Origin of the sequence: Marinibacterium profundimaris, from assembly GCF_002210095.1 — a bacterium.
In the GTDB taxonomy this organism is placed as follows: domain Bacteria; phylum Pseudomonadota; class Alphaproteobacteria; order Rhodobacterales; family Rhodobacteraceae; genus Marinibacterium; species Marinibacterium profundimaris.
In genome coordinates this window covers 55901-107020 of the sequence record NZ_AQQR01000014.1, presented here as the reverse complement: position 1 = coordinate 107020, position 51120 = coordinate 55901, and the positions used below count along the sequence as shown (strand labels likewise).

The window sequence follows — 51120 nt, the reverse complement described above, 5'->3', positions numbered from 1 at the left end:
TAATTTACGCCAGATCTTGTCCAAGAGATGGGGAGTAGCTCAGCTCGAGGTTCAGCAAATGCATGTGGGACATCGCCATGACACAGTTCGAAACCGCACAGGCTTTCTTCGATGCCTGCGAAACCGGAAAAGGTTGGGACGTCTGCAAGGCCTGGTGCACGGAAGATGCGACCTTCGTGTGCCAGGCGGACGCGCTGGCCGAAACCAGGACGCTTGCCGAGTATTGCGAGTGGATGAAAGGCCTTCTGACCCCATTGCCCGACGGACAGTACATGCTGACCTCTTTCGCAATGGACGAGGTGCGCGGCACCGCCGTGGCAACGGCCGAGTTCCAGGGCACGCATACGGGACCGGGCGGGCCGGTGGCGCCGACCGGCAGGGTCGTGGTGTCGGACTATGCCTATGTCATGCAATTTGACGGCGACAGAATCGTCCATATGACCAAGATCTGGAACGACGTGGCGGCGCTGCGCGGGCTCGGCTGGGCGTAATGCGCTGGCGCATCCTTGCCTTGTTGTTTCTTGCCCGCATCGGGATGGGGTTTCAGTTCCAGACCCTGGCCTCGGTGGGCGACGGCCTGATCGCCGCCTTCGGACTGGACTACGCAGGCGTTGGCCTGCTGATCGGGCTGTTCATGGCGCCGGGGCTGATCCTGGCCTTGCCGGCGGGGTACCTTGGGCGGCTGATTTCCGATCGCGACATGGCGGTTCTGGGCCTCATGGCGTTGGCCGTCGGCGGGATCATCTCGGCGCTTGCGGGCGGCAGCACCGGCATCGGGGTCGGACGTGTGGTCGCGGGGATCGGCTTCCTCATCATCAATCTCTATTTCACCAAGATGGTCGTCGACTGGTTCGAGGGCCGCGAGATCGCAACAGCGATGAGCATCCTGGTGATGTCCTGGCCCTTCGGCATCGCGATGGGGCAGGTCGGGCATGCCTGGCTGGCAGAGGTCCATGGCTGGCGGGCACCGTTTCAGACCGCATCCGTCTATTGTCTGCTCGCGGCGGTGGCCGTTTACGTCTTCTATCGCGCGCCCGGCGGCCTGCCTGCCGCAAAATCCGACGGCGCGGCGCGACTTACCCGGCAAGAGTGGATCCTGGTGTTCTGTGCCAGCGGGGCCTGGGGCGTCTTTAATGCGGCCTATGTGACCTATCTGTCCTTCGGCCCAAAGGTACTGGAGGACCTCGGACAGACGGCCATCGCCGCCGCGGGCATCATCAGTGTCGGAAGCTGGCTGATGATCGGCTCGGGCGCGGTTTGCGGTCAGATCGTGGATCGGCTTGGCCACCGCAATCTTGTCCTGACGGTCTGCATGGCGGCGGCCGTGATCGCCCTTTGGATGCTGAGTTACCCCGGCGCCGGACTTGCGGCCAGCCTGCTCTTCGGTCTGGTCGGGATGGCGCCCGCCGGTGTCATAATGGCGCTTGCCGGTCTGGCGCTGCGCCCTCACGTCCGCGCCTTCGGGATGGGGGTCTTTTTCACGATCTACTATGCGATCATGCTTGCCACGCCCCCCGCCGCCGGAGCCATCCTGGATGCAACGGGGCGCCCGGAGGGACCGATCTGGCTGGCCATGGTCCTCTTCGCCAGTGTCGTGCCCTTCGCGGTTGCGTTCAAATTCTTCAAGGCAAATGAAATCAGGCCTGCCCGAATATAGGCGGCGCTGCTGGCGTTCGAGGGGGAGGGGAGGGCAAGCGCGGCTTTCACGCTGCCCGGCTGTCCAATCCTGCTTGTCTGCCAGCCAAAAGCGTCACGGCCAAAGCATCCAGATGTAGGCGCAATAGCCTGCGATCAGGACGGCTCCCTCCCGACGTGCGATGCGAAGCCCTGTCGCGGCAAAGAGCAAGAGAAGCAGCGAAACGGCCACCATCAGCGGCGCGTCGAAACGGGCGATCTCCTCCGGGACATTCGACGGAGCGATGAGGGCGGTCGTCCCGCCGATACCGAGAAGGTTGTAGATGTTGGAGCCCACAACGTTGCCGAATGCCACATCCCCCTGCCGTTTCAGGGCCGCGATGACCGACGTCACAAGCTCCGGCATAGAGGTGCCCACGGCAACGATCGTCAGGCCTATGACGGTTTCCGAGATGCCGAAGCCGCGGGCGAGTGCCACGGCTCCGTTCACCAGGAAAGAGCCTCCGGCGACGACCAGCGCGAGCCCTGCGAGAGCGGTCAGCAGGGGAACAATCAGACCCTGCCCGGCATGAGGCGGTGCAATTCCGGGGTCCGCCTCGGCAAGGGCAAGGCTTTTGTCGTGCAGCGCACCGCCGTCTGCGGCCGCCTTCTCCTGCTGGATCACGTACCAGATGTATCCGACCAGCAGGGCAATAAGGCCCGCGCCCAGGATACGGCCCATCGGGACCAGTGCGGCCAGCAGAGCAAAGGCAACGGTCGCCGCCAGCATCACGGCCGCATCCCTGCGCAGCGCCGAGCGCGCCACGACAATCGGGCAGATCAGGGCCGAGGCGCCGGCAATCAGCAGCATGTTGGCAATGTTCGAGCCCACGATATTGCCGAAGGCGATCCCGGGGGATCCGTTGAGCCCCGCCTGAACCGAGGTCACGAGTTCCGGCATCGATGTGCCGAAGCCGACAAGGGTCAGGCCGATCACCAGCGGCGAAATCCCCATCCGCTCGGCCGCCTTGACGGCACCGCGTACCAGCAATTCCCCACCGACGACCAACAGCACGAGCCCGCCCAGAAGTGACAGCCAGGCTTCCATGGTGGTCCTCCTTCCCTGGTTTCAAACCGAGGTTCTTCGTCAGGGAGAGGTGGAGCGCGCAGGCAGGTTCGGCAAGTCGGCGGCCTCGCTATTTCTTGCTGCGCCGCCCCGGGGACCCTGATCGTCCGGGCTCCGCTGACCGGGGGTGGATCAGGTCAGATAGGCAGGGCCAACCGGCCACGCCGATCAGAGCATCCCGGCCGCCCTGGGCAACCAGAGCGAGATCGCGGGGACAAAGGTCAGAAGCAGAAGGACGGCGATCAGCAGGGCCAGGAAGATCCATGTCTCGCGGATCATCTCGGCGACGGGAATGCCGTTCAGGGCTTTGATGATGAACAGCAGGATGCCGTAAGGGGGCGTGATGAGACCGATCATCATGTTGAACACCAGCACGATGCCAAGGTGGTTCAGATCGATCCCCATCGCCGCCGCGGTCGGAATGAACAGCGGGGTCACGACCAGCATGATGGTCGAAACATCCAGCACGCAGCCCATGGCCAGGTAGAGCAGGTTCAGCAGCAGCAGGAACGTGACCACGTTCAGGTCCATTCCCTCGAACAGGGCGAAGACGGCCTGGGGGACGCGCTCGACGGTGATGACGTAGTTGAAAATGAAGGCCCCGCACAGGATCAGGGTCACCACCGCCGTCGTGCGTACCGTGCTGAGCACCACCTGGAACAATTCGCGCGGTCCCAGCACGCGATAGGCGAAACTGGCCAAAAGCAATGCATAGAAGGCCGAGACGGCAGCGGCTTCGGTGGGCGTGAAGGCGCCCGAATAGATGCCTCCCAGCAGGATGACGGGCATGAGCAGCGCCGGCAGGGCGCGCAGGAAGACCATCGGAAAGGCCCGCCACGGGATCGCGTCTTCCACCGGGAACCCGCGGACCTTGGCCATGATCATCACCGCCACGGCCAGCACGGTGCAGACCAGAATGGCGGGCACGACACCTCCGAGGAACAGCGCCCCCACCGAGGTCGATGAGATCAGCGCGTAAAAGACCATCGGGATCGACGGGGGAAAGATCGGGCCGACGACGGCCGAGGTGGCCGTCATCGCGCCGGCGAAGCCGGGCGGGTAACGTCCGTCCTTCATCATCATGCCGGTGATGACCTTGCCGACGCCGGCCGCGTCCGATATCGCCGAGCCGCTCATGCCCGAGAAGATCAGGGATGTCAGGATGTTCACCTGGGCCAGCCCGCCGGGCATGCGCCCGACGACCGCCAGGGCGAAGGTCAGCAACCTGTCAGAGACCTTGCCGGCATTCATGATGTTGGCGGCGAAGATGAACAGCGGAACCGCCAGGGCGACAAAGTTGCCGAAGACCCCGTTCAGCACGTTCTCGGCTGCGAGACCCACGTCGCGGCCCGCCATGAACAGGTAGAAGATGCTCGAGACGATCATGGATGCGCCGATCGGGAGGCCGGTCACCGTGGTGGCCACCAGAATGACGAGCATCAGGATCAGGGCATTGTCGGCAAAGAATTCCATGAGGTCGGGACCGTTTCAGTTCTGTTCCTGCCACCGCGGGCCGAAAAGGGTGACAAGACGCGCCACGGCCTGGATCGTGAACCCCACCAGGAACAGCATGTAACAGCCATAGATCAGGTGCATGGGCAGGCGAAGCACGGGGCTTTTCTTGCGCGTCAGGAAGTCAAGGTAATCCCAGGTGGCCGGGATCAGGAGGACGAATGCGATGATCAGCATCGTCATGGAAAAGATGTCGAACAGTCTCTGGGTTCGCGGCGACACGACGTCGTAGACAACTTCGAAAGAGACATGTTCGCGGATCGGAACCAGGAAAGCTGCTGCCCAGAACACGGTCCAGATGAAGGCAATCATGGTGAATTCTTCGGTCCACCGCAGCGGATCGTTGAGAGCATAGCGGTAGAAGATCTGGGCGACGAACCCGCAGAACGCGGTCAGGAAAAGCGCCACCCCGATCCAATCGGCCGCCTGCTTGAGCAGGCGGCCGGTCTTCACCAGTGTTTTCCGCGTCACGACGCCGGCCATCCGGGATCAGTCGGCCAGCGCGTTGATCTTCTCGACCCAGCCCTCGGGCCAGTCGGCCGAGCGCGGACTGTCGAAATAGACCTGCTGAACATGGCTGCGGAAGGCGTCCACATCGGGGGTCGAGACCTTGAGGCCTGCTTCTTCGAAGAACGCGGACAGACGCTCTTCTTCAGAGATCCTCTGCGCGTTGTTCCATTCGCAGGAAGCCGCCGCGGCCTCTGTGACGGCTTGCTTCTCGTCGTCGTTCAGCTTGTCCCAGGTCTCGTTGTTGATGGCCACGTTGATGGCGTCCACCAGGTGGCTGGTCAGAACGATCTGGTCGGTGACCTCGTAGAATTTCGCGGCCTCGACCGTCGGAAGCGGGTTGTCCTGCGCATCGATGGTGCCGGTCTGAAGCCCCAGGTAGACCTCGCCGAAGGGCAGGGGCGTCGGGCTGGCGCCCAGGGCCTCGCCCAGGAACAGCCAGGCATCCGACCCGGGCATCCGAAGCTTCACGCCATCCAGATCCGCCGGCGTGCTGATGGCCTTGTCGCCGCGCAGGTTCAGCTGTCGCGTGCCCAGGTAGCAGGGCGCCAGCAGCTGGATGTCCATCTCGTCCGAGACGGTCTGCTTGAACTCCGTTCCCAGGTCGGAGGCGAGAAACGCCTCGTAGTGGTCGGGGTTCTGGAACAGGTAGCCGGCGGTCAGCAGGCTGTAGGCCGGGATCGCATCCGCGATCAGCTGGTACGAGACATAGGTCATCTCGGCGTTGCCGCGCTGAAGCGCATCCAGGTCCGCGCCCTGTGCGAACAGCGACCCGGAATCGTAGAGCTGGATATCGAAGCGGTCGGGCATCGAGGTTTCCAGCGTTTCCTTGAACACCTGCATCGCGCGGGTGTGAATGTCGCTCGGCACCGACGGAACCGTGTACTTCAGTTCGATCTGGTCCTGCGCGAACGCCGGGGCCGACAGCATGGTGCTGCTCGCCAGGGCGATGAGAATGTGTCGTGTCATGGTGCTCCTCCCATGTTGCATTGAAGGGCCGATCCAGATCGGCGTCCTCTCGGTTCCCGAAGCGACTTTACGGACAGACCCGGCTGATGTAAACACTGATTGTATCAGTTATCGGATCACTGATCATACTGCTCATTGATCCACCAGAGCGAGGACTATCAATGCCCGGCCCAGCAGACCTTTGCGGCGTTATCGGAGCGGCAATCACCCCGGTCACGGCAGATTTCGAAATCGACGCCCCCCGCTTGCAGGCCCATTGCGAAACCATGCGGGCGCAGGGCTGCATCATGACCTCGGTCTTCGGCACGACCGGGGAAGGCGCGTCCTTCTCGACCGATCAGAAGCTGGCCGCCCTGGCCGCGATGAAGGCCGCAGGCATGGACATGTCGCGCCAGGTGCCGGGGGTGATCGCCTCTTCGCTGGATGATGCGGCGCGCCTGGCGCGCGGGTATGCCGACCTGGGCTGCCGCGCGGTGCTGGTGTTGCCGCCGTTCTACTACGCCTATGATGCGCCCGGTGGGCTGGGCGATTTCTATGCGGCTCTGGTCGCCCGGGCCGGCGTGCCCGACCTCCAGATCCTGCTTTACAACTTTCCCGCCTTCAGCGGGCTGCTCTTCACCCCGGACCGCGTGCGCGAGGTCATGGACAGGGTGGGCGACAGGATCATCGGCATCAAGGATTCCACTGGCGACCTGGCTGCGGGCAAGACCCTGATCCAGAACTTTCCCGACCTGGCGATCTTTACCGGGGATGACCGTATCCTCCGGCGCATGGTGCAGGCGGGCGGGGCCGGCATGATCGGCGGCCTGCCAAATGCATTTCCCGCGGATTGCGCGGCCCTGCCGGACACGCCCGACGACGCCGCGCTTCAAGCCACGGCCAGGCGCCGCATTGAAACGGTCGACGGCCATGGCGGCCTGGTTGCGCTCAAGGGGCTGGTCGCGCGGCTCTACGACGATCCTGCCTTCGCCCGGACCGTGCCTCCGCTGCGGCCCATGGCGAAGGACGATCTGGACCGGATCGGGACGGCCCTGCTGGATGTCTGCCACGCATCCGGCTGAGGCGGGTGTCCGAACTTAAGGGAGGATCGACAATGGCACGCCGGCCGAACAATACGAACGGATCCACGCCGCACACGAGCGTGCGCCAGACCGGCTACGAGCTGTTCCAGGACGCCTTGCTGGACGGACGGCTGAAACCGGGCCAACTGGTCAGCCAGCGCGATCTCGTCGATCTTCTGAACCTGTCGATCGGGGCCCTGCGCGAATTGCTGCCCCGGCTCCAGGCCGAGGGGCTCGTCGTGGTGATGCCCCAGCGCGGCATCCAGATCCTCTCGATCGATCTGCCGATGATCCGGGATGCCTTTCAGATGCGCGCGGCGCTCGAGCGCGAGGCGGTGCTGTTTGCCGTGCGCAGGATGCCGGATGAAACGCTCGCCGCTCAGCGCGAGCTGCACGAGACCATCCTGACCGAGATCCGGACGGCGCCCTCCGACGACAGCCTGCAGCGCGGTCAGGACATCGACAGCGGCTTTCACCAGGCGCTGATCCAGGCCACCGGCAACGAGTTGATGATGCAGGCCTACAACATCAACTTCATCCGGATCCGTCTGATCAAGCTCGACCGGATCCGCCTGAACCGCGATATCCTGCCCACGGCCTTTGCCGAGCATTTCGCGATCATCGAGGGCATCCTGTCCCGCGACCCGGTGACGGCCATGCAGGCGATGGATGCGCATATCGCTCATGCGCGGGACAGGGCGATGGAGCTCTGACATGACGAACGGCACAGCGACCGGGCCGATGCGCCCGACCCAGCTGAGGTGCGAACACCTGTCCACGGCCCGGGGCCTCAATACCGCATGTCCGCGCTTTGGATGGGCCCTTGACGGCAGCGGTGGATACATGACGGCCTGGCGCATCGTGGCGGGTCGCGACCGCGATGCGGTGGCCGCAGGACATGGCGATCTGTGGGACAGTGGGAAAAGCCCGGCCGACGGCCGGCGACTGCTGCCCTGGGGGGGCGCCCCCCTGCCATCCGACCTGCATTTCTGGTGGAGCGTGCAGGTCTGGGATGAAACGGACGCGGTGTCGGAGCTTGCCGATCCCGCCGAGGTCTTCACCGGCCTTGGGCCCGAAGACTGGCGGGCGGACTGGATCGGCCGCTATTTCGTGCTGCCCGCCGGGCGCGAGGTCCCGCAGGACAACCAGTACGACAACCGGTTCCAGGCCCGCCCGGCGGATTACCTGCGGCGCGAAGTCATCCTGCCGGCCCGCCCGGTGCGCGCGACAGCCTATGTCTCGGCGCTTGGACTGTACGAGCTTTACATCAACGGGCAGCGTATCGGCAAAGACGTCATGGCGCCGGGCTGGACCGACTACCACAAGCGGGTCGAATACCAGGTGCACGACGTGACCGGCGCAGTCCGGGACGGAGCGAATTGTGTCGGCGCGATCCTGGGCGAAGGGTGGTATTGCGGCCGTATCGGCCACAACCAGCGCCGCGCGGGCAACCACTATGGCGGCCGGCCGGCGCTGCTGTGCCAGATCCACCTGGACTATGCCGACGGCCGGCGCGAGATCCTGGCAAGCGATGCGGACTGGCAGACCCGGCAGGGGCCGATCTGCTATTCGGATTTCCTGGCCGGAGAACATTACGACGCGCGGCTGGAGCTGGGCGATTGGGCCAGTCCGGGGCACGACACGTCACGATGGCAGCCGGTGGAATGCATCCTCCCGGAACCGGGGCTGCCGGGGCTTGACGCCGCGCGCATCCAGCCGTCGCGGGAAACCGAGCGGTTCACGCCCGCCGCCATCATGACCGCCCCTGACGGCGAACGGATATTCGATTTCGGCCAGAACATCGCGGGCTATTGCGAGATGACCGTCGAGGCCCCTGCGGGCACGGTCTTCCGGTTGCGCCACGGGGAACGGCTGACCGAGGATGGCGCGCTTTACACGGCGAATCTGCGCTACGCTGTGTCCGAGGACATCTACGTGGCGAAGGGCGGTGGCCCCGAGACGTTCAAGCCGCGTTTCACCTTCCACGGGTTCCAGTACGCGGGGCTGACGATCGAGGGCGACGCGCCGGAACCGGCCCTGACCGCCATCGCGATCCAGACCGCCACGCCCCCGGCCGGGCGGATGGAGACCGGGCATCCGATGGTCAACCGGCTGCTGAGCAATATCGAATGGGGCCAGCGCGGGAATTTCCTGGCCGTGCCGACCGACTGCCCGCAGCGTGACGAACGCTATGGCTGGACCGCCGACGCCCAGGTCTTCTGGCGAACGGCTGGTTACGTCGCGGATGTCTCGGCCTTCCTGACCAAGTGGATGGAGGACCTGATCGACGGGCAATCGCCCGATGGTGCCTTTCCGGATGTCGCGCCGACCAAGCCTCTCAATCCATATCGCCTGACGCCCCAGCCCGGGGCGCCGGCCTGGGGCGACGGGCCGATAATCATGGCATGGCATCACTGGCTGCGCTACGGCGACAGGGACCTGCTGGATCGCTGCTGGGGGCCTTTCACCGCGTGGATGTCCTACATCGAGCGGCATAACCCCGACGGCATACGCCGCAACGCGGTGCACAACAATTACGGCGACTGGCTGAGCATCGGACCCGCGACCGACCGGGCGCTTGTCGCGACCGCCTACTGGGTCCACCTGGCCGATCTCATGGCCGGGATCGCCGTGGCCACGGATCGTGACATCGAGCCCTGGCGGACACTTGGAACCCGGCTGAGGAGGGCCTTTCGCGACGCGTTCCTGGCTGACGGCCGGCTGTCCGGCGATACCCAGTCCGCCTATCTGATGGCGCTGGATTTCGACCTTTTGGAGCCCGACGATCGTCCGCGCGCCGCCACGCGTCTGATGGAGCTGATCGACGCCGCCGGCGGACATCTTCAGACCGGCTTCATCGGTGTGCGCCACCTGTGCCCCGTCCTGTCGGACAACGGCTATCCCGAGGCGGCTGTCGCGTTGCTGCTGAAGGACACCTATCCCAGCTGGGGCTTTTCCATCAGGCACGGCGCCACGACGATCTGGGAACGTTGGGATGGCTGGACCCCTGAGGCCGGGTTTCAGTCCACGGCGATGAATTCCTTCAACCACTATTCTTACGGGGCCGTGGGCGAATGGATCTGGGCGCGGCTGGCCGGGATCGACTGGGACCCGGCGGCACCGGGGTTCGCGCGCCTGATCATGCGCCCGATCTTCGATCGGCGCATCGGCCATGTCGAGGCCAGCTACATGGCCCACACCGGCGAGATATGCAGCGCCTGGCACTATGACGAGGGGGACAGGATCCTGTGGACGGTCTGCCTGCCACCCGACGTGACGGCGCGGGTCGTGCTGCCCGACGGGCTGACCGCCGATGGCATCGACATGGGCACAGGGCTGGACCTGCCTCCGGGGCGGACCGAATTGGCAATATGTCCGGCCTAGGGCCGGGTGACAGGAGAAGAGGACAAAGTGCCCAGCTATATAGGTATCGACGTCGGCACGGGCAGCGCCCGCGCCGGGGTCTTCGACACGGACGGACGGCTTCTGGCCACACGTGCCTGTGCCATCACCACCTATCGGCCCGAGCCTGATTTCGCCCAGCAAAGCTCGGCCGAGATATGGGCCGCCGTGACCACGGCTGTCCGGGCCGCGCTTGAAGCCGCAGGCGTCACCGGCGGCGAGATTCGCGGCATCGGCTTCGACGCGACATGTTCACTGGTGGTGTCCGACGCCACCGAGGCCCCGGTCTCGATCGACCGGAAGGGTGCCGCGGATCAGGACGTCATCCTGTGGATGGATCACCGCGCCATCGCAGACGCCGAGGCCATCAACGCCATCGGTGGCCTGCCGCTGAAACACGTGGGCGGCACGATCTCGCCCGAGATGGAATTGCCCAAGCTGCGCTGGCTCAAGCGTGAAATGCCCCGGGCCTGGTCCCGTGCGGAGAGTGTGCGCGACCTGCCGGACTGGCTGGTGCATCGGGCCAGCGGCGGCGATGTCCGGTCGCTTTGCTCGACGGTCTGCAAGTGGACCTACCTTGGGCACAAGGGGCTGAACGGCGAAGGCTGGGACGACGATTTCCTGCGCGCCATCGGGCTCGAGGACCTGGTCGCGCCGGGCTACCCGGCCATCGGGGCCAAGCTGGCTGCGCCTGGCACCCCGTGCGGAGGCGTCAGCGACAGGGCCGCCGCCGAGCTGGGCGTGCCGGCGGGCACACCTGTCGCCGCGAGCCTGATCGACGCCTATGCCGGCGCGCTTGGCACGCTGGCGGTGGCGCGCGCGCCCGATGATCCCATATCGGCGCGGCTTGCGGTTATCGCCGGCACGTCGACCTGCCATATCGCGGTGTCCGGGGACCCCGTCTTCGTGCCCGGGGTCTGGGGCCCGTATTACGGGGTGATGCTCCCTGATCTCTGGGCGCTGGAAGGGGGGCAGTCGGCCGCCGGCGCCTTGCTGGATGCCGTCATCGCGCGCCATTCGGCCTCGGGCGCTCTGGCCGAGACGGCCGGCACGCGCGGTGTTCGGGTCACGGATCTGCTTGACGACTTGCTTGCCGGCATGGCCGGAGAGACGGCCATGCTGACCGCCGGGCGCCACGTGCAGCCCGATTTCCACGGCAACCGGTCTCCGCTTGCCCAGCCCTGGCGCAAGGGCGCGATCACGGGGCTGACGCTGGACACGGGGGCCGAGGACCTGGCGCTGGACTACCTGGCCACCCTGCAGGCGCTGGCCTATGGCACGCGCCACATCATCGAGGAGATGCGTGCGGCCGGCGCGCCTGTCGACACGCTGGTCGTCAGCGGCGGCCTGGCCCGCAACACTTTGTTCCTGCGCGAGAATGCCGACGCCACGGGCTGTCGCGTCATCGTGCCCGATCAACCCGAACCCGTCCTTCTGGGCTGTGCCATGCTGGCCGCCGTCGCCGCCGGCGACCGTCCCGACCTGGAAACGGCCATGAGCGACATGTGTGGCGGTGGCACTGTCGTCTCTCCGCGGGGCGGCGCCGTCCGGGAGTATCACGACCGCAAGTACAGGGTCTTCCGGCAGATGCAGGACGACTTTGCGCGCTACACCAGACTGATGGAAGAAGACCAATGACCGAGATCACACTTGTCGCCAGTGGCGACCTTCGCGAAAGCGCAAACGTCCAGTGCTGGCCGGCCCAATCCCAGATGGAGGCCAGCCTGGCCCGGGTCCTGGCGGGCATGGGGCATACCGTCAGGCGGGCACATCCGGTCAAGGAAGAGCTTGGACACGGCTTCATTGCCAGCCAGCGTGAAGGCATGGATGTCTTTGCGGGGATCGACCCGGACGCCCCCCTGATCGTCGCCGAAGCCGTCTGGCAATATTCGCACCACGTGCTGCCCGGCCTGACGACCCACCGCGGGCCGATCCTGACGCTGGCCAACTGGGCGGGCGAATGGCCGGGGCTTGTCGGGCTGCTCAACCTGAACGGGTCGCTGACCAAGGCCGGCATCGCCTATTCCTCGCTGTGGTCGGAAACCTTCGATGACGCGTTCTTCCTGTCGGGCCTGCGCGAATGGCTCGACACCGGGCGCATCACCCACGATACCAGCCACGCAACCGCGTTCAGCGGCGGCGCCGGCCCGGATGCCGCGCTTGTCGACGGCATTGCCGCAGACCTGCGTGACAGGAAAATCATCCTTGGCGTCTTCGATGAAGGCTGCATGGGCATGTACAATGCAATCGTCCCCGACGAGCTGATGATGCCCATGGGCATGTTCAAGGAACGACTGTCGCAATCCGCGCTGTACCACGCCACCCTGCAGGTTCCGACCGAAGAGGGCCGCGCGGTCTACGACTGGCTTGTCGATCGTGGCATGACCTTCCACCTCGGCACCGACCCGGCCACCGAACTGACCGAGGACCAGGTGATCGACCAGTGCCGCATGTACATCGCGGCGGTCCGGCTGGCGGATCAGTTCGGCTGCGAGGCCATCGGCATACAATACCAGCAGGGCCTGAAGGATCTTCTGCCGGCCTCCGACCTTGTCGAGGGCATGCTGAACACCGATGACCGCCCCGACGTGACCCGCGCCGACGGCAGCGTCATCCGCCAGGGCCAGGCGATTGTCCATTTCAACGAGGTGGACGAATGCGCCGGGATCGACGGTATCCTCACAAATCGGGTGCATCGCGCGCTCGGCCAGCCGGTCGAGACGACACTGCACGATCTGCGCTGGGGCGGGCCGGACCTGTCGGGGGCGCATGAAGACTACGTCTGGGTGTTCGAGATCTCCGGAGCCGCGCCGGCGGCGCATCACCCGGGCGGCTGGGCCGGCTCGGAAAGCCTGCGCCAGCCGCCGATGTTCTTCCCTGCCGGGGGCGGGACACTCAAGGGCTATGCCAAGCCCGGCGAGATCGTGTGGTCGCGGGTCTTCGTCGAAGGCGGGCGGCTGAAGATGGACATCGGCCGGGGGCAGGCTGTCGCGCTGCCGCCCGAGGAACAGGAACGGCGCTCGCGCGCGACCAACCCGGAGTGGCCGATCATGAACGCGGTCCTGACCGGTGTCACGCGCGACCAGATGATGGCCCGGCACAAGGCAAATCACGTCCAGGTCGTCTATGCCACGGGACCTGCCGAAGCAGACCGGGCGCTGCGTGTGCGCGCCGCGCTGGCGGCGAAACTCGGCATCGAGGTGACCTGCTGCGGTATTTCCGCCTGACCGGCAGGCGCAGCCGGCCACTGTGGCGAGACGGGGATCGCCGGAACAGCGATCCCCGACATGGCGTCTCCGTGTTCCGTCAAGAAAGCCGCGCCTGCAACCTTCGGCCAGGCGGTCTGCATCCTGTCCTCCGGATGGCCGGCATCGGCGACCGGGTCGTGCGTCAGAGTTCGGCGGGCGTCTTCTCTTCCGTCTCGTCGCCTCTCGCCGAGAGGAAATGCCCGACCCCCTGCAGGGCAGGGATGTGTTCGCAGAACGTGCGCAGGGCAACCAGCAGCGGCGTCGCCACGAGCATGCCGACAACGGACCACAGCCAGGCGAAAAAAGTCACCGACAGGAACACGACCACCGTGTTCAGCCTCAGGTTTCGGCCCACGAAATAGGGTGTCGCGAACTGCCCCTCGATCGAGGTCAGGGCGAAGTAGACACCGCCCACCAGAAGCGCCTCCTGCGCCAGGTCCAGCGAGACGAAGGCGACCATGGTGGCGACGCCCACCCCGATGATGGCGCCGAGATAGGGGATGAAATTCAGCAGGAAGCCCAGGACGCCGAAGAGTATCGGATTGGGCATGCCGAACCAGTACATCGCCAGCCCGATCGACATGCCCAGGCAGGCGTTGATCAGGGTGATGGTGAACAGGTAGCGAGACAGCTTGCGCTCGATGTCGTAGGCGATCTGAATGGCCTGCCGTTTGTCCCGAAAGGTCGGCAGGACATACACGAGCTTTTCGTAGAACATGTCCCCCGAGGCCAACAAGAAGAACATCAGGATCAGCGTGAACACGATCTGAGCGATGACCCATGGCAGGCTCAACGCATAGGCCAGCAGCCCGGTGTCCTCTTCGACACGGACCCGCTGCACGCCCGGTTCTTCCTCCTGCTCGCGGGGGCTGGTGATTTCGTCGACCTGCTGGGCGGCCTTCTGGACGCCTTCGGTCACTTCCCTGAGATCATCCATCTTCTCGCGGATCTCGAAGCCGATCATCGGCGCCCGATCCACCCAGGTCTTGACGGGTCCGGACAGGCTTATCGCACCGGCAAGCAGCAGGGACAGCAACGTGGTGACGATCAGTCCGGCGGCGATCCCCGGGGCGATGCCCCATCGTGCCAGTTTCCGGCGCACCGGCGCGAAGACCAGCTGCAGAAGCACGGCCAGGACGACCGGCATCAGGAACGACCGTGCATAGGCTGCCGAGCCGACCAGCATTATCAGGAAAATCCCGATCACAGCCCAGCGTGGCGCAAAGTTAAGGTGGCGATTGGCGGCCGGTTCTGGCGGTTCGCTTCCGGCCGGATTGTCGCTCACGTCAGTCTCCTCGCACCGGAGGCGCGATCAATTGTATGGAAGTGGAATATCGTCTCAACAACCTCATGTAGCCCGCAAAGTTCCACGTTTTTTCCGTCCGGTAGGAGGTATCGAAAGACACTGGCTGCGGCACCGGGGGCGGATCGCGTCGGTGATTGACGAAATGCTATCCGGTCGGGTGGCTCAAGGCCAGCGTGGACATTATGATCCCGGAGCGCGAGGGGCGGGGGCCGCGCCGTCGCCGGACAATTGGTCCGGTCTGGCCGGACGGTCCTTCAGAAATGCCTGCATTCGCCCGCGACTTTCGGCGCCCCATGTGACGCCGACCGCGGGCTTGTGCATCATGCGCCGGGGCGCGCGCCGTGCGCGCCCGTACGACAGCACCAGACCGGCGGCTTCAGGCCTCAGACCTGGGCAAGTCCCGGGGCTGGCACGCAAGATGCTCCGGGCCCACCTCGGTGAACTTCGGAGCGCCCAGCTGTCCCAGAGCGCGGTTCAGCTCCAGTTTCAGGATCTCCATCGCGCGCTGCGCGCCGCGCTCTCCTCCTGCGCCGACACCGAAGGCAAGCGCCCTGCCGGCGAAGGCGAATTCCGCGCCAAGCGCCCTGGCCCGCAAGAGGTCCGCGCCGCGGCGGATGCCGCTGTCGACGATGACCGTCATGCGCCCGGCGACTGCCTCGGATATGGCCGGAAGAACCTGGGCTGTCGGCGGGCCAAAGGCCACCTGGCGACCGCCATGATTGGACACCACGATCCCGTCGCATCCGGCCCGCGCGCAGGCGTCGGCGTCAGCCGGGTGCAGGATACCCTTGACCAGCAGCTTTCCACGCCAGCGCTCCCGCAGCTTTTTCAGGCTCTCCCAGGAAAAGCCGGGGGTGATCAGGGTCTTCTGGACGTCGGCATAGGATGTCGCCGATTGCAGAAGATCGGCATAATTGGCGATGTTGGGCTTGCCGTGCACCAGGGTTTCCAGCGACCAGCGCGGGTGGGTCGCCAATCCCAGGGCAACCTCCGGCGTGATCCGGAATGGCACGGCCAGCTGGTTGCGGATGTCGCGGTCGCGTTTGCCGGCCGCGGGGACATCGGCGGTCACGATCATCACCTCGTAGCCCGCCGCCTCCGCGCGGGAAATCAGCCCCTCGGTCACCGCGCCGTCGCTGGAGACGTAGAGCTGGAACCATCCGTTGCCGTCCGCCGCCTCGGCCAGCTTTTCCAGCGTCGTGGATGCGGCCGAGGAGGCGACGTAGGGGATGTTTTCCCGCTTGCACAGCCGCGCCAGCGTCAGGTCGGCGCCGGGCCAGAAGGCGTTGAGCATCCCGATGGGCGCCATGCCCATGGGCGCATCGAAGGTCTGACCCATCAGCGTGGTGCGGGTGTCGATGTCCGAGACATCCACCATGTAGCGCGGGACAAGCTCGACCTCTTCGAAGGCCGCGCAGTTTCGGCGCAGGTTGCGTTCGGATTCCGCGCCCCCGTCGACCAGATCGAAGGCAAAGCGCGGGATGCGCCGCCGGGCCATGCGGCGCAGGTCGTCGATGGAGGCGGCACGATCGAGGCGCATCAGATCGACCACCCGCCATCCACGGCAAAGGCCTGCCCGGTGGTGAAGCCGGCCATGTCGCTTGCAAGGTAGCAGACCATCTCGGCAATTTCCTCCGGTTTGCCGAGGCGGCCCATGGGCTGGCGCGCGGTGAAGGCGGCCAGCGCCTTGTCGAAATCGCCGGTGGCGCGCAGCCGGTCTTCGAGTGACGGGCTTTGCACCGTGCCGGGACAGATCGCGTTGCAGCGGATGCCATCCTGGACGAAATCCGCCGCAATGGATTTCGTCATCCCGATGATCGCGGCCTTGGAGGCGCCGTAGGCAAAGCGGCGCGGTGCACCCTTTTCGCTGGAGACGATGGACGCGATGTTGACGATCGACCCCTGTCCTTTCTCCAGCATCCCCGGCAGGACGGCTTTCGTCAGGCGGTACATGGCGCGGGCGTTCAGGTCGAAGGACCTGTCCCAGGCGGCCTCGTCGCAGTCCAGGATGCTGCCGTCATGCACCCAGCCGGCACAATTCACGAGAATGTCCACGGGCGGCAGGGAGTTGACGAGAGCAGCGACGGCATCCGCGTCAAGCACGTCGAGCGGCTGGGCGGTGATCCCGCCCGTGGAGGCCGCCAGCCGGTCCAGCCCGTCTGCGTCGATATCCGTGGCGATGACGGTGGCGCCGCGCGCGGCCAGCGCCTCGGCCGAGGCGCGGCCGATCCCGTTGGCGGCGGCGGTGACAAGGGCGGTCCTGCCCCGAAGCGATTGATCCATGATGTCCTCCCTCACCGTGCGAGCCAGCCGCCGTCCACCGTCACGCAACTGCCGTGGCAGTAGGCGGCGGCGTCGGAGGCCAGGAACACGGCCGCGCCCGCGATCTCAGACGGCTCGGCGAAGCGCCCGGCCGGGATGCGGTCGAGCAGCGCTTGGGAGCGGTCCGGGTCGTCGCGCAGCGCCTGCGTGTTGTCGGTTGCGGTATAGCCGGGCGCGATGGCGTTGACGTTCACGCCATGCGGCGCCCATTCGTTGCACAGCGCCTTGGTCAGGCCCAGCACCGCATGTTTGGAGGACGCGTAGGCCGGGACGCGCAGGCCGCCCTGCGATCCCAGTACGGACGACACGATGACGATCTTACCCGAGCCCTGCGCCACCATGCGGACCCCGGCCGCCTGTGACAGCAGCCAGACGGAATCGAGGTTGACGGAGGTCACGCGCCGCCAGTCGTCCAGCGCCATCTCTGTCGAGTCCGCGCGGTGGATGATGCCTGCGTTGTTGACCAGGATGTCCAGCCCGCCAAGGGCATCGGCGGCGCCGTCGATCACGTCACGCGCGGCTGCCTCGTCCATGCCGATGAAATCCGCATGGACCGGGACGGCCCGTCGCCCGAACGACTGGATCGCGGCTGTCGTCTCTTCGGGCTGGTGGCTTCGGTAGGTCAGCGCCACGTCGGCCCCGGCGGCGGCAAGGGCAAGGGCGATGCCCTCGCCGATGCCTGTGGCGCCGCCGGTGACCAGGGCCTTGCGGCCGGAGAGGTCGAACGGATTGGCCATCGTTCAGTACCGGTTCGCGATGGGCAGATCTTCGGCAGGGAAGAGCGAGATCACCTCGCAGCCGGTCTCCGTGACGACGACCTCTTCCTCGATCCGCGCGGCCGAATAGCCGTCCGTCGCCGGGCAATAGGTTTCCAGCGCAAAGACCATGCCGGTCTGGATCTCCATCGGATGATCCAGAGACACGGCACGCGAGATGATCGGGCGTTCATGCAGCGCAAGGCCCAGCCCGTGACCGAATTGCAGGCCAAAGGCCGCGTCCTCGTTCGGGAAGCCGAGGCTCTCGGCGGTCGGCCAGACCTCGGCCACCTTGTCGGTGGTCACGCCCGGTTTGATCATCGCGATGGAGGCGTCGATCCATTCGCGCGCCTTGACGTAGGCATCGTTCTGCGACGGTGTCGCGCGACCGACGTTGAAGGTCCGGTAATAACAGGTGCGATAGCCCTGATAAGACTGCAGAATGTCAAAGAACGCCTGATCGCCGGGGCGGATCAGCCTGTCGGTGAAATTATGCGGATGCGGGTTGCAGCGCTCGCCGGAAATGGCGTTGATCGCTTCCACGTCGTCCGAACCCATCTCGTAGAGCAGCTTGTTGGACATGGCGACGATGTCGTTCTCGCGCACGCCCGGCTTCAGCTCTTCGTAGATCATGTGATAGACCCCATCGACCATCGAGGCCGCCTGGGTCAGCAGCTGGATTTCGTCCCAGTTCTTGATCTCGCGCGCGGCCAGCATGATCTGCTGACCGTCGACCACGTTGATGCCCTCTTCCTTCAGGGCATGGAACATGGCGGTTTCGGCATAATCCACCCCGACCGGCATGTCGGCCATGCCGGCATCCTTGATCAGCTGGGCGATCATCTTGGCATATTTCTGCATCAGCCCGAATTCGGGCGGGATCGTGCCGCGCATGCCGACCACACCGGCCAGGCAATGGTCGGGCTCCAGCCAGTCGGAATGGCGCTTGTGATGCACCGCGGCCGAGCCGAAATCCCAGACATAAGGGGAATCGTCGCCGGTCAGCAGGCAGAAGCGGCACATCTTGTCCCGCTCCCATTCGCCGATCTTGGTTGCGGTGACATAGCGGATGTTGTTGACATCAAAAAGCAGCAGCGACCCGGCCTTGGAATTCTGCAGGGATTGCCGGGTGCGCGCCAGCCGGTAGCGGCGCAGGCGGTCATGGTCGATGCGGCGTTCGAAATCGACCGAGGTATGGCCCCAGGCGGGCAGGCGTTCGCGCCATTCCCAGTTGGGTTCAAGATCCTGGGGGGTCAGCAGGTTGGGCATCAATGCGCGTGACATCAGAAAGCTCCTCCGGGTCGCGCCGGCGCGCCCGTTTCACGTGTTGAAAATTTTGGAAAGTCAGTCGGTTACTGGATGCACCAGCCGCCATCGATGTGGATCATCTGGCCGGTCATGTAATCGCTGTCGTCGCTGGCAAGGAAGGACGCGGTCCCGGTGATGTCATCGGGGTAGGAGACCCGCTTGATCTGCAGCGCGTCGCGCACGATGTCCTCGTAGGCCTGGCCTTCCTTCTGCTTGAAGCCGATGTCCACGAGGTCCTTGTCAAGCTGTTCCCAGAGCGGCGTGACCACGACACCGGGGGCGTAGCCGTTGACGGTGATCTTGTGCTCGCTCAGGCCGATGGCGCCGCAATGGGTCAGCGCGAGGCAGCCGTATTTCGAGGTGCAATAGACGGTCACGTCGACCAGCGGTTTCCGCGACGCGATAGATCCGACATTGATCAGCTTGTAGGGATGATCGGGCATCGGGCCCTGGTCGATCATCTGGCGCGCGGTTTCCTGCATGCCCAGCCACATGGCCTTGGTGTTCACGGTCATGATGAGGTCCCAGTTGTCCTCGTCGATGTCCATGAAGAAGCGCGGCTTGTTCAGGCCGGCGTTGAACACGCCGACGTTGATCGAGCCGAAGGCCTCGACCGTTGCGGCCACGGCGGCAGCATTGTCCGCGCGTTTCGTCACGTCCATGTGGACGGCGATGGCCCGGCCGTTGCCCGCGGCGTTGATCTTTTCCGCCACGCCCTGCGCCGCATCGAGATCCAGATCGCCGAGGCAGACATTCGCCCCCTGTGCGGCAAAGCATTCGGCATTTGCCGCCCCCATGCCACGCCCGGCACCGGTGATCAGGATGTTCTTTCCCTTCAGTCTCGCGGGATCCATGGTTTCTCCTCCTCCCTGGTCGCTGACGCGGTGGTCAGCCTGGTCTTGTCAATTCGTCGGCCCGTTTCTGGGCGCGTCCCAGTGCCTCGCGCGGCGGGATGATGCCGCGCAGCATGTCGTGGAATTCCTCGCCGCAGATGCGGATGATCTCGCCGATCTCGGGCACCGGCGGGCGCGGCCAGAACTGCAGTTCGTCGCGCCAGGACATGCCGTCCACCGCCTCGAAGATCGTCGAGGTGCGGCGCACCTCCGGATCGGCGCCCACGGAGTAGCGCGGGTTGGTGCGGCTGCCGTTCTGCACGTAAAGCTTCTGTGCCTCGGGCGAGGTGAAGGTAATCAGCGCCTCGACCGCGGCCGGGATGCGTTCGGGCGCCAGGTTGGCCGGGATCCCCATGACATAGCCGCCGACCGGGGCCACATGCGTGGCATCGGGGGCGCAGGGATGGGGCAAATAGCCTGTCTCGCCATGGGCTGGCGATGTCTGGTCGAGCTCGAAATACGGGGCCAGCAGGGTGTAGCCATAGGCCATGGCAACGGTCCCCGCGGCATAGGGGCGGACCCTTTCGTACCAGGACATCGAAAGGATGTCGGGCGGAGAATATTGCAGCAGTTCCAGCATGAACTCGGCCGCGCGCAGCCCTGCCTCGGTGTCGATGGTGGGGCGGTATCCGCCCCGGGCCAGCGCATCCGTGTCGAAGCCGCCGTGGATCGGCGACAGGTCGAAGACGGGCTGGCCAAAGTCGGCCAGCATCATCAGCGCCGTATGCCCCAGCGCCGTGCCGCGTGCCGCGTTCCAGGCGATGCCGTGCATCCCGCGGCGGGGATTGTGCAGCCTGCGGGCGGCGGCCATCAGGTCGTCGGTCGTGGCCGGCGGCTCCAGCCCGGCGTCGGCCAGAAGGTCGCGGCGGTAGAACAGAAGCTCGGGCGTGGTCTGCGCGGGCACGCCGTAGGGATGACCGTCCCAATGGGCGGCTTTCCAGCCCGCGGTGTGGAAATCCGCGGGATCCAGCCGCGCGATATCCATCACGCGATCGAGCGGCATCAGCACATCCCGCGTCGCGAACTCGCCGATCCAGGGAAGGTCCACCGCGATGATGTCGTAACGGCTGTTCTCCCGCTCTGCATTGCGCAGCGCCTCTTCGCGCAGGCGATCGATGGAGAAGGCCCGCTGGCTGATGCCCGTCCCGATCGCCTGTTCGAACTGGCGCTTGAGCGACTCCATCACCATGAAGGTCGGGTCGCCATGCACCAGCACCCGCACGCCGCCCTGAAGCTTCAGCGGTTCGGTGCGGACACTGAGCGGCGGCACCGGATGGGTCGCCGCGTAGCTTCCGCCGTAATAGTAATCCCGCGTCTCGGCATCCGGCTGGGCCTGGAAATGTGTCTCGGCAAGGCGCCGCAGACGGCCCGACAGCTGGACCCACTGGGCCAGCAGTTTGTCGCTGGGGTGCATCGAATAGCTTTTTCCCGTCGCGGTGCGGGGGCGCTGTTCGACAAGGCCGGCGGCGACCATTTCCTTCAGCCGTCGGGTGGCCGTCGCATAGGGCACGCGGCTGGCGTTGATCAGCGAGGTGGGGGTGATGGTGCGCGCTTCAAGATGGCCTTCGAGCAGGTGAAGCATCATGCGCAGATGCGCATTGGGCGTCACGAGGTCCAGCGCATCTTCCATCTCGTCGCTGAAGGTTCCGAGGAAGGACAGCAACTCCAGCGTCTCCGCGCGGCCTTGTGGCGCGGACGGCTGGCTTGAAGTATGTCCTCCCATGGCGTTCATTTTGGATCTGTGCCTTTTGACCAGTTTGCTTGCGTGTGGCGCATCGACCCCGTCCAATCCGGATGTTTCCTTGTCGCTCACGACGGTCTCTCCTGAAGGTGTCCAGTCTGATCTTTGGAAGGTAGGGCGAATTTATCCATTTTGGATACTGCGATGTCCGTAATGGATGTATTGGCGGGGTCACTGGCGATCTCGGAGGGACCAGACTGCAAGGCGTCCGGTTTCGCGACCGGGACAGGGCCTCTCCGGGAGGGGAGGGGCCGACCACCACAGGGAGGAACCAACATGAAGATGAAGTCAGCGCTGGTCACCGGCACCATTCTTGCGGGACTCGCGGGCATGACGCAGGCCGAGACCATGAAGATCGGCATCACGCAGAACAACGTGGGCGTCGACAGCTACCAGACCACCTACGAAAAGGCCTTTATCGAGGCGGCCGAGGCCAACGAAAATGTCGAGGCCGTGGTGCTGGATGCAGGCGGCGACGTGGCGCGCCAGATCGCGCAGATCGAGGACCTGATCCAGCAGGACGTGGACGCGATCATCATCTGGCCGACCAACGGCGAGGCCGTCATTCCGGCCGTGCGCAAGGCCTTCCAGGCCGACATCCCGGTCATCGTGACCAATTCCAACATCGCCGAGCAGGGCTTTGATTTCGTCAAATCCTTCTCGGGCCCGGACAACATCACGCAGGGCGCCCGCTCGGCGGAAATCATGTGCGACAAGTTCAAGGAGATGGGTATCGAGACCGAGGCCCAGGTCGTGCACATCACCGGTCAGCCGGGTTACACGACCGCCATCGAGCGCGCCAAGGGCTTCGAGGATCGCCTGCCCGAGGTCTGCCCCGACGTGACCATCGTGGACACACAGCCGGGCGACTGGAACCGCGAGAAATCGCAGCAGGTCATGGAAGCCTTCCTGGTGAAGTACGACGACATCGACGGCGTTTATGCCGGGGATGACAACATGGGCGTCGGCGCGCTGAACGCGGCCAAGGCCGCCGGGCGTGACGACATCATCTTCGTCGGCGCCACCAACTTTGCCGTTGGCTACGAAAGCATGGCGGCGGGCGATTACTGGGGCTCGATCTACCAGTCTCCGGTCGACGACGCGAAGGCCGCGCTGAACACGGCGGTCGATGTGCTGAGCGGCGAGGACGTGCCCTTCCTGAACTACTTCGACACGCCGAAGATCACGCAGGACAACATGGACGAATTCTCCAAGCCGGTCTTCTGATCGAACCTCCCGCGGGCGGGGCGGCGGTGGCCTGACTGCCGTTTGCCCCGCTTCGTGGCCGACAACACGCGACAGACAGACAAGGATGAACGGCATGGGACGGGTGACGGATCGCGTCTGCCTCGTGACAGGCGCGGCGCGCGGCATCGGACGCGCCATCGGGGAAGACCTGCTGAGGGAGGGGGCGAAGGTCTGCTTCGCCGACATAGACGGCACAGGCGTCGCGGAAGTCGCCGCCGCCAACCGGGCGACACACGGTCCGGATCGGGTCACGGCGGCCCGGGTGGATGTCACGGACCGGCAACAGGTTCGCGCCATGATCGCCCACACCGTCGAGACCTTCGGACGGCTCGACGTGAAGTTCAACAATGCCGGCGTGAACAAGCCGATGAACTTCATGGACGTGGACGAAGGCAACTGGAATTTCATCATGGGGGTGAACGGGCTGGGCTGCATGATCGGAATGCAGGAGGCCGCCCGCCAGATGATCGCCCAGGGCTCCGGACCGGACCGCATGGCGGGCAAGATCGTCAACACCGCCTCGATCGCGGGCCGGCAGGGCTATGACAATGTCGCGCCCTATTGCGCGTCCAAATTCGCGGTCGTCTCCCTGACCCAGTCCGGGGCAAGGGATCTTGCCAGGCACGGTATCACGGTCACGGGGTTCGCCCCCGGCGTGGTGATGACCGAGATGTGGGACCAGGTTGACCGGGACCTGATGGACATCGGCGCGGCCGAGCGTCCGGGCCAGGCGATGGAGGAGTTTTCGGCCGGTATCCTGAAGGGCAGGGTGGCCACGCCGCCGGATATCACCGGGACGACGACATTTCTGGCCTCCCGGGACAGCGACTACATGACAGGGCAGATCGTCATGATCGACGGAGGCATGACTTTGGTGTGACCTGAATGGAGGGAGGATTTTGCCCGGGCCCATCGCGCGGCACCGGACAGACAGGACGCAGGCCTGCGATTCAGGGAGGGGATCATGGCAGCAATGAACAGGAAAGACCTGGGAGAATTCCTAGCGAAACAGGGGATACTGGTGGCCTTCGCGGTCTTCATGATCGCCTTCACCATGGCCAACCAGAAATTCATCAGCATCGACAACGTCTTCAGTGTGGTCCGGTCCTCGGCGATCCTGGGGATTATGGCCGTCGGGGTGACCTTTGTCGTCATAAGCGGCAACCTCGACCTGTCGGTCGGGTCGATGATGTCCTTCTCGACGATTGTCGTGCTCGATCTGCATGACAAGGTCGGCCCGGCGCTGGCGATACCGCTGATGTTCCTCATGACCCTGTGCCTGGGCGCCTTCATCGGCTTCCTGGTGGGGTATCTCAGGCTGAATTCCCTGATCGTGACGCTGGGGATGTTGTCGGCCATACACGGGCTGACGCTGACCTATTCCGGCGGGCAGAACATGGACATTGCCGACAAGGAGGGCACGTGGTTCTCCGTCTTCGGGCAGGGCACGGCGCTGGGCATCCCGGTGCCGATCCTGATGTTCCTGGCGGTGGCGGCCTTTCTGGGGCTGGTGCTGGCGCGAACGCCCTTCGGCCGCAAGGTCTACGCGGTGGGTGGCAACGGCACGGCGGCGACCTTCTCCGGCATCCGCAGGGCGCGCACGGTGTTCACCTGCTACCTGATCTCTTCGGGCTGCGTGGCCACCGCGGGCCTGATCCAGGCAAGCCGGTCGCTGGGTTCGCAGAACACGGTGGGCCAGGGGCTGGAGCTGGAGGTTCTGGCGGCGGTGATCCTCGGCGGCGCGTCGCTTCTGGGCGGGTCGGGGACGATCTTCAAGACGGTGATCGGCGTCCTGATCCTGGGCTTCATCCAGAACGGGCTGCTGTTGATGGGTCTGCAATTCTACGTCCAGTTCGTCGTCACATGGATAATCATCATTCTTGCAGTCTGGCTGGATATCGCGGCCAAGCGCGGCAAGCTCTGGTCGTCGATCGCGTGAGCGGAGGGAAAGCCATGCAAAAGAGCACTGTCTCAAAGGCGCTGAAAAGCGGCGCGATCTGGGGCTTCATCCTTCTCGAGCTGATCTTCTTCAGCATTGCCGGAGAACACCTTTCGCTGTCCGACACGGCCTTCATGGACGGGGAGAACATGCTTCTGCTGCTCAAGCAGTCCGCCCCGATCGGCATCATCGCGATGGGCATGACGATCGTCATGGTCAACGGCAACATCGACCTCTCGGTCGGCGCGACCTTTGCCATCGCCGCGATCGTCCTGCTGGATTCCATGACCTGGCCGATCTTCGCGGGGCTGGGCGACGGGGTGATCCCGGTGGCCTGGCTGCTGGCGCTGACGGTCGGCACGCTGCTGGGGGCGCTGAACGGGCTGATCGTCTGGAAGACGGGGGTGGATGCCTTCATCGTCACGCTGGGATCCATGCTGGGCTATCGCGGCATCGTCTTCATGTTCAACGGCGAGAACCCGACGAGCCATCTCAACTGGACGCTGGTCGATTTCGCCGAAGCCGAGTTTCTGGGCTTTGCCACGGCCACCTGGTTCCTGCTGGGGGTGACGCTGGTGATGTGGTTCGTCATGGCGCGCACGGTGCATGGCCGCAACGCCTATGCCATCGGTGACAACCGCGAGGCGGCCGTCAATGCCGGGATCCGCGTCGGCCCGCACATGATGATCAACTTCGCCATCATCGGCTTTCTCGCGGCGCTTTCGGCGGTGGTCTTCTATTCCGAGGCCGGTTCGGTGAACCCGAACGACGGACAGCTCTATGAGCTGTGGGTGATCACCGCCGTCGTGCTGGGCGGCACCAAGATCACCGGTGGCGCCGGCAACGTGATCGGCACCTTCGGCGGCGTCATCGCGATCCAGCTGCTGCGCAAGGGGCTAGGCCATATCGGGGCCGACACTTCGACCGTGAACCTTGCCGTGGGCCTGATCCTGATCGCGGTGCTGTTCCTGGACAAGCAGCTTAACCTGAAGGGCAAGGAGGAGCTGAAGGTATGACCGATCCAGTTCTGCGTCTCGAAAACATCGTAAAGACATTCCCCGGCGTGCGGGCGCTCGACGGGGTCTCCTTCTCGGTCATGCCCGGCGAGGTCCATGCGCTCATGGGCGAGAACGGGGCGGGCAAGTCCACCCTGATGAAGGTGCTGGGCGGCATCCACCAGCCCACCGAGGGCGCGATCTACATCGGCGACGACAGGGTCACGATGGCCGGTCCGCTGGAGGCGAAGGCAAAGGGCATCGTCTTCATCCACCAGGAACTCAGCCTCGCCGAAGAGCTCAGCGTGGCCGAGAACATCTACCTGGGCGAGCTGCCCCGGAAGCGCTTCGGCCGGGTCGACTGGGCCACGCTGACGGAGCGCACCAATGCCATCCTCGGCAAGCTCAACGTGGGTTTCGACGCGCGCACCCGGGTCGGCGATCTGTCCATCGCCAACCAGCAAATGGTCGAGATCGCCCGCGCGCTGACGGTCGATGCCAAGGCGGTGATCTTCGACGAGCCCACCGCCTCGCTCACCGATGCCGAGAAGGTGGTGCTGTTCGACGTGATCGCGGACCTGAAGGCAGGCGGCGTCGGGATCATCTACATCTCTCACCGGATGGAGGAGATCTTCAGGATCACCGACCGGATCTCGATCCTGCGCGACGGTCAGTACCAGGGCACGGTCAACACGGCCGAGACCGACGAGGAGTCCGTCACGCAGATGATGATTGGCCGGCAGCTCGATCTTAGCCGCAACGCATCGCATCACCAGCTGGGCGAGGTCGCGATCGAGGTGCGCGGGCTGTCCTGCGGCAAGCTCTACACGGACATCAGCTTTGACATCCGGCGCGGCGAGGTCGTGGGCTTTTACGGTCTGGTGGGGGCGGGGCGCACTGAGATTGCCGAGACACTCTTCGGTCTGCGCCGGCCGTCTGCCGGGCAGATCCTGCTGGGCGGCGTCGAGACGCAGATACACTCCCCGGACGAGGCCATCGCGCATGGCATTTCCCTTGTCCCGGAAGACCGCAAGGGGCAGGGGCTGGTGCTTGGCATGAATTGCCGGGACAACATGACCCTGCCGCAGGTCGATCGCCTTGCCTCCGGGCCCTTCGTGGCCGAGGGGGAGGAGATAAAGATCTTCGACAAGTACCGCGATCAGCTCGACATCCGCACGCCGGGCTGGCGTCAGAAGGTCGGCAACCTGTCGGGGGGCAACCAGCAGAAGATCGTCATCGGCAAGTGGCTGTCGATGCATCCCGATGTGCTGATCGTCGACGAGCCGACGCGGGGCATCGACGTGGGCAGCAAATCCGAGATCCACAAGCTGCTGCGCGAGCTTGCGGCACAGGGCTACGCCGTCATGGTCATCAGTTCGGAAATGCCAGAGGTGCTGCACGTGTCAGACCGCATCATCGCCATGTACTCGGGCCGCATCATCCGGACCTTCCGGTCCGAGGACGTGACGGAAGACAGCCTGATCCAGGCGATTTCCGGCATCGGACCGGGTGCGCAGGCGACGGAAGTGGCCTGAAGGGAGGGCAGGGCCGCCGCGGAATGGCCTGGACCGCTGTGCCACGCCACAGCGGTCGTCACGGCGTTGCCTGCGCCCGTGCCTGCTGTCCGAGCTGCCTTGCTGGCCGCGTACCGGCCCTCTTCCGTCGCGCCTGCCGTTGACCTGCGGGCGGGATGACAGTGAAGTTCCATTCCAATCCGTGATGCTTCGGTATGTCTGCCGCGTATGGTCGTGACGTCCGGACCAGCCTGCCACGCTCACGAAGCGCAGCGCCTGTCGCAGCCCTGCCGCGCGGCAGGATAGCGGCTGGCTCACAGGGCAGGGAGGGCCCGCGAGAGGCCCGTCAAATGCGACATGCGCCGCGACCGCCAACCGGTCTGCCGCGCCACTGGCGGCCGGCGGCAACGCGCCCGAATCGTCCCCCGCCGTGCGCAATTGCGGTCCCCGTCACTTTGTCTTCCGGCCGTGATTGGCTGTCAGCCCTTAGCCCGGAGCCGGCCCCGTTTCGGGGCCGGTCGAGATGCCGCGCGGTTTCGAGGTCGTCGGCCTGCGGCGGGAGATCTCCGGTTCCTTGCGCCTGCCAAAGCCATGTGGTGAGATACCCTGCGCTCTTCCTTGACTGCAGGTCGAGGCCGCATCCGGAGATTGATTTGAGAACGACAGATGGTCCGGGACCATGGCCTTTCATAGGGTCGATTCCCGGTGAGTCGTGGCGCGCGGCCCCTCAGTTCTCTGCCGGAAAGTGCACTGGGCGTAATAAAACGACACTCCAGAGGGGAGAAATAATGCCGCTTTTTCAGGCGGTCAGCCTTCGCCCCCCTCTTCTTCGGTCAAATGGCGACACTGGCCGCTGATACCGACCCGGAAGTTTGTCGCGTTATGTGCAATTCGCGGAATTTTGTAAAATTTGGATTGCACCTTGGTATGTGGTAGCCCACAGTGGCTCTCGTGGGGGAAGCATCGCGGACGGGACGAGGAGGTCCAAACGCCGCGTTGTATTCCATCGAAAAACGGAAGCCACACGGCACATGTGCCCAGACCCGGCGAGCGTGAGTCGCCGGCCGGACGCCTGCGCCGGCACACTCGACATGTGGGAGGAACCATTTTGACGACTTTATCGACCGACACTCCGCGTCAGGGAGATGTCGACTTTGAAGCTGGCGCAAAGCCCGGCGAAAAAATCTACCTTGATGCCCCGGGCACGACCCTGAAGGACACATGGCAGAATGCAGGCCCGGGCATCGCGGCTGCCATGACAGGTATCGGTGCAAGCCACATCATGCACGGCCCGACGGCAGGCGCCCAGTACGGCTATGCTCTGCTCTGGATCATCCCCGCCGCGTACATCCTGAAGTACTGCTGCTTCGAATTCGCTCACCGCTACACGATGGTGAAGGGCGAGAGCATCATGAACGCTTATGGCCGCGTCGGTCAGTGGCCGTTCTGGTATCTTGGCTTTCAGTCGCTGGCCAACACGTTCGGCATCGCCGGCCGGGCCCTGGGCTGCGGCGCTCTCCTCTGGGCGGCCTTCCCGTTCATGCCGCTGGAAGCCTGGTCGATGGCCGTTCTCCTCGTCAGCGTCGCGATCCTTTGGCTTGGGAAATACGAAGTCTTCGAAGGTATCGTGAAGATCGCCATCATCGTCTTCGCCCTGTCGTCGTTCATTGCCTTTGCACTGCAGGCGCCGCCCCCGGGCGAATACCTGTCGCGCCTTCTGCCGACACTGCCGCCTGCCGGCGCGATGATCCTCTTCGGTGCCATGTGGGGCTACTTCCCGACCACCACCGAGGTGTCGGCCATGCAGTCGAACTGGGCCGTCGACAAGAAGAGCGGCATGGTCTTCGTCCGTGAGATGCGCGCGAAGGGTCATGAGGTCGAGGTTCACCCCGACTACATGAAGAACTCGATGATCCTGTACCGCCGCGACATGAACGTGTCCTACATCGTCGCCGCCCTGACCGGCATGGTGTTCCTGATCGTCGGTGCCGTTGTGCTCAACCCGATCGGGCTGGTGCCGGCCGGGCGCGAAATGGGTGTCACCATCGCGCGGATCTACACCGACACGTTCGGCGCCTGGATCTTCCCGGTGATCATCGCAGGCGGCGTCGCAGCCCTGTTCTCGACCGTCTTCACCTATTTCGATGGTCAGGCACGGGTGTTCGAGGAATGCTGTGTCCGTCTGAAGACCAGCTGGGACAAGCCGAAGACCCGCCTCTTGATCAACCGCGGCTTCCAGGTGCTCTGGGTCATCGGCGGCGCAGCCGTGATGTTCGGCATGCCCAAGCCGATCGTCGTGGTCCAGGTGGCGTCGATCCTTGCGCTTATCTTCTCGCCGATCATCTACTGGCTGACGATCAAGGCGATCACCGACGGCTTCCAGACGCCCGAGGAGAAAGAGCACATGCCCGGTGCCTTCATGATGGGCCTGGCCTGGACGGGTACTGTCGGTCTGGCGCTTATCTCGCTCTACGTGCTGATCATGATGCTGTTCTGATCCGCTGATCGCATCGGAACGAGACAAAGGGGCCGCGCCGGGGAAACCTGGCGCGGCCCTTTCTCTTTCGAGGTCCCGTCTTGTCCGGCCCCGTCTTTTTCGGCCCTGTGTCACGGGGCTGTCCCATGACATCCGCAGGGGTCCGGACCTTCCCCGCGTCGGGGCCGCGACGGTGCGACCTTGAAGATGGGGAGAGGCACGAAAACGAAGGGCGGCCCTTTCAGACGCCCTGTATCGCCCCGCGCAGCACCGGCAAAACGCATGACCGCCGCCAGGGTCTGACCCTGGCGGCGGTCGTGGAACGTTTCTGGTATGGGCCTCCGGGATCGGAGGGGCTTAGAGCGCTTCGGCCTTGACGAGCGAATGGACGTCGTCGATGCGTGCATCGTCCAGGTCGTCTTCGCTGATGCCAAAGCTCTGACCCATCAGCTCTTCGGTCCCGCGGACCAGCGCAAGCGCATCCAGGCCATAGTAGCGCATCAGGTAGGGGCGCGAGCCGCCGTGGGCATAGGTGTCCTTGAGCCCGAGGCGGATCAGGCGCTTGCCCACGCCCGCGTCGGCCATCGTCTCGGCCACGAGCGACCCGATCCCGCCTTCGGTCACGTGGTTTTCCAGCGTGATGACGCCGTGCTTGACGCTGCCGATATGATCCAGAAGCGCCTTGGCGTCGAAGGGCTTGATCGTGTGCAGGTGCAGGTGCCGGATCGACAGGCCCGCCTCTTTCAGGGCCGACCGGGCGCGCATGGCCTCTTCGGTGCAGATGCCCGATGTCACGACCAGCACGTCGTCGCCGCTGCTCAGCTCGCGCATCTCGCCGACCTTGATCGGCGTGTCGAACAGGCGCGGCACGGATCCGCGCAGCACGCGGCACCAGACCGGTCCGTCGATGCTGTCGGCCGCTTCGCAGATCGATTCCACCTCGGTCGCGTCACCCGTTTCAAGGATCGTCATGTTCGGGATCGACCGCATGACCGAGATATCCTCGATCGACTGGTGGGTCATGCCGCCCGGCGTGGTGACGCCCGGCAGGAACCCCATCAGGCGGACCTTGCGGCGCGGGTAGGCGATCGACGCCATCAGCTGATCGTAGGGGCGACGATACATGAACACGCCGAAAGTGTGGATGAAGGGCCGGAAGCCCGCCAGGCCGAGACCGCCGGCAAAGCTCATCATGTTCTGCTCGGCCATGCCCATCGACACGAACTGCTCGGGGTGCCGGTCGCGGAACCCGTCGATCTCGCAGGACGAGGTCAGGTCCGCCGACAGGCACAGGATATCGGGGTTGCCGGCCGCGAATTTCTCGAAGGCTGACGCATAGGGGCGCGAAACCATCTCTACCATTTGTCCAGCCTCCTCAGTGGGCGTAATCGACCGGGTCGACGCCCAGGTCTTTTGCGATGGATACGTTCATGCGCGCGCGTTCGTCTTCCGACTTGAAGCGTACGTAATGCAGCCGCGGGAACCGTTCCTCGAGGATCGACATCGCGTGGAAGGGGTTCGTCCGGGCCAGGATGATCAGCGGCTTGCCCTCGTGTTTCTCTTCCGAGGCCTGCCGGATCGCGTCCAGGTCGTGCCCGTCCACCTCGACGCAATGGGCGCCGAAGTTGATGAACTTGGTGCGGATGTCACCGACCTCCATCACCGAGTCCATGGCGCCGTCGCATTGCTGGTCGTTGACGTCCATGATCGCCTTGACCTCGACGTTGTGGAACGCGCAGGCCTGTACCGCTTCCCAGGTCTGGCCTTCCTGCACCTCGCCGTCGGACATGAAGACCCAGGTCTTGCCGGTGTCTCCGCGCAGCTTGCGGCCATAGGCCAGGCCCGCGGCCGTCGACAGGCCGATGCCCAGCGTGCCGTTGTGCACTTCCATGCCGGGGCTGTGTTCGGCGCCGATCATCTCGACGGACGAGCCGTCCTTGTTGAACATCTCCAGCCCCTCGGGCGCCATCCGGCCGACCTCGATCAGGGTGGCATAGGCGACCAGCGCGTAATGCGCCGGTGCGATGAACAGCCGGTCATAGTCGGGAGAGGCCGGTCCGTTGTAGCCGGCGCCGGTGTGATAGTCCGGATTGTCCGGCGAGGGCACGCCCTCGAAGGGTTTGGGGATCATCGGCAGGGTCGGCTGCCCGAGGTTCAGCGCCTCGTTGTAGAGCCAGGCCAGCTGTTCGCCCGCCGAGCATGCCTGGCTCAGGTAGCCGCCGTTGTTGCGCATCGAGTGCTCGAACACCCGGCGCCGGATCCCAAGCGCGATCTCTTCCGTTGTCTTCTCGTTTTTCACCGGGAGACTCCTCCATCTAGCTTTACAAATGTCAGTAGAACGTGCAAATGTAAAAGGCAATAGCGGATTGCGCGCGCAGGCTGCGGACGGGGAGGGTCAGCATGAAAGCCATTCGATGCCATGGGTTTGGCGGGAACCATCGGTTGGAAACGGGGCTGGACGTGCCGCGTCCGGGGCCGGGAGAGGTTCTGGTGCGCGTGGATGCCAGCGGCATCTGCGCCGCGGACCGGGCCATGTGGGATGCAACGGGGCCCTGGGATCTGTCGTTTCCCTTCACGCCGGGGCACGAGTTCACGGGCACGGTGGTCGAACTTGGCGATGGCGCCGCCGACCGGCACGGCCTGCGTGAAGGCGACCGGGCCATCGCCGAGCTGAACATCACCTACGGCAACGACTTCTTCCGCCAGCGCGGGAAGTACCACCTGTCCGACCGGATGGATGTCCTGGGCGCCACGCTGGACGGCGGCTGGGCGGAGTACATGATCTATCCGGCCGATGCGGTGATCCACAAGGTTCCCGACACCCTGTCGAACCGCGCGGCCTGCTACGTGGAACCGCTGGCCAATGCCATCCATGGCGTCCAGCGGGCCGATATCGGGTTCGAGGATGTTGTCGTCATCGCAGGCGCCGGGCCGATCGGCATGGGCATGGTGCAGGCAGCCCGCCTGAAGACGCCGCGCAAGCTGATCCTGATCAACCCGGGCGAGGCCAAGCGCAAGCTGGCGCTGACGCTGGGCGCGGACCTTGCGTTCCACCCCGACGATCCCGCCCTCGGCACCACGCTGGACGACCTGACCGGGGGGCGCGGCGCGGATGTCTTCCTCGAAGCCTCGGGGCGGGGATCGGCGTTCCTGCAGGGGCTGGACCTGATCCGCAAGGCGGGACGCATGGTGGTCTTCGGCGTCTACAAGGACCCGGTGCCCTTCGACCTGAACATCCTGGGCGAGTTCAAGGAGCTGGACCTGCGCGGCGGCCACCTGGCCCCGTTCACCTACGCGACGGCTCTGGACCTCATGGCCCGCGGGTTGATAGACGGTGAGGCCTGCGTCACCCACAGCTATCCGCTGGAGGCGTATGAAGAGGCGATCACGCGCAAGCCCCAACCGGGCGAGGTGCAGATCAAGGTGATATTCGAACCAAACAAGCCAGGATGAGCGATGAAGTATACCTCGGCACATTGGGGTAGCTATCAATTCGAACGGGGCGGGGCGCTGACCCCGCTTGACGGCGACCCCGATCCCTCGCGCATCGGGCGCGGCTGGGCCAGCGCGTCGCAGGACCGGCAAAGCCGCATCCTGCGCCCCGCGGTGCGGCGCGGCTGGCTCGACGGCGACAAGGGCGCGAACCGCTGCGACGACAGCTATGTCGAGGTCAGCTGGGACCGCGCCGTCTCGCTGGCGGCGGCCGCCCTGCGCGACGTCACCGAGACCCACGGCAACGGGGCGGTCTTCGGCGGCTCTTACGGGTGGTCGAGCGCCGGGCGCTTCCACCACGCGCAAAGCCAGATGCGGCGGTTCCTGAACCTGGCCGGCGGCTGCGTGTCGTCGCGCAACACCTATTCCCACGCCGCGGCCGAGGTGCTGTTCCCGCGCGTGCTGGGGCTGAGCAACCGGGCCTTCCAGGACGAGATGACCGCGATGCCGCTGGTCGCCGAGCATTGCGAGCTGCTGCTGGCCGTGGGCGGCATATCGCCCCGCACGGCGCAGATCACCTCGTCCGGCACCTCGCGGCACGAGGTCGGACCGTGGCTGGAACAGATGCGCGCCAAGGGCACGCGGATCGTCTGCCTCTCTCCGCGGCGGGCCGATCTGGATGGGGCCGAATGGCTGCCGGTCCGGCCGGGCACGGACACGGCGCTCCTTCTGGCGCTGGCCCATGAAATCCACGCCGCTGGCCTGGCCGACGCCGCCTTCCTCGCGCGATGCACCAGCGGTTGGGACACGTTCCGGAACTATCTGACCGGGGCCGCCGACGGCACGGCCAAGACCGCCGAATGGGCCGCGCCGATCTGCGATATCGAGGCGGATGTCATCCGCAAGCTGGCACATGATCTGGTGCGCTCGAAAAGCATGATCTCGATGGCCTGGGGCCTGCAGCGCGCGGAATATGGCGAACAGCCGATCTGGGCCGGGCTCGCGCTGGCCGCCATGATCGGGCAGATCGGCCAGCCCGGCACCGGCTACGGCTTCGGCTATGGCTCGACCACGCCGGTGGGGCGGGCGTCGCGGCTGATCCCCTGGCCGTCGGTGCCGCAGGGGCGCAACCCGGTCGACGATTTCATCCCGGTCGCGCGGATCGCCGACATGCTGCTGCATCCCGGCGACACCTACCGTTTCGACGGGCAGGACCGCACCTATCCCGACATCAGGCTGGTCTGGTGGACCGGCGGCAACCCGTTCCATCACCACCAGGATCTGAACCGGCTGGAAGACGCCTGGACACGGCCCGAAACCGTCATCGTGAACGACCACAGCTGGACCGCCACGGCCCGGCGGGCGGATATCGTTCTGCCGGCGACCACGCCGCTGGAACGCACGGACATCATGATGAACCGGCGCGATCCGACGCTTCTGTGGATGTCGCGCTTTCATGATCCCGTCGGCGAGGCGCTGGACGATTACGATATCTTCGCTCGCCTGGCCGAGCACATGGGCTTCGGCGACGCCTTCAGCGAAGGCCGCGATACCGAAGCCTGGCTGGCGCATCTCTGGGACCGGTCGCAGGAGGTGGCCGAGGCGCATGGCTTCACGCTGCCGGATCTCGACCAGTTCCGCGCCGAGGGCCGGTTCGACATTCCCGACGCCGAGGAGGCGCGGATCGCGCTGGCAGGCTTTGTCGCCGATCCCGAGGCGGTGCCGCTGGCCACGGAAACCGGGCGGATCACCCTGGCGAATGCCGCGATCGGCGCGCTGAAGCTGCCAAGCTGTCCCGCCCATCCCACATGGATCGAGCCGAAGGAATGCCTAACCTCGGCAGGCCCGGGCGAGCTGCACCTGATTTCCGGCCAGCCCGACACCCGCCTGCATTCGCAGAACGACCGGGGGCAGGAGGCGCTGGCCGACAAGATCGAAGGGCGCGAGGCCGCCTATTTCCACCCCGAGACCGCCCGGGCACTGGGCCTTGCGGCGGGCGATGTCGCGCGGCTTTACAACGGCCGTGGCGCCTGCCTGGCGGGCGTGCGGCTGGATGACGGTCTGCGGCGCGACTGCGTGTTCCTGCCGACCGGCGCATGGTTCGATCCGCAACGGGGCAGGGGGGCGCCGCTGGAGGTGCACGGCAATCCCAACGTGCTCACCAGCGATCACGGCTGTTCGGAGCTGTCGCAGGGCAACATGGCCCATACCTGCCTGATCCGGGCAGAGAAATGGACCGGCGCCTTGCCCGACCTGTCGATCGCGGCGCCGCCCGAGTTCACCAGCTGAAACGAATGCCGCCCGGCCCTGAACCAGGACCGGGCGGCCGTTTTGCATTGACGCAGAGCGCGGGCGGAGATCAGTCTCCGTCCGCGTTTCGCATGTTGCGCTGTGCCACGGCCAGCGCCAGGGCTGAGACCAGGATGATCCCCGACAGGGCATCCTTGGTGTTGAAGTTCAGCCCCATCAGGTTCAGCCCGTTGGTCACCATGCCCAGGAACAGAACCCCCGCCACCGTGCCCAGCACATTGGGCCGGCCCCGCGGATGCAGCGCCGCACCGATGAAGACGGCGGCAATCGCGTCCAGCAGGTAGGAAAAGCCCGACAAGGGCGTGAACATCCGGATGTTCGCCGCCGAGATCAGCCCGCCCACGGCGCAGGTGATCGAGGCGAAGACGAAGCAGGCGATCAGGATGCGGTTGACGCGGATACCGGCCACGATCGAGGCGGACCGCTGCATGCCCATCGCATGCACGCGCCGGCCCCAGACCGACCGTTCCAGCACCAGATAGTAGATCACCACCAGCACTGCGGCGAGGATGACCTCGCTCGGGATGCCGAAGACATCGCCCTGCGCGATGTTGCGGAACCCGTCGGGCATCCGCCGGTGGGAAATCGGCCCCCCGCCGTTGGTAAAGATCCGCTGCACCGACGAGCCGATGAAGAACGTGCCCAAGGTCGCCAGGAATGGGCTGATCCGCAGGCCGACGACAAGCGCGGCGTTGAAGAGCCCCACGAGCGAGCCGCCGATCAGGCCCGCGCAGACGGCCGAGCCCCAGCCCATGTCGTAGGTCTTCATCGCCACGACCGCGAAGGCTGCGCCGAAATCCAGCGCGATCCCGACCGACAGGTCGATCCCGCCGGTGGCGACGATCAGCGTCATGCCAAGGGCGATGATCATCAGGATGGCCGAGCCTTCGACGATGTTCAGCAGGTTGTTCCCGCTTATGAACACGGGGTTCCATGTGGCGAAGAAGGCGAAGAACAGCGCGAAGACGATCAGGAAGCCGAAGCGCACGACGATGCCGCGCAGGTTGAAGTTGCCCTTGGCAGAGACGTGTTCCATTACCGCACCCGTTCCGAAATTGCCGACAGCGCCACGACTGTCACGATCAGCGCGCCCTTGATGAGGTCGGTCCAGAAGACGTTGACGCCGATGGTCTTGAGGCCGATCGAGATGGCGGCGACAAGGACCGCGCCCAGCACCGCGCCCCACATGGTCACCACCCGGCGGGGCGAGAAGGCCGCGCCAAGGAAGTTGGCCAGCACCATTTCCAGCATCAGGTTGTCTTCGGTCCCCGGCGAATAGCCGTTGCCGCGCGCCAGGATGAAGAACCCGGTGACAAAGCCCATGAAAGCGGCCAGCAGATAGGACTGGGCCACAAGCGTGTTGACCCGGATGCCCGAGATTTCGGCCGCGTCGCGGCTGCCTCCGGCGGCTTGCAGGTTCAGGCCCCACTTGGTGCGGTGCAGCAGGTGATAGCTGATCAGCACCAGGATCCCGACGATGATGATCCCCAGCGGCAGGCCAAAGGCAAAGTCCTGCCGCAGCGACGCGATCGCATCGGACGTCAGATCCAGCCGCCGGCGCGAGGTGATGACGTTGTTGATGCCCACCACCGCGACGAACATCGCGAGGGTGGTCAGCAGTGGCGTCATGCGCAGCAGCGTGACCAGAAGCGCATTGATCCCGCCCACCAGCATGCAGGCGACCAGCGCCGCGCCAGCGGCCAGAACCAGTGACAGCCCCGCCGTCGTGATCACCGCGACAATGCCCGCACAGAGCACCGCCGTCGCGGGGATCGACAGGTCGATCCCGCCCGAGACGACATCGTCGCCCCCGGCCATGACCACGGCAGACAGGCCGATGACGGCCAGCACCACCGGAAGGCTTTGTGCCAGCACGAGCTTCAGGTTCATGAAGGTCAGGAAGTTCGGCGCGTTCAGGCCCACGTAAAGCAGAAGCGCCAGGAAAATTATCAGCGGCAGCAGACCGACGAAGGTGGCCAGCGCGTGTTTCTGATGGCGGGCATTAGCCTGCATGTGCGACCTCCGGCATGTCGGTGGCCCCGGTGGTCATCGCCACCAGGTGATCGACGTTCAACGCGTCCTTCTCGATGATCGTCCTGACCTCGCCCCGCATCATCACGGCCACCCGGTCACAGGTGCCCACAAGCTCGATCGGGTCGGAGGACGACATCAGGATGATCGCCCCCTCCGAGGCCAGGTTCTCGATCAGCTGGTAAATCTCGCTCTTGGCGCCCACGTCGACCCCGACGGTGGGTTCGTCAAAGATGAAGATCTTCGCGCTTTTCGCCAGCCAGCGGGCCAGGACGACCTTCTGCTGGTTGCCGCCGCTCAGGTACCGGGTGACGGCCCGCGCATTGGCGGGGCGGATGTCCAGATCCCCGATCAGCTTCTGGGTGACCTCGCGGATCCGCTTGCGGTCGATCAGGCCCAGGGATGAGCTTTCGTCCAGCGTGGCGAGCGTGGCGTTTTCCTCGACCGTCATGGGAAGGACTAGCCCGTCGTGACGGCGGTCGCGCGGCACCAGCACCATGCCGTTGGCCACGGCGTTGGCGGCGCTTTGCGTATCTAGAACGGTGCCATCCAGTGTCAGCGTCCCGGACGCGCGCCGGCGCAGCCCGTAAAGCGCATCCACCAGCTCTTCGCGGCCCGAGCCGATCAGCCCGGCGATGCCGAAGATCTCGCCGCGCCGGATGTCCAGGGTCACATCCTCGAACGTCTGGCCGTCGCTGAACCCCTGCAGGCGCAGCGCGACCTCTCCGGCCTGGCGGCTGGTGGCGGGAAAGAAGGCGTCCAGCTCGCGGCCGATCATGGCCGAAACCAGCTCGGTGCCGGTGTCGGCGGTGATCTCGTCGAACACGGCCACGTCCTTGCCCTTGCGAAAGACGGTGACCCGGTCACACAGCTCGGTGATTTCGTTGAGGTAGTGCGAGACGTAGAGAATGGCGATGCCGCGGCTTTTCAGCTGCTCGATCGCCTTCATGATCTTCAGCACTTCCTCGCTGGCCAGCGGCGCGGTCGGTTCGTCGAAGACAACCACCCTGGCCTCGCCGTCGATCAGCGCGCGGGCCACCTGCACCAGTTTGCGCTCGGCGGGGCTCAGATCGCGGATCAGGCGGTTGCCGGGCAGGGCCGAGCCGAGCTGATCGCGCATGAAGGCCTCGGCCGCCCTGCGCATCCGGGTTGTCGCAAGCCCCATGGGGCCCGCCAGTTCCTGGCCCATGAAGACCGATTCCGTGACGGTGAAATGCGGGACCAGGTGCAGTTCCTGGTGGATGAACCGCACTCCGGCGGCATGGATTTTCTCAGGGGTGGCGGGGGATATGGCGGTCCCGCCCACGTCGATGTGGCCTTCGGCGGGCTGGTAGACCCCCGCAAGCACCTTGATGATCGTTGATTTGCCCGCGCCGTTTTCGCCAACCAGGCCGTGAACTTCTCCGGGGTGGACCGTCAGGTTGGCCCCATCCAGGGCCCGGACGCCGGGGAATACCTGAACAATATCGCGCAGACGGAACGCTGCCTCGGTCATGTCGCCTCGCTTGGCAAGAATTGCAGTTCAATGGAGCCGAATGCGGCAGGCGGCACATCCGGCCGCCTGCTGCACTTCAGTCAGAGAGGCGCCTCAGTCGAGGCTGCCGTACCCAAGCGCTTCGTAGGCTTCCATGGCCTCGGCCTGACCGTTCACGGGAACGACATCCACGTAGGTCTGCGGCACCAGGGTTTCGCCGTCAAAGAAACGCGCCACGTTTTCGGCAGCGGTGGCCCCGATCAGGCGCGGCTGCTGGGCCACGTTCGCCACGAAGGGGCTGTCCTCTTCGGCCATGATCTCGAGCGTCTCCGGCCCGCCGTCCAGCGCGGTCACCACGATGTCGGTCCGGCCGGTTTCTTCCAGCGCCTGCACGACACCGATGGCCGGCTGGTCCCAGCAGCTGACGTGGATGGCGTCGATCGTGCCTTCGGGATACTGGCTGAGCAGGTCGAGCGTCTGGCGACGGGCGTCTTCCGGCGCGTTGGCGAATTCCTCGGCCAGCTCGGGCTGGATGATCTCGATTTCAGGATAGTCCTGAAGCACGTATTTCCACAGCCCGGTCCGGGTGCCGCAGATGCGCAGCGAATTCTCGAACGCATTGAAGACCGCGACCTTGCCTTTGCCGCCGATGGCATCCGCCATGTAGCGGCCGATGGTCGTGCCCATGTAGTAGTTGTCGGACGTGGTGTTGTTCACGGAATGCGGGCTGGGATGGTCCACCGTGAAGACCGGAATGTCGGCTGCCGACAGTGCTTCGAACTTGGGTTCGACAGACCCATCGCCCAGAATCGAGATCACCGCGTCCACGCCCCGGTTCAGCAGGATGTCGTGGTTGTCGGCATGCACCTGGTTGTCACGTCCGCCATCGACGGCAACCACCGTGCCGCCCAGCTCTTCGACCTTGTCGGTCGCGCCGTTGAAGGCCTCGCGATCCCAGAAGTGCTGGGTGCCAACCACGGCCACACCAATGGTTTTTCCCTCGAGACTCAGGTGGTCATCGGCGAGCGCCGTCGACCCTGCAAGAGCCGCAACCACGCTTGTTGCAACGAAAAACTTCTTCACTTTCAATCCTCCCTGTTTGAAAGAGGCACCCCCTCGTGCCGGTGGCGAAACCAAAACAACCTTCTTTACAAATGTCAACGAGTATCCCATTTGTAGAAAAGTGGAGGGGCAGAACTTGACCAAAATCACTATCGGTCTGGACGTCGGCACGACGGCAATCAAGGCGGCCGCCTACCGTTCGGACGGCACCTGCGTTGCCAAGTCCGAGCAGGCGACATCGGTGCTGCGCGACGCGCCCGGACATGCTGAACAGGACATGCAGAAGGTCTGGCAGGGCGCGCGCGCGTGCCTGGCCGAGATCGCGGAAAGCTGCGCAGGCGAAGAGATCGTGTCCATCGGGATCTGCGGTCAGGGCGACGGGTTCTGGGCGCTCGATGCGCAGGACCGGCCCGCGGGACATGCCATTCTGTGGAACGACACGCGCGCCTCGGACGACCTTGATTCGCTGGTGCGGGCCGGCAGGACGGATGCCATTGGCATCGGGTCCGGCACGTCGATCTGGCCGGGCACCTCCGGCATGATCTGGCGCTGGCTGAAGGCGAAGAACGTCGATGAAGCCGCGAAGATCGACACCGTTTTCACCTGTGCCGACTGGATCGGCTTCTGCCTGACCGGGGCGAAGGCCACGGATTTCTCGAACGGCTCGATCCCCTTCATCGATCTGGACGACCGCGCCTACAGCGACGCCCAGTTCGAGTCCATCGAATGCGAGGACCTGAAGCCCCGGCTGATGACACCCCGCCGCGCGACAGAGCAGCTGGGTCGCCTGACCGACGCGGCCGCGGCCGAGACGGGGCTTCCGGCCGGGCTGTCGGTCTCGGTGGGTACGCTGGATCTGGCGGCGATGATCGTGGGCATGGGGCTGGACCAGCCCGGCCAGACCATGCTGATCATGGGGACCACGGCCGTCGTGAACATCCTGACCGACAAGGCGGACCGGGTGCCGGTCCCGGTGGGGGCCTCGGCGCTGCATCCGTCCAGCGATACCATCATCCGCATCCTGGCGCCCTCCACCGGCGCGGCGGCCTTCGACTGGTTCACGGCGCTGCACCCGCTCAGCCTGGGCGGCGACACGGCTTCGGAAGTGTCCGAAAAGCTGAACGCGCTGGTGGAAACCGTGCCCGTCGGATCCAACGGCGTGACCTTCCTGCCGTATCTCAACGGCGAACGCGCGCCCTTCGTCGCGCCGGACATGCGCGGCGGCTTCCTGGGCCTGGGCGCCGGCACGACCAAGGCGGATCTGGGGCGCGCGGTGATGGAGGGCACGGCCCTGAGCCTGCGCCATTGCTTCGAAAGCCATTCCGGCCTGCCCACCGGACCGGTGCAGCTGACCGGAGGCGGATCGAAGAACCGCGTCTGGTGCCAGATCATCGCCGACATCATCGGGCAGGACGTCATCGTCAGCCCGCTGTCCGACCAGGGCCTGTGGGGCGCCGCCTGCATCGGCGCGGCGGCCGCCGGGATGGGCGACCCGATCGGGCTGGCGCGGCGTGACGAGGACGCGATCACCTATCGCACCGATCTTCAGGCCCACGCGGCCTATTGCAGCGTCTACCGGCGCTACGAGCGGATCTCGACGGCGATGCGCCGCCTGCAGGATGACCTGAACGCAATTAAGGAGCCAACTCCGTGAGCAACATGATGAAAGCGGCGGTGCAATACGCCATTGACGACATCCGCATCGAAGACCGCCCCGTTCCGGAAATCGGCCCCGGCGAGTTGCTTCTGAAGACACGCGCCTGCGGGCTTTGCGGCGGCGAGACGATGGCCTGGTACAAGACCGAACCCAAGGTGCTGGGGCATGAACCGTCGGGCGAGGTCGTCGAGGTCGGCGCCGGGGTCACCGAATACAAGGTTGGCGACCGCGTCTTCGTGAACCACCACGTGGGCCGCGTGGACAGCCACCTGTCGCGGCGCGGGCATTTCACGCGCGATCCGTTCTACAAGACCATGAAGCTCGATCCCGGCGGGGTCTGCGAGTATTTCCGCGTGACAGCGCAGCATCTGGCAATGGACACCCACAAACTGCCCGACTCCATTTCGGACGAGGCCGCCGTGACCATTGAACCGTGGTCCTGCGTGCTGTCGGGGCTGAAGCGCTGCAACATCCAGCCGGGCGATACCGTCGCCGTGGTCGGCGCGGGCTTCATGGGGCAGGGCTTTGTTCACCTGGCGCCGCTCTTCGGGGCGGGCAAGGTCGTCGCGCTGGATTTCTCGGACTGGCGGCTGGAGAAGGCGAAGTATTTCGGCGCGACCCACACGATCAATCCCAAATCCACCGATGCGGTCGAGGCGATGCGCGCGCTCAACAACGGCCGCCTGGCCGACACCGTGATCGTGATCGCCCCCTTCCCATCGGCCTGGAAACAGGCGCTGGAGCTGGTCGAGGTGGGCGGCTGCCTGCACCTGGGCGCACCGCTGCCGCCCGAGGTGGATTGGGTACAGGACGGTCACAAGGCCTATTTCGACCAGATCACCATCACCTCGCGCTACAGCTCGGACCACACCGACACCTACAGCTACATCCGCCTGCTGGAGGCCGGCCGCATCAAGGCGGACGAGGCGATCTCGCACCGGTTCGAGATCAGCGACAGCGCCGAGGCTTTCCGCATGCTGGTGGAGGCCGAGAAATCCCTGAAGATCGTCGTCTATCCGCACGGCATCCCCGAGGACAAGAAGGACCTGACCCATGCTTGAAGCGTTGAAGGAAGCCGTCTGCGAGCAGAACCATGAACTTCCGGCCAACGGGCTTGTCGTCGGCTCGGGCGGGAATGTCTCGGGCCGCGATCCCGAAACCGGGCTGGTCGTCATCAAGCCCTCGGGCGTGAAATTCGCCAAGCTCACGCCCGACACGATGGTGGTGGTCGATCTGGACGGCAAGGTGATCGAGGGCAAGATGAAGCCCTCGGTCGACACCGGCATTCACCTTTACATCTATCGTCACCGCCCCGACGTCTTCGGCGTGGCGCATACCCATTCGCCCTACGCCAGCAGTTTCGCGGCGCGTGGCGAACGGATCCCGGCGGTGATGACGCCGATCACCCACATGCTGGGGCGCGATGTGCCCTGTTCGCGCTATGCCACCCCCGGCGAGGTCGACACCGGCGAGGCCATCATCGAGGCTGCCGAAGGCGGTTGGGCGGTGCTGGTCAAGGCGCATGGTGTCTTCACCATGGGAACCTCGGCGAAAGAGGCCACGTCGAACGCGATGTACCTGGAAGAGGCGGCGATGACCACGCATCTGGCGATGACCCGCGGCCCGGTGGAAGAGCTGCCGCCCGAGGAAATCGAACGCTGTTACAACTGGTTTCGCAAAAACTATGGCCAGGCCGGCTCCAAAGTCATTAATGAATGAAGCATGAACAAGGGTTTCCGATCGCTGTCAGGCAGCAATGACAAGGATTCGATGCTGTCCAGCGTCGCGCTGCTGTATTACGGCGAAGGCCTGACCCAGAGCGAGATCGCGAAACGCTTCCAGCTGTCGCGCGCGACCATCGTGAACATGCTGCGTGAATGCCGCGAGAGGGGCATCGTCGAAATCCGCGTCGACGGACAGCTGTTCGCCGCCTCCACCATGTCGCGCGATCTGCGCGACATGTACGGGCTGCAGGATGTCTATGTCGCCAAGGACGCGGCCGAGGATGTCACCACCGCCCGCGAGGACCTGCTGGCGCATGTGGCGCGCGTCGCGGCGATGGCGGTTCTGGATATCGTCGAGCCCGGCGATCGCATCGGTGTCGCCTGGGGCGAGACCATCGCCGCCGTCGCCCGGGCCATCCCGCGCAGCACCGTGGTCCAGACCCAGGTGTGTCAGCTGATCGGCTCGCAGGATTCCGAACGGGTGCCCGCGTCGGAGTTCTGTGCGATCGAGGTGGCCAACAAGCTGGGCGCAAGCTGCCACACGCTGCACGCCCCCGGCATCGTCTCCAGCGAAGCGCTGGCGAAAGGGCTCAGGGAGGAACCCACGATCCGGACCCAGCTGGCCCGCCTGTCCCGGATCGACATGACCATCGCGTCCATCGGCCATGTCGAGGACGACACGCACATGGCCGCGGCCGGGATCAGCACCCGGGCGGAATTGCAACTGGCCCGGGAGAAGGGCGCCCGGGGCATCATCTGTTGCCGTTACATCGACGAAAACGGCGCAGAGGTCCGCTCGGCCCCCTATGATCGCATCATCGCCGCCACGATCGAGGACATGAAGGCCGCGCCGAAGAGGCTTCTGGTCGTTTGTGGCACCGATCGCCTCACGGCGACCCGCGCCGCCCTGAAGGGGGGTCTTGTCACCCATCTGGTCGTGGATCAGCAATTGGCAAAGGCCCTCTCCGGCGGCGCGCCCTAGGGCGAACGGACCGCGGGCCCCGCATGTGCCGGGGTGCCGTCTGGACGGGGCCGCGGTTGCGGTTGGCAACAGACCGGGGAAGTGGGCCACCGCCGAGCAACACGGGCGTTCGGGGTGAGCCGACCGTTGCGGTTGCGTCGCTCTGGTGTGGCCGGCTGCCCGGATACTCTTATTGAGAGGGGGAGGCGCCGCTGGCTGCGGTGCCGGCATCGGTGCGCGGGCGCGGATGCCCTTCGGTGGAACTGTCTCAAGATTCTTCTGGCCGCGCGAGTTGCCCCGTCATACCCTCTGCCAAGGGTTGAGGTGAGTCACAGGGCCCGCATGCGGCGGCCCTGGCCCGTCAGGTCCCGGCGGGACAGCGCCGGGACCGGACCCGGTCAGGCCAGGGCCCGGGACTGCGCTGTTTCATACGATCGCAGTTGGACCCGGGATCTCTTGAGGTGTTCGAGGATGGCGTCAGGCCCGAAGCGCGTTTCTCGAAACCCGCCGGATGGCCAGGCGCACGGCATTAAAATCCACGCGACGATAGCTGCGACGATCTCGGCAGTAGCGGCGCGCCCTTACCGCGCCTCGGGCGCCGCATCCCTTGCCAGCCGGCCAGCGGTGGCCGAGCGCACGTCGGGCAGCAGATAATCCACCGACAGCGGCTTGGCATGCCAGGCCACGACCGGGGGCACGCCTGTCAGGTCTTCCTCTTCGAGCGAGGAGACGGCGATGATCGGGATCTGCGACGCAGAGAGCCGTTCCAGCACCGCGCGGGTGTCGTCATCGAAGCGGTCGATGTTGACGATCGCCGAGGCGCAGTCTCCCAGGTCCGCCGGTCCGGGAAGATGCATCGCCCCGCATTCGGTCATCACCGGGAGGTATCCGTTTCCGCTGAGAAACAATTCAAGATCCAGCGCCAGCACCGGGTCGCCGCATATCACGAGTATCTGCATTGCATTCCTTCCGAGCCGGCTCCATCAGCGGACCGTCCATTCGGCGTATGGAAAATACCGGCTGTTCCGGGGTTATTTCCAGTTAAATCAAATGCTTATTATACAATTCTGCGCAACATGAGTGGATTGAGCAGGCGGCGTTAACCCAGTATTATGAGTAATCTTGACAAGCCCGGTGGGTATAACAACATAAACGGGACAAGAGACTGGGTGCCGACGGAGGGGGCCCGATGCCCGACAAGACGTCCAAACGTTTGGATCGTTTGCAGATCATGCTGACCCAGGAAGAACTGGAAGCGCTGGACAACTGGCGGTTCCAGGTACGGATGCCCAGCCGCTCGGCGGCCGTGCGCGAGCTTCTCCGCCGCGGTCTGGCGGCTGAAGGCTATTATTCCCAGGCTAAAAGCGGCTCTGCCTCATCGGATTTCGGTGTGCTGGACAGCCGAAGAGGACCCGAAGACTGACGCAAGGTCATGTCTTCCGGCCCATGCGGCGCGGCAGGATTGGGCCATGTGCCAGGCCAGCCGGCGATGGCAGGCGGCGCTGCCGGCCCGATATCATCCGAAAGCGGGGACCCCGGCGCGCTGATCATCCGGCCCGTGACGCAGGCAGGCCCGGCGCGGTGGTCTGGTCCCGGAGAAAGCTTTCGCGCAGCGCCTCGATGACCGGCCGGGCCGGTCCGGCATAGCGCGGATCCCAGTAGCCGGGCGAGCTTTTGTAGGGCAGGCGCAGGTGCGGATGAACGTAGCGCCGCATCTCGATCTCGGGCAGCAGGACCAGGTCGCCGTGCAGCTCCGCGTCGCTCACGCCGTCGAGGTAAAGCGCCACCGCCCGCGTGATCAGACCCGGTCCGGTCTTCGACCAGGGCCCGTCGTTCTCGCGCGCCAGAAGCGAGCGCAGGGCAAGCTCGGCGGCGGTCTCGATCACCGGGTGGCCCGGGCGGGCGCAGATCAGGTTGTTGGCCAGCGTGCCATAGGCCTCGCGGAACAGGATCAGCCCGCCGCCCTTCGCCAGCAGACCCGCGGCATCGCCGGTCCGCCGGTCGTCGGCATCGGCATACATCCCGCCCCGGTCCAGCAGCAGGCACAGACGCAGGAAATCTGCCGCTTCGGAGGCATGGTTGGCCAGCCGGAAGGCGCGGACATGATCCTGGCCGAACCGCTCGCGCAGGAATTCGGTGGCCGACCGCTTGTCGAACCGCTGGTAGGACAGGCCCGGCGCTGTCTCCCAGCTTTGCATCGTCTCGGCGATGGCTTCCGGTGGCGCGGCGCTGTCCCAGTATTGCAGCACCTGCGGCGGGATAGCGCCCCGGGGCGCAAGGCCGGGGGGCGACAATCGCGCGATCCGGTCAAGCTGACCGTCGACCACCTGCCGGGCGGCGAAGTAAAAGGCCCGCGCGCCCTCGGCCGCGCTGGTGCCGCTGCCGGACCAGAGCCGGAATTCGCCCAGCATGGAGCCCACATGCGTTGTCCCGAAATGCCGCATCACCTTGCGCCCGCGCCCCATGGCGGCGGCGGCGGCGGGGGCCTGTGCCTCGGCCGCGGCCAGGTCGCAGCGGCCATAGGCCACCTGCAGGCGCAGCTGCGGGATCTGTCGGCGTGGCTCCAGCGCGTCCAGCTCGGCGTCGATCGCATCCAGGTCTCCGATGGCGCAGGCCAGCGCGACGCGGGCATTGGCAAGCCGGTCGGTGGCGCGGGATGCCTCTGCGTCCTGCGCCCAGGCGGCAATCTCGCGGCGGGCCTGCTCGGGACGGCCCAGGTTCAGCGCGGCGGTGACAGCAAGGCGGCGAAGCCCCGTGTCCTCGGGCCACCGCCTGCGACAGCGCGCCAGGTAGCGCGCGGCCAGGGCCGGCCGGGCGGCCTCCAGCAGCGCCTCGGCCAGCAGGGCGGCGGCGGCCGGGTCGCGGCGCGGGCCGGTCAGGCGGCGGGCCAGGCGCAGGGCGGCATAGGGCCCCTCGGCTTGCCGGGCGAGGCCGATGCGCAGGTCCGCGGCCTCGGCGGGATCGACCCGCCCGGGCAGCACCTCGGACAGCTGGTCGCGCAGCGCCGCGCCGCCGGTGTCCGACGCCATCTGGATCAGCCGCAGCGCGCTGGCGGCGCTCAGCCGGGGCAGGGTACCCAGCTGCCGGATCACGGCGACGGTCAGCGGGGTCATCTGCAGTTTCTCGGCCGAGGTGGCCATGCGCAGCAGTTCGCGGTCGGTCAGCGGCGCGTCGGCCAGGTCGAGGTCGCGCGTCACCTTCTCCGCGCGGTCCCCAGCATCGGCCTGCACGCAAAGGTCGAGATACCCCGGCAGCAGCCGCAGCTCGGCCGGGTCCCGCGCCTCGGCCAGGCGTGCCTCGATCAGGTCCAGCGCGGCGGGCATGTCTCCGCGCAGGCGCGCGGCCTGGACAAGGCACTGGACCGCGCCGCGATGGGACGGGCGGTGGCGCAGCACCTCGCGCAGCAGCGGCTCGGCCGGGGCGGGCTCTCCGGCCTGCAGCAACGCGCGGGCGCGGGACATCAGCCCGGGAATGTCCGGCGCGGGCGCGTTCGGTGCGGTGGGCGGAAACGAAGGTGGCGCGCCGACCTGGGCCAGCAGAGCGCGGTGGCGGGCGGCAAGAGCGGCGGGCAGGTCGGCGTCGGGGGCGACCCTGGCCAATGCGGCGCGGCCGGCAGAGGGCTGGTCGAGCGCAATCAGCGCGGCGGCATGGCGCAGGCGCATGTCGATATCGCCGGGATGCGCGGCGAGGTAGCGTTCGAACACAGTGTTCGCGAGGTCGGCGTCCGCCCGGTTCACGGCCATCTCCGCCCGGACCCGCGTCGCGCGGCGGTGGGTCGGGATCTGGTCGAGCAGCCGGGCCAGCAGCCGGTCGCCGGTCTCCGCCTCGCCGGCCTCGGCCAGCAGGGTCGCCAGGCCGATGATCATCTCGGGCGCGCAGGGGTCTTCGGCCAGGATCTCCGCCGCCGCGCGCAGCAGGTCGGCGACGCGCGACATCCGGTCGGAAGAAGACGGGGCGGTAGGCTTGGGCACGGGGCGGGCTCTCCGGGGAACGGCTTCTTGATCCTAGTTCCCGTCCCCGGGGGCGGCAACCGGGGCCGTGCCCCCGCGAGACGCGCCGTCAGGCGGGGCGCAGGCTCAGTCCAGCGCCAGCGTCTTGCGCAACGTGCCCGAGCCTCGGTCATAGACCAGCACCTCGCGGCCCTGCGTCACAACCAGGTAGAAATCCGGCCCATAGGTCACCGCCTGCACCGCCGTGCCCTCGGGCAGGGCGATCTCGTCCGGCAAGGGCAGGGGCGCGGGACGCTGGTATCGGATGACAAGCAGGCCGACGACGATTACAAGCCCGCCGATCATCACCGTCGTCAGCACCGTCACCAGCCGGCGCAGGAAACGCAGGTTGGCGGGCTCGACATAATCGTCTTCGGACGGAAGAGGTTCCATGGGCGCGCGTATCGTCTCTTTCACACTGGCGGACAACCCGCCGCCGCGCCTTGATAAGGCGCTTTCGCGCGATGTGCCAGAGAGCGCCGCGCTCTCGCGGACCCGGCTGGCCCGGCTGATCGCCGAGGGCGCGGTGTCGGTGGACGGCCAGGTCGTCACCGACCCCAAGGCCCGGGTCGCCGCCGGCGCCGGGATCCGCATCACCGTCGAAGAGGCCGAGGACAGCCATATCGGCCCCGAGGATATCCCGCTGGAGATCGCCTTCGAGGACGACGACCTGATCGTGGTGAACAAGCCCGCCGGCATGGTCGTGCATCCTGCCCCCGGCACGCCCTCGGGCACGCTGGTCAACGCGCTGCTGGCCCATTGCGGTGCGGATCTATCGGGCGTGGGCGGTGTGAAACGGCCCGGCATCGTGCACCGGATCGACAAGGAGACCTCGGGCCTGCTGGTCATCGCCAAGTCCGACGCCGCGCATCACGGGCTGGCCGATCAATTCGCCGCCCACACGGCCGAGCGCGCCTACCAGGCGCTGGTCTACGGCGTGCCGGATGCCGCCGATCCCCGCCTGCGCGGCATGCGCGGGGTCAGCTTTGAACCCGGCAACGTGCTGAAGATCACCACCGGGCTCGACCGGCACCGCACGGATCGCCAGAAGCAGGCCGTGCGCTTCGACGGCGGTCGCCACGCGGTCACCCGCGCCCGGCTACAGGAGAGCTTCGGCACGCCGCCCTGCCTCGCGCTGGTGGAATGCCGGCTTGAGACCGGGCGGACCCACCAGATCCGCGTGCACATGGCCCATGCCGGCCACGGGCTGGTGGGCGATCCGACCTATGGCGGGGCGCGCAAACTGCCCGCCAGGGCGCTGACCGAGGCGGCGGCCGAAGCGGTGCGCGGCTTCCGGCGTCAGGCGTTGCACGCGGCGGTTCTGGGCTTCGACCATCCCGTCACGGGCGAGGCTTTGCGCTTCGAGGCGCCCTTGCCGGAGGATTTCGCCGATCTGCTCGCGGCGCTGAGGGGGTAGAGCCTAGACCCGCCCCCGGATCACCAGCCAGAGCGCCAGCCCGGTCTCGGCCAGAAGCGGCAGCAGGTAGGCGGGCAGCAGGGCATCGCTCAGCTCTGGCGCCACCAGCCGCAGCACGCCGCCCGAGACATAGACCGCCGCCGACCCGCCCATGGCCAGCACCAGAATCCGGGGCACCGCGCCGCCCCGGTGCAGCAGCAGCGCCAGCAGTGCGGAATTCACGCCAAAGAAGACCAGCGCCACGTCGTAGCCCGTCGCATGGATCCCCAGGATCGCGGTGGCAAGCCCCGGCTGATCCGCCAGCACCGGCACCTGCGACAGCAGGATCAGCCCCATGCCGATCAGCGCCGCCTGCATCAGGCGGAAGACCATCGCCGCCAGCGCCAGCGGCGCCGAGACCCCGCGCAGCAGCTGGAAGAACAGCAGCGCCAGCGTGACATCGGCCAGCAGCATCACGAGATCGCCCAGCAGGCTCAGCCGGAAGGCGGGCGCGGCCGCCGCGATGTTCGCAAGCGGGGACGGAGAGGCCAGCAGCGGCCCGCGCAGGGCAAATTCGGCGCTCAGCCCGGTGCCGATGATCAGCAGATAAAGCGCCCCGGCCAGCCGGGCCATCGGGCGGGCCCCGGGCCGGGGACGCGGTGCGGGGCTGGCCGGAGAGGCGGGCAGGGAAGCGGGCATGGCGACCTCTTTAGGTGAAACGGGCGGAAACATTGGATACCCTGATGGGCTGCCGCCTGATCTAGAGGATACAATGATCTTTCGGTATTGGCGAAATCTTGACATTACCCATGCAAAAATGTATGGATAGGGGCAATTCCCATCGGTTGCTCTGACATGAACAGCACGTGCGCGTGAGCGCGGGCCTTGAGCGCTAACGATCTGTAAACTTTTGGCCCATATTCGCGTTCCTACCCTTGTAGCGGAGTGTCAGAGCTCCATATGAGATGTTAAAGGTATAAACATTGGGAGGCAGAGCCTTGGCCAATTATGGAAATCTACCGGTTCCCTCGCCGGAGGGCGGGCTGAACCGTTACCTGCAGGAAATCCGGAAGTTTCCCCTTCTGGAACCGGAAGAAGAATACATGCTGGCCAAGCGCTGGGTCGAGGAACAGGACACCGAGGCCGCG

The 51120-nt window shown here is 65.8% G+C and carries 43 protein-coding genes (1 of these 43 running past the window's edge); 22 read left to right on the top strand and 21 right to left on the bottom strand.

The genetic code is table 11. The annotated features are described in order from the left end of the window. Window positions 1–77 precede the first annotated feature (77 nt). Window positions 78–491, top strand: coding sequence for an ester cyclase (locus ATO3_RS21920; RefSeq protein WP_088652051.1), 414 nt, complete (start codon window positions 78–80; stop codon window positions 489–491). Next, a complete protein-coding gene (locus tag ATO3_RS21915) occupies window positions 491–1657 on the top strand; it encodes an MFS transporter (protein WP_088652042.1) in 1167 nt (388 codons plus the stop codon). The genes ATO3_RS21920 and ATO3_RS21915 overlap by 1 nt, the downstream gene beginning before the upstream one ends. Before the next feature lie 93 nt (window positions 1658–1750). Here the strand turns inward: ATO3_RS21915 and ATO3_RS21910 are convergent, their stop codons facing one another. From ATO3_RS21910 to ATO3_RS21895, 4 genes are all read right to left on the bottom strand, one after another. After that, window positions 1751–2722 (bottom strand): calcium/sodium antiporter, encoded by a 972-nt coding sequence (locus tag ATO3_RS21910; RefSeq protein WP_088652041.1) that lies wholly within the window; start codon window positions 2720–2722, stop codon window positions 1751–1753. A gap of 186 nt (window positions 2723–2908) precedes the next feature. Next, the gene (locus ATO3_RS21905; RefSeq protein ID WP_088652040.1) at window positions 2909–4213 is read right to left on the bottom strand and encodes a TRAP transporter large permease; all 1305 of its coding nucleotides are present in this window, start codon (window positions 4211–4213) and stop codon (window positions 2909–2911) included. A 15-nt stretch (window positions 4214–4228) separates the two neighbouring features. Next, entirely contained in the window at window positions 4229–4723 is a 495-nt protein-coding gene (locus ATO3_RS21900) for a TRAP transporter small permease (RefSeq protein ID WP_233152256.1), read from the bottom strand. An 18-nt stretch (window positions 4724–4741) separates the two neighbouring features. Next, window positions 4742–5728, bottom strand: coding sequence for a sialic acid TRAP transporter substrate-binding protein SiaP (locus tag ATO3_RS21895; RefSeq protein ID WP_233152255.1), 987 nt, complete (start codon window positions 5726–5728; stop codon window positions 4742–4744). Window positions 5729–5889: 161 nt separating this feature from the next. Between ATO3_RS21895 and ATO3_RS21890 the strand changes: the two genes are divergently transcribed. The 5 genes from ATO3_RS21890 to ATO3_RS21870 are packed head-to-tail and all read left to right on the top strand — an operon-like array spanning window position 5890 to window position 13418. Next, the gene (locus tag ATO3_RS21890) at window positions 5890–6789 is read left to right on the top strand and encodes a dihydrodipicolinate synthase family protein (RefSeq protein ID WP_088652037.1); all 900 of its coding nucleotides are present in this window, start codon (window positions 5890–5892) and stop codon (window positions 6787–6789) included. A 32-nt stretch (window positions 6790–6821) separates the two neighbouring features. Further along, a complete protein-coding gene (locus ATO3_RS21885; protein WP_088652036.1) occupies window positions 6822–7502 on the top strand; it encodes a GntR family transcriptional regulator in 681 nt (226 codons plus the stop codon). A gap of 1 nt (window position 7503) precedes the next feature. Next, window positions 7504–10173, top strand: coding sequence for an alpha-L-rhamnosidase (locus tag ATO3_RS21880; protein ID WP_158218037.1), 2670 nt, complete (start codon window positions 7504–7506; stop codon window positions 10171–10173). Window positions 10174–10200: 27 nt separating this feature from the next. Continuing rightward, window positions 10201–11829 carry an FGGY-family carbohydrate kinase gene (locus ATO3_RS21875; protein WP_088652034.1) on the top strand — a complete coding sequence of 543 codons (1629 nt, stop codon included), beginning with the start codon at window positions 10201–10203 and terminating at the stop codon, window positions 11827–11829. After that, window positions 11826–13418, top strand: coding sequence for a fucose isomerase (locus ATO3_RS21870; RefSeq protein ID WP_088652033.1), 1593 nt, complete (start codon window positions 11826–11828; stop codon window positions 13416–13418). Before ATO3_RS21875 ends, ATO3_RS21870 begins: the two co-directional genes overlap by 4 nt. A 163-nt stretch (window positions 13419–13581) precedes the next feature. Here the strand turns inward: ATO3_RS21870 and ATO3_RS21865 are convergent, their stop codons facing one another. From ATO3_RS21865 to ATO3_RS21835, 7 genes are all read right to left on the bottom strand, one after another. Further along, entirely contained in the window at window positions 13582–14724 is a 1143-nt protein-coding gene (locus tag ATO3_RS21865; RefSeq protein WP_198963336.1) for an AI-2E family transporter, read from the bottom strand. A 397-nt stretch (window positions 14725–15121) separates the two neighbouring features. Continuing rightward, complete coding sequence (locus ATO3_RS21860) at window positions 15122–16285, bottom strand: alpha-hydroxy acid oxidase (protein WP_233152254.1); 1164 nt, start codon at window positions 16283–16285, stop codon at window positions 15122–15124. Beyond that, window positions 16285–17028 carry an SDR family oxidoreductase gene (locus tag ATO3_RS21855; protein ID WP_088652031.1) on the bottom strand — a complete coding sequence of 248 codons (744 nt, stop codon included), beginning with the start codon at window positions 17026–17028 and terminating at the stop codon, window positions 16285–16287. Before ATO3_RS21855 ends, ATO3_RS21860 begins: the two co-directional genes overlap by 1 nt. 11 nt (window positions 17029–17039) lie before the next feature. Beyond that, complete coding sequence (locus ATO3_RS21850; RefSeq protein WP_088652030.1) at window positions 17040–17804, bottom strand: glucose 1-dehydrogenase; 765 nt, start codon at window positions 17802–17804, stop codon at window positions 17040–17042. Window positions 17805–17807: 3 nt separating this feature from the next. After that, complete coding sequence (locus tag ATO3_RS21845) at window positions 17808–19106, bottom strand: M24 family metallopeptidase (RefSeq protein ID WP_088652029.1); 1299 nt, start codon at window positions 19104–19106, stop codon at window positions 17808–17810. Between the two features lie 68 nt (window positions 19107–19174). Beyond that, the gene (locus tag ATO3_RS21840) at window positions 19175–19984 is read right to left on the bottom strand and encodes an SDR family NAD(P)-dependent oxidoreductase (protein WP_088652028.1); all 810 of its coding nucleotides are present in this window, start codon (window positions 19982–19984) and stop codon (window positions 19175–19177) included. A gap of 34 nt (window positions 19985–20018) precedes the next feature. Beyond that, complete coding sequence (locus ATO3_RS21835) at window positions 20019–21755, bottom strand: extracellular solute-binding protein (protein WP_088652027.1); 1737 nt, start codon at window positions 21753–21755, stop codon at window positions 20019–20021. 285 nt (window positions 21756–22040) lie between these two features. Here ATO3_RS21835 and ATO3_RS21830 point away from each other — a divergent pair, with 285 nt between their 5' ends. From ATO3_RS21830 to ATO3_RS21805, 6 genes are all read left to right on the top strand, one after another. Then, window positions 22041–22991, top strand: coding sequence for a sugar ABC transporter substrate-binding protein (locus ATO3_RS21830; protein ID WP_088652026.1), 951 nt, complete (start codon window positions 22041–22043; stop codon window positions 22989–22991). A gap of 94 nt (window positions 22992–23085) precedes the next feature. Then, entirely contained in the window at window positions 23086–23892 is an 807-nt protein-coding gene (locus ATO3_RS21825; RefSeq protein WP_088652049.1) for an SDR family NAD(P)-dependent oxidoreductase, read from the top strand. 84 nt (window positions 23893–23976) lie between these two features. Continuing rightward, a complete protein-coding gene (locus ATO3_RS21820; protein ID WP_088652025.1) occupies window positions 23977–24951 on the top strand; it encodes an ABC transporter permease in 975 nt (324 codons plus the stop codon). A gap of 14 nt (window positions 24952–24965) precedes the next feature. Next, the gene (locus ATO3_RS21815) at window positions 24966–25967 is read left to right on the top strand and encodes an ABC transporter permease (RefSeq protein ID WP_088652024.1); all 1002 of its coding nucleotides are present in this window, start codon (window positions 24966–24968) and stop codon (window positions 25965–25967) included. Further along, window positions 25964–27481, top strand: a complete 1518-nt coding sequence (locus ATO3_RS21810) for a sugar ABC transporter ATP-binding protein (protein WP_088652023.1) — start codon at window positions 25964–25966, stop codon at window positions 27479–27481. The genes ATO3_RS21815 and ATO3_RS21810 overlap by 4 nt, the downstream gene beginning before the upstream one ends. 1012 nt (window positions 27482–28493) lie before the next feature. Continuing rightward, window positions 28494–29957, top strand: a complete 1464-nt coding sequence (locus tag ATO3_RS21805; protein ID WP_332888712.1) for an Nramp family divalent metal transporter — start codon at window positions 28494–28496, stop codon at window positions 29955–29957. A 336-nt stretch (window positions 29958–30293) separates the two neighbouring features. Here the strand turns inward: ATO3_RS21805 and ATO3_RS21800 are convergent, their stop codons facing one another. Further along, entirely contained in the window at window positions 30294–31298 is a 1005-nt protein-coding gene (locus tag ATO3_RS21800) for a transketolase family protein (protein ID WP_088652022.1), read from the bottom strand. Window positions 31299–31311: 13 nt separating this feature from the next. Then, window positions 31312–32235, bottom strand: a complete 924-nt coding sequence (locus ATO3_RS21795) for a transketolase (RefSeq protein ID WP_088652021.1) — start codon at window positions 32233–32235, stop codon at window positions 31312–31314. A 101-nt stretch (window positions 32236–32336) separates the two neighbouring features. Between ATO3_RS21795 and ATO3_RS21790 the strand changes: the two genes are divergently transcribed. Together ATO3_RS21790 and ATO3_RS21785 are read left to right on the top strand one after the other, a co-directional pair. After that, a complete protein-coding gene (locus ATO3_RS21790; protein ID WP_088652020.1) occupies window positions 32337–33389 on the top strand; it encodes an alcohol dehydrogenase catalytic domain-containing protein in 1053 nt (350 codons plus the stop codon). Between the two features lie 3 nt (window positions 33390–33392). Then, window positions 33393–35657 (top strand): molybdopterin-dependent oxidoreductase, encoded by a 2265-nt coding sequence (locus ATO3_RS21785; protein WP_088652019.1) that lies wholly within the window; start codon window positions 33393–33395, stop codon window positions 35655–35657. 70 nt (window positions 35658–35727) lie between these two features. On the opposite strand, the gene ATO3_RS21780 is transcribed toward ATO3_RS21785, so the two are convergent. The 4 genes from ATO3_RS21780 to ATO3_RS21765 form a co-directional block, all read right to left on the bottom strand. After that, window positions 35728–36714 carry an ABC transporter permease gene (locus ATO3_RS21780; RefSeq protein ID WP_088652018.1) on the bottom strand — a complete coding sequence of 329 codons (987 nt, stop codon included), beginning with the start codon at window positions 36712–36714 and terminating at the stop codon, window positions 35728–35730. Next, window positions 36714–37691 (bottom strand): ABC transporter permease, encoded by a 978-nt coding sequence (locus ATO3_RS21775; RefSeq protein ID WP_088652017.1) that lies wholly within the window; start codon window positions 37689–37691, stop codon window positions 36714–36716. The genes ATO3_RS21780 and ATO3_RS21775 overlap by 1 nt, the downstream gene beginning before the upstream one ends. Beyond that, window positions 37681–39204 carry a sugar ABC transporter ATP-binding protein gene (locus ATO3_RS21770; RefSeq protein ID WP_088652016.1) on the bottom strand — a complete coding sequence of 508 codons (1524 nt, stop codon included), beginning with the start codon at window positions 39202–39204 and terminating at the stop codon, window positions 37681–37683. Before ATO3_RS21770 ends, ATO3_RS21775 begins: the two co-directional genes overlap by 11 nt. 93 nt (window positions 39205–39297) lie before the next feature. Then, a complete protein-coding gene (locus ATO3_RS21765; RefSeq protein WP_198963335.1) occupies window positions 39298–40266 on the bottom strand; it encodes a sugar ABC transporter substrate-binding protein in 969 nt (322 codons plus the stop codon). Between the two features lie 115 nt (window positions 40267–40381). On the opposite strand from ATO3_RS21765, the gene ATO3_RS21760 reads away from it, so the two are divergent. Genes ATO3_RS21760 through ATO3_RS21745 form a run of 4 tightly spaced genes read left to right on the top strand, consistent with a single transcriptional unit; the run spans window position 40382 to window position 44608 of the window. Further along, window positions 40382–41899 carry an FGGY-family carbohydrate kinase gene (locus tag ATO3_RS21760; protein ID WP_158218036.1) on the top strand — a complete coding sequence of 506 codons (1518 nt, stop codon included), beginning with the start codon at window positions 40382–40384 and terminating at the stop codon, window positions 41897–41899. 5 nt (window positions 41900–41904) lie between these two features. Beyond that, window positions 41905–42963, top strand: coding sequence for a zinc-binding dehydrogenase (locus ATO3_RS21755; protein WP_233152257.1), 1059 nt, complete (start codon window positions 41905–41907; stop codon window positions 42961–42963). Beyond that, a complete protein-coding gene (locus ATO3_RS21750) occupies window positions 42956–43621 on the top strand; it encodes a class II aldolase/adducin family protein (protein ID WP_088652013.1) in 666 nt (221 codons plus the stop codon). The genes ATO3_RS21755 and ATO3_RS21750 overlap by 8 nt, the downstream gene beginning before the upstream one ends. 3 nt (window positions 43622–43624) lie before the next feature. Next, on the top strand, window positions 43625–44608 hold the full coding sequence (locus ATO3_RS21745; RefSeq protein ID WP_088652012.1) for a sugar-binding transcriptional regulator: 984 nt from the start codon (window positions 43625–43627) through the stop codon (window positions 44606–44608). Between the two features lie 560 nt (window positions 44609–45168). Here ATO3_RS21745 and ATO3_RS21740 read toward each other — a convergent pair. Further along, window positions 45169–45546 carry a hypothetical protein gene (locus ATO3_RS21740; protein ID WP_088652011.1) on the bottom strand — a complete coding sequence of 126 codons (378 nt, stop codon included), beginning with the start codon at window positions 45544–45546 and terminating at the stop codon, window positions 45169–45171. Between the two features lie 230 nt (window positions 45547–45776). Here ATO3_RS21740 and ATO3_RS21735 point away from each other — a divergent pair, with 230 nt between their 5' ends. Further along, on the top strand, window positions 45777–46010 hold the full coding sequence (locus ATO3_RS21735) for a hypothetical protein (protein WP_088652010.1): 234 nt from the start codon (window positions 45777–45779) through the stop codon (window positions 46008–46010). Window positions 46011–46134: 124 nt separating this feature from the next. Here ATO3_RS21735 and ATO3_RS21730 read toward each other — a convergent pair whose 3' ends face one another. Continuing rightward, complete coding sequence (locus ATO3_RS21730) at window positions 46135–48558, bottom strand: hypothetical protein (protein ID WP_143747324.1); 2424 nt, start codon at window positions 48556–48558, stop codon at window positions 46135–46137. A gap of 105 nt (window positions 48559–48663) precedes the next feature. Continuing rightward, on the bottom strand, window positions 48664–48969 hold the full coding sequence (locus ATO3_RS21725) for a DUF6476 family protein (RefSeq protein ID WP_088652008.1): 306 nt from the start codon (window positions 48967–48969) through the stop codon (window positions 48664–48666). On the opposite strand from ATO3_RS21725, the gene ATO3_RS21720 reads away from it, so the two are divergent. Beyond that, complete coding sequence (locus ATO3_RS21720; protein WP_088652007.1) at window positions 48968–49993, top strand: RluA family pseudouridine synthase; 1026 nt, start codon at window positions 48968–48970, stop codon at window positions 49991–49993. The genes ATO3_RS21725 and ATO3_RS21720 overlap by 2 nt on opposite strands. A 3-nt stretch (window positions 49994–49996) precedes the next feature. Here the strand turns inward: ATO3_RS21720 and ATO3_RS21715 are convergent, their stop codons facing one another. Further along, complete coding sequence (locus tag ATO3_RS21715; protein ID WP_088652006.1) at window positions 49997–50671, bottom strand: DUF4386 domain-containing protein; 675 nt, start codon at window positions 50669–50671, stop codon at window positions 49997–49999. Between the two features lie 299 nt (window positions 50672–50970). On the opposite strand from ATO3_RS21715, the gene rpoH reads away from it, so the two are divergent. Then, window positions 50971–51120: the 5' portion of an RNA polymerase sigma factor RpoH gene (rpoH, locus tag ATO3_RS21710; protein ID WP_088652005.1), read on the top strand. It continues 747 nt past the right edge of the window; only the first 150 of its 897 coding nucleotides appear in the window; it begins with the start codon at window positions 50971–50973; its stop codon lies off the right edge, out of view.

Bases quoted from the DNA above. Each gene is read 5' to 3' on its own strand.
- ATO3_RS21845 (WP_088652029.1), bottom strand. From the start codon at position 19,106: ATGTCACGCGCATTGATGCCCAACCTGCTGACCCCCCAGGATCTTGAA.
- ATO3_RS21745 (WP_088652012.1), top strand. From the start codon at position 43,625: ATGAACAAGGGTTTCCGATCGCTGTCAGGCAGCAATGACAAGGATTCG.
- ATO3_RS21885 (WP_088652036.1), top strand. From the start codon at position 6,822: ATGGCACGCCGGCCGAACAATACGAACGGATCCACGCCGCACACGAGC.
- ATO3_RS21735 (WP_088652010.1), top strand. From the start codon at position 45,777: ATGCCCGACAAGACGTCCAAACGTTTGGATCGTTTGCAGATCATGCTG.
- ATO3_RS21910 (WP_088652041.1), bottom strand. From the start codon at position 2,722: ATGGAAGCCTGGCTGTCACTTCTGGGCGGGCTCGTGCTGTTGGTCGTC.
- ATO3_RS21850 (WP_088652030.1), bottom strand. From the start codon at position 17,804: ATGGCCAATCCGTTCGACCTCTCCGGCCGCAAGGCCCTGGTCACCGGC.
- ATO3_RS21720 (WP_088652007.1), top strand. From the start codon at position 48,968: ATGGGCGCGCGTATCGTCTCTTTCACACTGGCGGACAACCCGCCGCCG.
- ATO3_RS21840 (WP_088652028.1), bottom strand. From the start codon at position 19,984: ATGGATCCCGCGAGACTGAAGGGAAAGAACATCCTGATCACCGGTGCC.
- ATO3_RS21780 (WP_088652018.1), bottom strand. From the start codon at position 36,714: ATGGAACACGTCTCTGCCAAGGGCAACTTCAACCTGCGCGGCATCGTC.
- ATO3_RS21820 (WP_088652025.1), top strand. From the start codon at position 23,977: ATGGCAGCAATGAACAGGAAAGACCTGGGAGAATTCCTAGCGAAACAG.
- ATO3_RS21830 (WP_088652026.1), top strand. From the start codon at position 22,041: ATGAAGATGAAGTCAGCGCTGGTCACCGGCACCATTCTTGCGGGACTC.
- ATO3_RS21920 (WP_088652051.1), top strand. From the start codon at position 78: ATGACACAGTTCGAAACCGCACAGGCTTTCTTCGATGCCTGCGAAACC.
- ATO3_RS21815 (WP_088652024.1), top strand. From the start codon at position 24,966: ATGCAAAAGAGCACTGTCTCAAAGGCGCTGAAAAGCGGCGCGATCTGG.
- ATO3_RS21895 (WP_233152255.1), bottom strand. From the start codon at position 5,728: ATGACACGACACATTCTCATCGCCCTGGCGAGCAGCACCATGCTGTCG.
- ATO3_RS21905 (WP_088652040.1), bottom strand. From the start codon at position 4,213: ATGGAATTCTTTGCCGACAATGCCCTGATCCTGATGCTCGTCATTCTG.
- ATO3_RS21855 (WP_088652031.1), bottom strand. From the start codon at position 17,028: ATGGATCAATCGCTTCGGGGCAGGACCGCCCTTGTCACCGCCGCCGCC.
- ATO3_RS21770 (WP_088652016.1), bottom strand. From the start codon at position 39,204: ATGACCGAGGCAGCGTTCCGTCTGCGCGATATTGTTCAGGTATTCCCC.
- ATO3_RS21800 (WP_088652022.1), bottom strand. From the start codon at position 31,298: ATGGTAGAGATGGTTTCGCGCCCCTATGCGTCAGCCTTCGAGAAATTC.
- ATO3_RS21725 (WP_088652008.1), bottom strand. From the start codon at position 48,969: ATGGAACCTCTTCCGTCCGAAGACGATTATGTCGAGCCCGCCAACCTG.
- ATO3_RS21755 (WP_233152257.1), top strand. From the start codon at position 41,905: ATGATGAAAGCGGCGGTGCAATACGCCATTGACGACATCCGCATCGAA.
- ATO3_RS21810 (WP_088652023.1), top strand. From the start codon at position 25,964: ATGACCGATCCAGTTCTGCGTCTCGAAAACATCGTAAAGACATTCCCC.
- ATO3_RS21870 (WP_088652033.1), top strand. From the start codon at position 11,826: ATGACCGAGATCACACTTGTCGCCAGTGGCGACCTTCGCGAAAGCGCA.
- ATO3_RS21775 (WP_088652017.1), bottom strand. From the start codon at position 37,691: ATGCAGGCTAATGCCCGCCATCAGAAACACGCGCTGGCCACCTTCGTC.
- ATO3_RS21790 (WP_088652020.1), top strand. From the start codon at position 32,337: ATGAAAGCCATTCGATGCCATGGGTTTGGCGGGAACCATCGGTTGGAA.
- ATO3_RS21715 (WP_088652006.1), bottom strand. From the start codon at position 50,671: ATGCCCGCTTCCCTGCCCGCCTCTCCGGCCAGCCCCGCACCGCGTCCC.
- ATO3_RS21835 (WP_088652027.1), bottom strand. From the start codon at position 21,755: ATGAACGCCATGGGAGGACATACTTCAAGCCAGCCGTCCGCGCCACAA.
- ATO3_RS21750 (WP_088652013.1), top strand. From the start codon at position 42,956: ATGCTTGAAGCGTTGAAGGAAGCCGTCTGCGAGCAGAACCATGAACTT.
- ATO3_RS21880 (WP_158218037.1), top strand. From the start codon at position 7,504: ATGACGAACGGCACAGCGACCGGGCCGATGCGCCCGACCCAGCTGAGG.
- ATO3_RS21890 (WP_088652037.1), top strand. From the start codon at position 5,890: ATGCCCGGCCCAGCAGACCTTTGCGGCGTTATCGGAGCGGCAATCACC.
- ATO3_RS21740 (WP_088652011.1), bottom strand. From the start codon at position 45,546: ATGCAGATACTCGTGATATGCGGCGACCCGGTGCTGGCGCTGGATCTT.
- ATO3_RS21860 (WP_233152254.1), bottom strand. From the start codon at position 16,285: ATGCGCCTCGATCGTGCCGCCTCCATCGACGACCTGCGCCGCATGGCC.
- ATO3_RS21825 (WP_088652049.1), top strand. From the start codon at position 23,086: ATGGGACGGGTGACGGATCGCGTCTGCCTCGTGACAGGCGCGGCGCGC.
- ATO3_RS21785 (WP_088652019.1), top strand. From the start codon at position 33,393: ATGAAGTATACCTCGGCACATTGGGGTAGCTATCAATTCGAACGGGGC.
- ATO3_RS21915 (WP_088652042.1), top strand. From the start codon at position 491: ATGCGCTGGCGCATCCTTGCCTTGTTGTTTCTTGCCCGCATCGGGATG.